Annotated in this window: 45 protein-coding genes and 4 pseudogenes (1 of these 49 running past the window's edge); 22 read left to right on the plus strand and 27 right to left on the minus strand. The window is 62.6% G+C overall.

The window, feature by feature from the left end:
• Nucleotides 1–203 precede the first annotated feature (203 nt).
• Entirely contained in the window at nucleotides 204–437 is a 234-nt protein-coding gene (locus ABIC09_RS29880; protein ID WP_354111567.1) for a hypothetical protein, read from the plus strand.
• Between the two features lie 527 nt (nucleotides 438–964).
• Here the strand turns inward: ABIC09_RS29880 and ABIC09_RS29885 are convergent.
• From ABIC09_RS29885 to ABIC09_RS29940, 13 genes and pseudogenes are all read right to left on the minus strand, one after another.
• Entirely contained in the window at nucleotides 965–2,263 is a 1,299-nt protein-coding gene (locus tag ABIC09_RS29885; protein ID WP_354111495.1) for a hypothetical protein, read from the minus strand.
• Between the two features lie 685 nt (nucleotides 2,264–2,948).
• Nucleotides 2,949–4,217, minus strand: coding sequence for a class I SAM-dependent methyltransferase (locus ABIC09_RS29890; protein WP_354111496.1), 1,269 nt, complete (start codon nucleotides 4,215–4,217; stop codon nucleotides 2,949–2,951).
• A 38-nt stretch (nucleotides 4,218–4,255) separates the two neighbouring features.
• On the minus strand, nucleotides 4,256–5,233 hold the full coding sequence (locus ABIC09_RS29895; RefSeq protein ID WP_354111497.1) for an NAD-dependent epimerase/dehydratase family protein: 978 nt from the start codon (nucleotides 5,231–5,233) through the stop codon (nucleotides 4,256–4,258).
• The gene (locus tag ABIC09_RS29900) at nucleotides 5,230–6,291 is read right to left on the minus strand and encodes a Gfo/Idh/MocA family protein (RefSeq protein ID WP_354111498.1); all 1,062 of its coding nucleotides are present in this window, start codon (nucleotides 6,289–6,291) and stop codon (nucleotides 5,230–5,232) included. Before ABIC09_RS29900 ends, ABIC09_RS29895 begins: the two co-directional genes overlap by 4 nt.
• Nucleotides 6,292–6,380: 89 nt before the next feature.
• Nucleotides 6,381–6,875, minus strand: coding sequence for an NUDIX hydrolase (locus ABIC09_RS29905; protein WP_354111499.1), 495 nt, complete (start codon nucleotides 6,873–6,875; stop codon nucleotides 6,381–6,383).
• 69 nt (nucleotides 6,876–6,944) lie between these two features.
• On the minus strand, nucleotides 6,945–7,694 hold the full coding sequence (locus ABIC09_RS29910; protein ID WP_354111500.1) for a glycosyltransferase: 750 nt from the start codon (nucleotides 7,692–7,694) through the stop codon (nucleotides 6,945–6,947).
• A gap of 186 nt (nucleotides 7,695–7,880) precedes the next feature.
• Nucleotides 7,881–9,119, minus strand: a complete 1,239-nt coding sequence (locus tag ABIC09_RS29915) for a nucleotide sugar dehydrogenase (RefSeq protein ID WP_354111501.1) — start codon at nucleotides 9,117–9,119, stop codon at nucleotides 7,881–7,883.
• Nucleotides 9,116–9,853, minus strand: coding sequence for a class I SAM-dependent methyltransferase (locus ABIC09_RS29920; RefSeq protein ID WP_354111502.1), 738 nt, complete (start codon nucleotides 9,851–9,853; stop codon nucleotides 9,116–9,118). Before ABIC09_RS29920 ends, ABIC09_RS29915 begins: the two co-directional genes overlap by 4 nt.
• A 406-nt stretch (nucleotides 9,854–10,259) precedes the next feature.
• Nucleotides 10,260–10,980 (minus strand): annotated as a pseudogene (locus ABIC09_RS29925) (lysylphosphatidylglycerol synthase transmembrane domain-containing protein).
• Nucleotides 10,981–10,986: 6 nt separating this feature from the next.
• Complete coding sequence (locus tag ABIC09_RS37485) at nucleotides 10,987–11,076, minus strand: hypothetical protein (RefSeq protein WP_502917715.1); 90 nt, start codon at nucleotides 11,074–11,076, stop codon at nucleotides 10,987–10,989.
• A 630-nt stretch (nucleotides 11,077–11,706) separates the two neighbouring features.
• Nucleotides 11,707–12,850 (minus strand): annotated as a pseudogene (locus ABIC09_RS29930) (ERF family protein); the annotation flags it as partial.
• Nucleotides 12,834–13,149, minus strand: a pseudogene (locus ABIC09_RS29935) (YqaJ viral recombinase family protein); the annotation flags it as partial. The pseudogenes ABIC09_RS29930 and ABIC09_RS29935, both read right to left, overlap by 17 nt.
• 104 nt (nucleotides 13,150–13,253) lie before the next feature.
• Nucleotides 13,254–13,562: a hypothetical protein gene (locus ABIC09_RS29940; RefSeq protein ID WP_354111503.1), complete on the minus strand. Its 309-nt coding sequence runs from the start codon at nucleotides 13,560–13,562 to the stop codon at nucleotides 13,254–13,256.
• A 116-nt stretch (nucleotides 13,563–13,678) separates the two neighbouring features.
• Between ABIC09_RS29940 and ABIC09_RS29945 the strand changes: the two are divergent.
• Both ABIC09_RS29945 and ABIC09_RS29950 read left to right on the plus strand, forming a co-directional pair.
• Nucleotides 13,679–14,020: pseudogene (locus tag ABIC09_RS29945) on the plus strand (IS5/IS1182 family transposase); the annotation flags it as partial.
• Between the two features lie 407 nt (nucleotides 14,021–14,427).
• Nucleotides 14,428–18,234, plus strand: coding sequence for an Ig-like domain-containing protein (locus ABIC09_RS29950; protein ID WP_354111504.1), 3,807 nt, complete (start codon nucleotides 14,428–14,430; stop codon nucleotides 18,232–18,234).
• An 886-nt stretch (nucleotides 18,235–19,120) separates the two neighbouring features.
• On the opposite strand, the gene ABIC09_RS29955 is transcribed toward ABIC09_RS29950, so the two are convergent.
• Nucleotides 19,121–20,344: a phenylacetate--CoA ligase family protein gene (locus tag ABIC09_RS29955; RefSeq protein WP_354111505.1), complete on the minus strand. Its 1,224-nt coding sequence runs from the start codon at nucleotides 20,342–20,344 to the stop codon at nucleotides 19,121–19,123.
• An 86-nt stretch (nucleotides 20,345–20,430) separates the two neighbouring features.
• Here ABIC09_RS29955 and ABIC09_RS29960 point away from each other — a divergent pair, with 86 nt between their 5' ends.
• Nucleotides 20,431–21,582 (plus strand): AGE family epimerase/isomerase, encoded by a 1,152-nt coding sequence (locus ABIC09_RS29960; protein WP_354111506.1) that lies wholly within the window; start codon nucleotides 20,431–20,433, stop codon nucleotides 21,580–21,582.
• A gap of 60 nt (nucleotides 21,583–21,642) precedes the next feature.
• Here the strand turns inward: ABIC09_RS29960 and ABIC09_RS29965 are convergent, their stop codons facing one another.
• The 6 genes from ABIC09_RS29965 to ABIC09_RS29990 all read right to left on the minus strand — a co-directional run bounded on the left by ABIC09_RS29965 (nucleotide 21,643) and on the right by ABIC09_RS29990 (nucleotide 28,902).
• Nucleotides 21,643–22,482 carry an ABC transporter ATP-binding protein gene (locus ABIC09_RS29965; RefSeq protein WP_354111507.1) on the minus strand — a complete coding sequence of 280 codons (840 nt, stop codon included), beginning with the start codon at nucleotides 22,480–22,482 and terminating at the stop codon, nucleotides 21,643–21,645.
• Nucleotides 22,483–22,634: 152 nt separating this feature from the next.
• On the minus strand, nucleotides 22,635–23,918 hold the full coding sequence (locus tag ABIC09_RS29970; RefSeq protein ID WP_354111508.1) for an ABC transporter substrate-binding protein: 1,284 nt from the start codon (nucleotides 23,916–23,918) through the stop codon (nucleotides 22,635–22,637).
• Nucleotides 23,919–23,961: 43 nt separating this feature from the next.
• Nucleotides 23,962–25,035, minus strand: a complete 1,074-nt coding sequence (locus ABIC09_RS29975; RefSeq protein ID WP_354111509.1) for a branched-chain amino acid ABC transporter permease — start codon at nucleotides 25,033–25,035, stop codon at nucleotides 23,962–23,964.
• 3 nt (nucleotides 25,036–25,038) lie between these two features.
• A complete protein-coding gene (locus ABIC09_RS29980) occupies nucleotides 25,039–25,932 on the minus strand; it encodes a branched-chain amino acid ABC transporter permease (protein WP_148751235.1) in 894 nt (297 codons plus the stop codon).
• 220 nt (nucleotides 25,933–26,152) lie between these two features.
• Entirely contained in the window at nucleotides 26,153–28,084 is a 1,932-nt protein-coding gene (locus ABIC09_RS29985; RefSeq protein WP_354111510.1) for a long-chain fatty acid--CoA ligase, read from the minus strand.
• A complete protein-coding gene (locus ABIC09_RS29990; protein WP_354111511.1) occupies nucleotides 28,081–28,902 on the minus strand; it encodes an ABC transporter ATP-binding protein in 822 nt (273 codons plus the stop codon). The genes ABIC09_RS29985 and ABIC09_RS29990 overlap by 4 nt, the downstream gene beginning before the upstream one ends.
• A 337-nt stretch (nucleotides 28,903–29,239) precedes the next feature.
• Here ABIC09_RS29990 and ABIC09_RS29995 point away from each other — a divergent pair, with 337 nt between their 5' ends.
• Complete coding sequence (locus ABIC09_RS29995) at nucleotides 29,240–29,914, plus strand: Crp/Fnr family transcriptional regulator (protein ID WP_354111512.1); 675 nt, start codon at nucleotides 29,240–29,242, stop codon at nucleotides 29,912–29,914.
• Nucleotides 29,915–29,934: 20 nt separating this feature from the next.
• Here the strand turns inward: ABIC09_RS29995 and ABIC09_RS30000 are convergent, their stop codons facing one another.
• A complete protein-coding gene (locus ABIC09_RS30000) occupies nucleotides 29,935–31,197 on the minus strand; it encodes an MFS transporter (protein WP_354111513.1) in 1,263 nt (420 codons plus the stop codon).
• Between the two features lie 306 nt (nucleotides 31,198–31,503).
• Between ABIC09_RS30000 and ABIC09_RS30005 the strand changes: the two genes are divergently transcribed.
• On the plus strand, nucleotides 31,504–34,812 hold the full coding sequence (locus ABIC09_RS30005) for an adenylate/guanylate cyclase domain-containing protein (RefSeq protein ID WP_354111514.1): 3,309 nt from the start codon (nucleotides 31,504–31,506) through the stop codon (nucleotides 34,810–34,812).
• A gap of 21 nt (nucleotides 34,813–34,833) precedes the next feature.
• Complete coding sequence (locus ABIC09_RS30010) at nucleotides 34,834–35,514, plus strand: redoxin family protein (RefSeq protein ID WP_354084040.1); 681 nt, start codon at nucleotides 34,834–34,836, stop codon at nucleotides 35,512–35,514.
• A gap of 10 nt (nucleotides 35,515–35,524) precedes the next feature.
• On the opposite strand, the gene ABIC09_RS30015 is transcribed toward ABIC09_RS30010, so the two are convergent.
• Entirely contained in the window at nucleotides 35,525–36,367 is an 843-nt protein-coding gene (locus tag ABIC09_RS30015) for a uroporphyrinogen-III synthase (protein ID WP_354111515.1), read from the minus strand.
• Between the two features lie 147 nt (nucleotides 36,368–36,514).
• Here ABIC09_RS30015 and purU point away from each other — a divergent pair, with 147 nt between their 5' ends.
• Nucleotides 36,515–37,378 (plus strand): formyltetrahydrofolate deformylase, encoded by an 864-nt coding sequence (purU, locus tag ABIC09_RS30020; protein ID WP_354111516.1) that lies wholly within the window; start codon nucleotides 36,515–36,517, stop codon nucleotides 37,376–37,378.
• A 52-nt stretch (nucleotides 37,379–37,430) separates the two neighbouring features.
• Here purU and ABIC09_RS30025 read toward each other — a convergent pair whose 3' ends face one another.
• Entirely contained in the window at nucleotides 37,431–37,715 is a 285-nt protein-coding gene (locus tag ABIC09_RS30025) for a hypothetical protein (protein WP_354111517.1), read from the minus strand.
• A 530-nt stretch (nucleotides 37,716–38,245) separates the two neighbouring features.
• On the opposite strand from ABIC09_RS30025, the gene ABIC09_RS30030 reads away from it, so the two are divergent.
• The 6 genes from ABIC09_RS30030 (at nucleotide 38,246) to ABIC09_RS30055 (ending at nucleotide 44,067) form a co-directional block, all read left to right on the plus strand.
• On the plus strand, nucleotides 38,246–39,424 hold the full coding sequence (locus tag ABIC09_RS30030) for an ABC transporter substrate-binding protein (RefSeq protein ID WP_354111518.1): 1,179 nt from the start codon (nucleotides 38,246–38,248) through the stop codon (nucleotides 39,422–39,424).
• A 135-nt stretch (nucleotides 39,425–39,559) separates the two neighbouring features.
• Nucleotides 39,560–40,429: a branched-chain amino acid ABC transporter permease gene (locus ABIC09_RS30035; RefSeq protein WP_148751257.1), complete on the plus strand. Its 870-nt coding sequence runs from the start codon at nucleotides 39,560–39,562 to the stop codon at nucleotides 40,427–40,429.
• A gap of 8 nt (nucleotides 40,430–40,437) precedes the next feature.
• Entirely contained in the window at nucleotides 40,438–41,466 is a 1,029-nt protein-coding gene (locus ABIC09_RS30040; protein ID WP_354111519.1) for a branched-chain amino acid ABC transporter permease, read from the plus strand.
• Complete coding sequence (locus tag ABIC09_RS30045) at nucleotides 41,463–42,218, plus strand: ABC transporter ATP-binding protein (RefSeq protein ID WP_148751259.1); 756 nt, start codon at nucleotides 41,463–41,465, stop codon at nucleotides 42,216–42,218. Before ABIC09_RS30040 ends, ABIC09_RS30045 begins: the two co-directional genes overlap by 4 nt.
• Complete coding sequence (locus tag ABIC09_RS30050; RefSeq protein ID WP_354111520.1) at nucleotides 42,211–42,927, plus strand: ABC transporter ATP-binding protein; 717 nt, start codon at nucleotides 42,211–42,213, stop codon at nucleotides 42,925–42,927. The genes ABIC09_RS30045 and ABIC09_RS30050 overlap by 8 nt, the downstream gene beginning before the upstream one ends.
• Before the next feature lie 21 nt (nucleotides 42,928–42,948).
• Nucleotides 42,949–44,067, plus strand: a complete 1,119-nt coding sequence (locus ABIC09_RS30055; RefSeq protein WP_354111521.1) for a cobalamin-independent methionine synthase II family protein — start codon at nucleotides 42,949–42,951, stop codon at nucleotides 44,065–44,067.
• 168 nt (nucleotides 44,068–44,235) lie between these two features.
• Here the strand turns inward: ABIC09_RS30055 and ABIC09_RS30060 are convergent, their stop codons facing one another.
• Nucleotides 44,236–45,954: a caspase family protein gene (locus tag ABIC09_RS30060; RefSeq protein ID WP_354111522.1), complete on the minus strand. Its 1,719-nt coding sequence runs from the start codon at nucleotides 45,952–45,954 to the stop codon at nucleotides 44,236–44,238.
• Between the two features lie 175 nt (nucleotides 45,955–46,129).
• On the opposite strand from ABIC09_RS30060, the gene ABIC09_RS30065 reads away from it, so the two are divergent.
• From ABIC09_RS30065 to ABIC09_RS30090, 6 genes are all read left to right on the plus strand, one after another.
• Nucleotides 46,130–47,485, plus strand: a complete 1,356-nt coding sequence (locus ABIC09_RS30065; protein ID WP_148751560.1) for a hypothetical protein — start codon at nucleotides 46,130–46,132, stop codon at nucleotides 47,483–47,485.
• Between the two features lie 59 nt (nucleotides 47,486–47,544).
• On the plus strand, nucleotides 47,545–48,741 hold the full coding sequence (gene metK, locus ABIC09_RS30070; protein WP_354111523.1) for a methionine adenosyltransferase: 1,197 nt from the start codon (nucleotides 47,545–47,547) through the stop codon (nucleotides 48,739–48,741).
• 123 nt (nucleotides 48,742–48,864) lie between these two features.
• A complete protein-coding gene (gene ahcY / locus ABIC09_RS30075) occupies nucleotides 48,865–50,286 on the plus strand; it encodes an adenosylhomocysteinase (RefSeq protein ID WP_148751264.1) in 1,422 nt (473 codons plus the stop codon).
• Nucleotides 50,287–50,446: 160 nt separating this feature from the next.
• On the plus strand, nucleotides 50,447–51,907 hold the full coding sequence (locus ABIC09_RS30080; protein ID WP_354111524.1) for a flavin-containing monooxygenase: 1,461 nt from the start codon (nucleotides 50,447–50,449) through the stop codon (nucleotides 51,905–51,907).
• Nucleotides 51,908–52,100: 193 nt separating this feature from the next.
• Nucleotides 52,101–52,256, plus strand: a complete 156-nt coding sequence (locus ABIC09_RS30085; RefSeq protein ID WP_187434840.1) for a hypothetical protein — start codon at nucleotides 52,101–52,103, stop codon at nucleotides 52,254–52,256.
• 144 nt (nucleotides 52,257–52,400) lie between these two features.
• Nucleotides 52,401–53,330 carry an aspartyl/asparaginyl beta-hydroxylase domain-containing protein gene (locus ABIC09_RS30090; RefSeq protein ID WP_354111525.1) on the plus strand — a complete coding sequence of 310 codons (930 nt, stop codon included), beginning with the start codon at nucleotides 52,401–52,403 and terminating at the stop codon, nucleotides 53,328–53,330.
• Nucleotides 53,331–53,400: 70 nt separating this feature from the next.
• Here ABIC09_RS30090 and ABIC09_RS30095 read toward each other — a convergent pair whose 3' ends face one another.
• Both ABIC09_RS30095 and ABIC09_RS30100 read right to left on the minus strand, forming a co-directional pair.
• The gene (locus tag ABIC09_RS30095) at nucleotides 53,401–54,228 is read right to left on the minus strand and encodes an amino acid kinase family protein (RefSeq protein ID WP_354111526.1); all 828 of its coding nucleotides are present in this window, start codon (nucleotides 54,226–54,228) and stop codon (nucleotides 53,401–53,403) included.
• A gap of 11 nt (nucleotides 54,229–54,239) precedes the next feature.
• Nucleotides 54,240–55,052, minus strand: a complete 813-nt coding sequence (locus ABIC09_RS30100) for an amino acid kinase family protein (RefSeq protein ID WP_354035041.1) — start codon at nucleotides 55,050–55,052, stop codon at nucleotides 54,240–54,242.
• A 128-nt stretch (nucleotides 55,053–55,180) separates the two neighbouring features.
• Here ABIC09_RS30100 and ABIC09_RS30105 point away from each other — a divergent pair, with 128 nt between their 5' ends.
• Nucleotides 55,181–55,639 (plus strand): YybH family protein, encoded by a 459-nt coding sequence (locus ABIC09_RS30105; RefSeq protein WP_354111527.1) that lies wholly within the window; start codon nucleotides 55,181–55,183, stop codon nucleotides 55,637–55,639.
• A 147-nt stretch (nucleotides 55,640–55,786) separates the two neighbouring features.
• The gene (locus ABIC09_RS30110) at nucleotides 55,787–57,127 is read left to right on the plus strand and encodes an MFS transporter (protein WP_354084006.1); all 1,341 of its coding nucleotides are present in this window, start codon (nucleotides 55,787–55,789) and stop codon (nucleotides 57,125–57,127) included.
• Between the two features lie 64 nt (nucleotides 57,128–57,191).
• On the opposite strand, the gene ABIC09_RS30115 is transcribed toward ABIC09_RS30110, so the two are convergent.
• On the minus strand, nucleotides 57,192–57,671 hold the 3' portion of the coding sequence (locus tag ABIC09_RS30115; protein WP_354035047.1) for a fumarylacetoacetate hydrolase family protein. It continues 222 nt past the right edge of the window; 480 of the gene's 702 nt are visible here — the last part of the coding sequence; its start codon lies off the right edge, out of view — the gene reads right to left on this strand; its stop codon occupies nucleotides 57,192–57,194.

Consider the following 57,671-nt stretch of genomic DNA (forward strand, 5'->3'; position numbering starts at 1 on the left):
CAGACTCTCGGCGACAATCCGGGCTCTCTCAGCCTCCGAACGCACACGGCGCTCCGACGGTCCTTCGAGGACCTCCAGCCGGCTCACCGGCCCTCACGGTGAGCCGTCCAAATGGACGTCCTTTTTGCTGTCCAATCCCATCCAAACCTCCGTTCCAAGCCGGAGGCTTCTTCGCACATTCAATCTAACTCTGAAGCCAGGGCATCGGCTTCGCGCTTACCACCATCACCCAGGTCGCCAAGGACCTCGGCGAAAACGAAGATTGGCTACGAGACGTCGCCAATGAAATAGAGATCGAGGACGGAGCCATATGGGTCTATGGCGTTGGCGATGATGGTGTCCAGGCGTTCACCGACTTCGGCATTGAACGCCTCATCGAGCTCATCCAAATTTACAAACAAAATCCAGAGCTGCTGAAGCGCTGGACGCCCGAATAGCCTGCGGCTTACACCGGATGCGTACGACGCTCCTGACGCATCGGATTCAAGTACGGTAGAAGTCGAGTTGGAGGCGGAGATTGCTGTAAGGGCAGAAGTAACGTTGGAAAGCCAGGGATAGCCGCAGTTAACGACAACGTAGGGGTGGAACGCGCTGGAACCAGGTGGGTACAACCCAAGTGACCCACAGTCGCCGCGCTAAAAAGACCCCTCTGGCAACAGGGACGCCGTTATAGAAGTAGCGATTACACAAAAGAAGCTCTTGATCCGTTGCCCGTTTGAGCAACACAGACTGCGCGGCGGTCGGTGTGATCGTTCCAGGCAATAGCGTAACGCCTGCTTTCGATATTTCGGGTGTCCGCGTACAAATCAAACGGGTGTGAACGGCGCTGGGGCATCATCACCGCAAGCGGCATTAATCTCAACGTGCTGCCACAGCACTTCCCTCGGCACCTCCGTCTCACCATCCAGATCAACGGGAACAATTCCAAGATTCCCGTCCACAATCCATGAACAAACGACCGCGTTCAGTTAGCAACAAATATCGACAGGTGACGCCGCCGTAGGAAATCAACGAGGTTAGGAGGATTGATGCCGCTCGTATCAGGTCGTCCTGACCGCAGGTCGTCCGTAGTCTTGTCGATCAGCGCCGCGCGGCTCCGCGCCTCGGCGACGAATGGGAGACCGGACAGGCAAGTCAGCACAAGGATAGCTAAGGCTGCAGGAATGCACGCCGCTGACAACGGGCGATTTCGCGTCATGCGCCAGATAGCCCCGATAAGGGGTAACCAAAACAGCACAACTATGGTTCCGTACCGCGACCAAAGCGCCTGCTCGGCGCCGATTCCGCCCCGACCAACGGCCGTCATCAATGCTGATATAGCGGCCCAAGAAAACAGGGCAAGCAAAGAAATGGTCTTGGCATCGAGATCTTCGCGCAGGCTGGCATGCGCCCACACAAGAATGGCCATGGAGAGACCGAAAGCTCCGACAACGCGAGAAACCACCAGTCCGAACGGTGCCGCGATCCCGCCGACTAGCGCCAGGAAGTATGCGATGAAATAATAGAGTCCAGTCGCCGATGTTAAGATTGCATGGAACTTAGTCGACTCAGGAGCTGAGTAGCCGACGAAATAGATCATGATCGACATGACTGCGGTGGCCACAATTGCAGTTCTCGGCGCGCAGTGAGTTATCATCGTCTCGGCCATGAGTATTACAATGCCTGCGGCAGCAAGTCCGTTGGCTGAGTTGTAGACGCTCAAAAGTGTCGCGGCGCATGCTAACAATGCGAATTGCCATGGAGATTTGTCGATGGCAAGCTTTGCAGTCCAATAGAAAGCCCCTAAGGAAAACAGGCCAGACAGTGCCCATAGCAAATGAAAGGGCAGTGTTAGATTATCAATTTGAATGGGCGACAGCACAAAGGCCAGCGAGATCGCAATCCAGGTCATCGACTCGGAGAATGTCGCGTCGCAGGCAATGACCACCCCGAGCACCAGCCCAAGCCCGATATAAGATAAGATCAACAGTGGGAACATGAACTCAGATGTGCCCGAAAAGCCAATGAAGTCGATCAAGAAGGCAAGCTCAGTCAATGGAACGCGATGCTCGTTGTGCTGGGCGACAATATGGTCGCGCAGGAATTGCCAGAGCGGCATTTGTTGTTCAGTCCATGCTTGATACATCACGACCGCGCGCCATTGATCCCAATAGGGAAACGAGCGCCAAAAGCTGATTGCGAGGGTAAGGCCGTAGACAGCTGTGATTGTTGACGTGGCCGCCGCGACCCAGAGAAAACGCCGCGAAAAGACAAAGTTGGACATGCCTACCCGCTCCAAAGCGGCCGGGAACGTATCCCACGCAACCACTCCACGTAAAGCCATCCAGTCGCCTTCATGACGGCGCGATCAGCAACGGGTGCAGCTGGGGATAGGTGGCGATCAGCCGATCAGCCTGCGTATCGAATAGTTTAGCGTGCCGACGGTTCGTGGGTAGTACCGCGCCGGTCTGTATTCGAGACTGAGATGGGACACCTTGTTGAAATCGATCGCCTTGAAAGCGGACAACGTGGTCTGGACCACTGGGCACTGCGCGGCACTGCGTTAACAGGTCTACAGCACCCTCGGCGCTGGCAGCGGTACTACAAGCATGCCCTTATGGCCTTTTCGCGCGCAGCTTCGGCGTCGGAAAACTCTACTTCCTAGCGATCCAAAGTTCGGTCTCAGAGTACAGGCAACAGGGGCAATCCTTGTCATTTCTGGAACGTAGGAATTGCCGCGATGTTATAATTTGCGGCGACAGACCAGAACGGCGATGCGAAGGGCAGGGGTATCCCTATGGGCAAAGATCAGGCCGCCGCTCGGCAAGATGTCCCCTTTAGCTGTTAACTTGTTAATCGCCGTGCGAGGGAAAAGTGGCGCGCTCAACTCCTGCGTCGCTCGATTGTTCTGTCTGATTTTGGCTAGCAGTATCGCGCGTTGAGAAGTCTACAGCACCCTCTTGAGAAGTCTACAGCACCCTCGGCACTGGCAGCGGCGTCACCAGCATGCCCTTGTAGCCCTTTGCCCGCAGCTTGGGCGCGAGTTCGTTGGCAATGTGCCAGGACAGGATGATAGCGCAGTCGGGTTGATCCTCGAACATGCGGCTCTCTTCGACCACCGGGATCAGCGTGCCCGGCATGCACTTGCCGATCTTGAGCGAACCTTCGATTTCGCAGACATAGTCGAGGATGCTGGAGTCAAGGCCGACATAATTCACCAGTGTCGAGGCGCGCGACGGCGCGCTGATGCCGCAAATGCGACCGCCCTTTTCCTTCACGTCGCGGATAAGCGCGTGAAGCCGCTCCTTTGAGAGCATGACGTCGTGGCGGAAGGTGGCGAGGCGCTTGCGCATCGCTTCGCCGACCGGCTCGCTGTCGAGCAGTTCCTTGACGCTCGGCTGCACCGGATGGGTGCCCTTGCGCGCGGCATAGACGCGGATCGATCCGCCATGGGTCGGGATCTTAGTGGCGTGGAAAACTTCCAGCCCGTGCATGCCGAGCAGGTAGGCGAGGCTGCCGACGGTGTAGTGGCGCAGATGCTCGTGGTAGACGGTGTCGTATTGCAGATCGTCGAGCAGGCCGATCAAGTAATGCGATTCCGAGATGAACACGCCGTCCGGCGCTAGCATCTCGACGATGCCTTCTACGATAGCGTGGACGTCCTCGATATGGGCGAAGCAATTGGCCGCGGTGATGACCTTGGCGGCACCGTGCTTTTCCTTGACCTCTCTGGCGACGTCCTTGGAGAAGTAGCGCTGCAGGGTCGGGATGCCGCGGTCGTTGGCGATCTTGGCAACGTCGGTCGGCTCAATGCCAAGGACGCGATGGCCGCCCTTCTGGAAGTTCGAGATCAGTGTGCCATCATTGGAGCCAATGTCGATCACCATATCGTCCTTGGTGAGGTCGAGCATCTTCGAGGACTCGGCATAGAGGTTGGCGAAGTTCTCGCGCAGGATCCGCGTCATGCCGCTGGTGTAGGGATACTCCGGCGGGAAGATGATGACAGGGTCGACGGCGACGCCAAGCTGCACCAGTTCGCAGCTCGGGCAATACATCAGGTTGGTTGGAAACCAGATCTGCTGCTTCTGGGTCGCGCCAATCGCGACCATCTGGTTGACCGGCGGCATGTAGCCAAGCGACAGCACCGTCTCAAGGGGCTCATGGCCACAGATCTGGCAGCACTCGACGGGAACACTTCCGCCGCTACCGGCGCCACGCGCAATTTTGGTTGGAAACATGAAAAACCTCCTGACGGACGATGACTTATGAAACGGGATCAATGTTTGGGCGCCAGATTGTCGTTGGCCCAGTACCAGTCGACGGTCGGACCGAGACCCTGAGCCAGCGGCACCTTTGGCTGGTAGCCGAGCTTGGTGAGTTTCGCGATATCTGGACATCGGCGCTCTGTGCCGCCCGCCGGCCCGGGCTTTTCGATCAGCTCGATCTCACGGCCGCCATGCGTCGCCACGCGGCTGGCGAGATCGGCGATCGTGATCTCCTCGGTGGTACCGACATGATAGATGCCGAGATGTTCGCCCTTGTCGCGCATCATAAGTACCCCGGCGACCAGATCGTCGACATGGCAGAAGCTGCGGGTCTGCTGCCCGTTGCCCTGCATCTCGAACGGCAGTTTGCCGGCGGGATGCTTAGCTGCGACATCTTTAATTCGCTTTGCGAATTGTGGAACCACATGCTCCCAGCCCATGTCGGGGCCATAGACGTTATGCGGCCGGAAGATCAGCACGCGGTCGAAGAACTTGCGACCATAATTGAGCGCCATCAGCTCGCTGATGATCTTGCCGCCGCCGTAAGAATAGCGCGGATTGGTTACATCGGGCACCATCAGCGGCGCGCTTTCGTCGGTCGGCACGTGCGGCGGCGTTTGATACACTTCCGAGCTTGACGCCAGCACCAGCGAGCGAACGTTTTCGCTCCGGCAGGCATCGATCACGTTGATCATGCCCTTGACGCCGACATCGAGCACCAGCTCGGGTGCGCTGTAGAAAAACTCGGTGCCATTGACGAAGGCTAGATGGTGCACCTCGTCCATGCCGCGCACCGCGCGCGCCACCACCGCGGCATCGCGGATGTCACCACCTATGAATTCGATGTCGCCTTCGACCTCTTTTAACCGGCGCGGCGCGCCGCGCGAATTGTCGTCGAGCACACGCACGGCATAGCCGTCTTTCACCAGCGCTTTCACAAGTGCGGAGCCGATGAAGCCGCTGCCGCCGGTGACTAGAATAGAACTCAAGCCCGCTCCTCCTTGACTTCAGGCCCGGTATCGAGCCAGCAGCCGCCGTTATTTGCACGGCGGGCGGCATCGAGCAAGGCTTGAACGCGATAGGCTTCGGCAAAACCAGGGACCGCGCGCCTTCCTTGCTCGATCGCGTCGAGGAAGCCGGCGGCGAGGCGGGAGACCGGCGCGATCCGGCCGTCCTCCGGGAAACTGCGGTCTACGGGATCATCGACTTCAAAAAGGGCCAGCGCCGTCGCCGGGCGCCGCGCGAGACTCAGTCTGAAGCCACGCATGTAGTCCGGCGTCTCGTTGATCAACGTCAGGGTTCCGTCCTCGCCGTAGAATTCGAGCCGATGGCCAGAGCCGAGATAGGAGGCACAACTCATGGCGAGGCTGCCGGCGGCACCCGACTGAAACGCCATACTGACGCTGGCATTGGTTTCCATCGCCGGCTCGTCGGGTAGGCCCGACAGCCGCGCCGATAATCGGGTGATCGGGCCGCACAGCCATTCGAGGTAATAGAAACTGTGGCTGACGAAGTTTCCCAGCGCACCGCCGCCAACCTCGCCTAGCGCCTTCCAGTTCTTGATCCGCATTCGGGTGCCGTAGTTCTCAACGTTCCAGTTGACCGCGACATGGCGCAAGCGGCCAATCGCACCTTCATCCAGCAGCGTTTTCGCCTTGCGCCATGCCAGGATCGCGGAAAAATTGAAATCTACCATGGTGGTCCGGCCGCTGGTCAGCGCGGCCCGGGCCATCGCTTCGGCGCCGGCTAGATCGGCGGCCATAGGCTTTTCGGCGAACACCGGCTTGCAGAGTTCGAGGGCGCGGATGGCGATCGCCGGCTGCAGGCTCGGTGGGGCCGCGATGGTGACGGCATCGACGTCCGGGTGCTCGACAAGGTCTGTCCAGTTGCCGAACGAAAACGGGATGTTCGCGGCACGCGCGAGCTCGGCGGTGCGCGCGACGTTGCTCCCGGCAAGCGCGACCACCTCGCAGCGCCGGTCCAGGCGAAAGGCGGGAAGATGGACGAGGCGGCCGTAGTTGCAGCCGACAATTCCAATGCGTATCACTAAAACTCCCCGGGTGCCTCAACGGCGTCGGCCCAATACCGACATAGTCTGACTCGCGTGAGTACGCGCTCAAAAGATCAACGTGGCAGCTACACTCTCAGCGTGATGAAGGATCGCAGCTCCGCAAGCAGCAGCGCGCCGAGATGCAGTTGCAGAACGAACTCGCCGGATTTGATCATGCGCACCAGTTCGGATGGCGTGGCCAATTCAACGGTGAGACCGGGCTCAGGTGTGAAGTCGTCGATACGCTCGCCCGTTTCCAGGAAAAAGGAATGAATACGGTTGCTGAGGCGCGCGCTGCAGGAGGCGGCCGTCCCCAGTGGATGAATGGCGCGTGTCGGATAGCCGGTTTCCTCGAGCAATTCGCGTCGGCAGCCCTCCGCGAAATCCTCGCCGGGCTCGGCCATCCCGGCCGGCAGCTCCCAGGTAAACGATTCCAGTGCCGGTCGGTATTGCCGGACAATCGGGAATCGGCCGTCCGGCGTGCGCGCGACGATCGCGAGATAGTCCGACTGATCGACCGCGTGATAGATTTGCGTCGGGCCGCCCGGCGAAAATTCGATCTCGCGCGCGATGATCTTCACCCATGGCGACATCGTGACGGTCTGGCGGGATCGAACTTTCGGCCATTGATCAGACATGCGTCAATTTCTTCAGATCGATTTGGATTGCATGGTGACGGTTTCGGGCGATCGGCGCAGATAGGTGGTGGCGAACGCATATCGGAACCAGCGCAGATAGGCAGGCAGCCATTTCAGCACGCGAAATCTGCTGGAGCCGTGCTGCCGCTCGTACCAGAGTGCGGGAACCTCGCCGATACGCCAGCCCAACCTGTGCGCCTTCACCAGCAACTCGATGCTGTAACAAAATCCCTTGTCGGACTCGACCTCGATCTGTTCGATGACGCGGCGCGAGAACATGCGGAATCCGCTGGTCGGATCCTTGGTCGGAAGCGCCGCAACATGGTTCAGCGTAAACGCGGCCGTCCGCACCAGTACGGCCTTCGGCCAGGGACAACCTTTCATCGTACCGCCAGGCAGGAAGCGGCTGGCGCAAACCACGTCACAGCCCTCGCGCACCAGGGCGACCATGGAATCGATGATTCCAGCATTGAAATCGTCGTCGGCGGGTAAGGCCACGATGATCGGAGCGGTGCTGGCGGTAAAGCCGGCCATCACGGCGCCATGCGCCCCGCGCGTTGGATTGCGGACAAACTTGACTTCGATGCCGGCGTAGACCTCCGGATTGTTACGCACCGCGGGCAGCGTGTCGTCTTCGTCGGTGTCGTAGCAGATCAGCACGCGGGTCGGCGTTTTGACCTCGCGGGCCAGTGACCCGAGGGTGGCGAGAATGTTCGAACCCTCATTGTAAACGGGAATGACGACGTCGAGCTGAGGGTCCATCGATTGGCGCTCTTTACGATCAATTAAGTTACCGGTCGGCGGTCGGGGAGCAAGGTCATCGATCGAGCCAAGAAGAGGCAGAATTGGCCCTATTGACCCGCTCCATGTCTTGTTCTGCTGTCTTCACGCGAAATAGTGTCCACGCTTGGGACAAGAGCGTAAGGGCGTGCTTCGCTCAAGACGCTCTTAGGGAATCAGGTTGGCGTTCTCAAGCATTCCCCACACATCGACCACCGGTTTGCCCTTCAGGTCGGCGGTCTTGTAGCTGTCGTGCGGCGTGCAGAGGATCAGAACATCGCTGCGTGCGATCACCTCGTCGAGCGGCAGCAGCTCAGGATCGGTGGTCACGAACGGATCGGTGGTCAGAACGTCGTGCGCATAGCCGTTCAACACCTTCTTGAACTTGTAGCTCAACGAGGCGCGCACGTCGTCGATCTCGGACTTGAACGCCATGCCCAGCAGACCAACTGTCATCTTGCGAAGGTCGTAACGGTGACGCAGGTCACTGACGATATGCAGCGGCAGGCCCTCATTGACCAGCATCGCGGCGTTACCGAGCGTGAACTCGTTGCGGGCAAACGCCGTCAGCTGCATCGTGTCCTTCATCAGACATGGCCCCGCCGCATATCCTGGCTTCGGAATGTTCCTGGCGCGGGGGTAATTGTACTTCATCGCCTTCAGGATACGCTGGTAGTCGAGTCCAGCCGACTTGGCGATCAGATAGAACTGATTGGTCACCGCAAACTCTATGTAACGGTAAGCGTTGCCGAACAGTTTTGCGAACTCGGCCTCAATCGGATCCAGCACCACGATCTCCGGCGCGATGGAACGGAAAAGTGCCGCGGCTTCTTCCGCGGCCTCCGGAGTGGTGCCACTGATGATCTGCGGCATCCGGGCTAATTCCTCGATGCCGTAACCTTGCACGATCCGTTCCGGGCAAAACGCCACCTTGAGGCTGCGGCCCATCCGCTTGAGATGCTCGTTGATCCAGTCGGTGGTTCCAGGATAGAGCGTCGAGCGCAACACAAGGAGCTGCCCATCGCGAAGATACGGCAGCAGAACGTCGATACATTTCTGGACGACATGTCGTTCCGGATTGAGAAACTCGTCGACCGGCGTGCCGATGGTAACAATGACCGGCCCCGAATTCGAAATCTCGCTCGGCTTGCTGGTGAAGATCAGGCGCTTGTCACGGACCGCGTTGGTTAGAACCTCTTCGGCGCCATATTCAATGAAGGGAAGGCGGCCCGCCTTGAGCGCGGCGAGACTGTCCCGATTCAAGTCGTTGACGTTGACGGTCAATCCCTTCGCGGCGAAGGACAGCACGAGCGGAATGCCGACATGTCCGGCACCGCCGATAACGGTTAAATCGGCAGTCTGGGTGTCGGTCTTGCGGGCGGAAGCGGGAAGATCGGCGACGGTCACGGCTTTTCACCATAGGTTAGGACGAACGAACGCAATGGTTTCATGAAATTTGGCGCGAACACGACGCGGTCAATTGCATTGTAGGCGGGCAAGAGCCAACGCAGCTTTGAAGAAGCCAGGTAGCGATAGCTCAGATCGGAGATATAATCCGTGCCGACTTTGAACCCCGATCGCCGAAACACTGCCGCGATTTGATACGCGAGTACCGGTCGCTCGTTTTCGGTTACGCCGACCGAACTGTAAAACGGCGAGGAACGGTCGCGATACAGATACATGAACGGGTTCAAGCGGTTTGGGTCAAACGCGACGAAAGAGCCGCCCGGTTTCAGGACGCGGAACGCTTCGGCCGCGCAACGCGTGGGATCGGGAAGATGGTGCACCAGTCCACTAAGCAATACTCCGTCCAGGCTCGCGGTGGGAAACGGCAGATGCTCGACGTCACCTTCGAGAAATTCGACACTTGGATACTTGGCTCGACCCAAGGCGATGAGTTTCGGACTAATGTCAAGACCGACCGGATTATAACTTTGCTGCCGCAATAGGTCGGTGAAGACGCCGGAGCCGCAACCCAGATCTGCGATCCGCGCCCCCGGGTTCAACCTGGCCAGCCGCGCGCACGTCTCGATCAACCGCATATTGCTCTCGGGCGTGAAAACGTCATAGCTGTCAGCGGCGGCGTGGCCGTCGAAGAAATCTATTTCCTTCTGTTTGTCCTGCGCAACCGAGGCTTTCATTCGGGCAACCTTAGCATGAAGCTCCATGCCGCGGCAATGAGGGTAAAACTGGCGTCCTGTCAATCAACTAGAGCGCGGCGCCGTGGTTTAGTGACAAATTTTTTCGCGATAGCCGCAACCGATTCCAGAGCGAAGATGGAGCACCCTTGTAATAGCGCGATCGTTTATCCTTGACCTGTTCCGTGAGGAATGGCCTGCCGCGGTTCGTACCCCGCGACAGGCCGCTGGCGATCGGATCGAGCCCACCCAGAGCAGTTTGTGGCTGCCCCGTAGCGTGATCGCGTCAGCACCCGGATGGTTGCCGGAACAACTTGGTTCGCTTCACAAGGCAGGGCGAGATCGGGAAACCATTATCGGCTCTGTTCAGAAGCCTCCAGGGGAACAGCTACTTCGGTCTTCTCGAAGCTCAGAATCCAGCCCAGTCCCTAAAATTCCGACCAGGAAGGACACGGCGCCAAACAGCAGCGAGATGTTGACGCCTTCGCTGGTCATGAACCGGCATAGCCAAAGGCCAGGCCATCGTTGCTTCCCGCACGCCCCAGCCGGCGATCGATATCGGAATCATGGTAATGAGCACCACGGGCGGAATAAGTACAAAAACCTGCACATATGAAACGGGCGCGTCGATCGAGCGGACCACACATCAAGCCATGGTCACGGTCAGCAAGTGAATCAGCAGCGACAGGACAACGATCCTCGGTCCGCGTTGCCTGCCGAAAAGCAACCGGTTCGCAATCACCGAGCAGGCGAAAATATCCCTTCGTCTGCCATCGCGTGCTCAACCATGGCCAGGGAAGCCGGCCAAAGATGAGAAATCCAAGGCCGCCCGCGAGGGCGGCGAAGTCGATCAGAAGTAGACCGTAGCGGCCTTTGGTGTCTGTAATGAGTTCATAACTCCAGGGGAGGCTTGCCACGACGATGATTGCCAGGGCGATCAGACCGATCGCGTGGTCGACAAAGACCGAACAGCCGGCAGCCCGCCAGTGGTTGCCGCTCCGTTGTACGAGCAATATCCGGACGGCATCGCCGCCAATCGATGAGGGCAGCGTCTGATTGAAAAATGAACCGATCAGATTGAACCGCAGAGCTTGCGTGGTTGTCAGTGGCGAGCCGCATTCGGCGGTAATCCCGTGTCAGTGCAGCGCGCTAAGCACGATCTGAAGCAGCGCGATGGCGATTGCGGGCAATACCCAACCGACGCTTTCAGCCTCGAGGCGCGACACGAGGTCGCTGAAATTGATCTTGCGAAGCGCAAGGAACAGCAGCGCTGCCGAGACAAATATTTTCGTCGATAAAAGGAGAATTTTACGCGTTTGATTGTCTGCACACGGTGCCGAAGCAGCCGTCGATAAAAGGAGAAACGGTATTCGACGCGATTGTTCGCGAAAGCGGTAGTACCTTCGAAGCGCTCGTGCAATAAGATACTCGCGCGCCTGCTATCCATAGCAAGACCCTTGCCCGCGACCTCCGGGTGCGCTTGGATGCGCGTGAATTATGGAGCGGCATTGTCCAGAGCGCCCCTGAGAGAGGTGAATACAAGCACTGCTGGAAATCAATCCGCAGCATTTTGGGGATCACAAGCTCTCTACAAGATGGACGTCGCCGCGAAACGGTGCTTTTGGACGACCTGCTGTTGGCCCGAATCGACCTGCTGTTGGCCCAAATAGTGAGTCGGCTGGCCCCTTGGTTCCGGCGATTCGTCCATGCCATGCCAAGGCTTGAGTCCAAGAAGATTGGATTATGTATATTTTTTGCCTACGGCGCTTGTTTGTAAAGCGCGTCCTAAGCCCCTTGGTCGCGCCGTCGTCGCAGAGGGGCCTTGGGTTGAGAGTTGGGGGATGGCTATTGCTGACGATCTCCGTGTTGGCAGTCTCGCGAAACGGGCTTGCCGCCCATAACATTTTAGCGACCGGCAAAGGCGCGATCTGCATGTCGGCCCACCAAGCCTTCTCATTGCCGTGACGGTGCAGTTGCTGGTGGTGGGAGCGGCAAAGGGGACCGTGAACTCGTCACTGACCTTGCGGCCCAAAGTTCTCGGTTGGGCGAACCTCACATGGTGAGCATCGGATGGAGCTCGCTTGCAGACGAGGGCACGGTTGTCCCCGGATAAACAGCAGGTGGGCCTTGCTTCGCTTGCGCGGCGGATCCTTGGGGAAGGCGAGTCCGATATCTTGGCCGCCGTCCGGCGGACACGCGTCTTGCCCAGAAGAGCTGGCGGCTGCGCTCGCTTGAGTAGATTCCGCCACTGGTCTCTGCTCCAATTCCGTGGAGGATCCTTGCTCTAAATCGGCGGCGGGAAGGACGGTTGCTTCCAGCCTTACTTGGTAGGCGGCCTCGACGATGCGGGCATCCGCCTCCATCAGGGTGTTCTTGACAGGAAGGCTGGTCATGGTCCAGGCGAGCAGTTCCTCGCCTGTCGCAAGGGAGCTTGTTTGTCCGAGCAGCCGCTCGCGCAGCTTAGCGGAGTCTTGCCCGCAGCACCGGTGGTCGGTTCAAAACGCCCCTGACGGGCTTTCCCTTCGATCCTAAGGAGGGTTGTGGTTCGATCGCCGCTGGCGGGCCAGCGATCGCGTCCGGCGCATCGAGATCATCTTCTCCTGCGATGCCGACCAAGGCAAAGAGCGCGTAGCGCCGGGCGTAAGTCAGAGCTGCGCCCATCCGGTGCGGCACCGCCTCAGCGTCCTTGCTGGCGCAAACGGGCAAGTCCGAAGAAATCCATTCTCCGGACGAGTGAGCCAGCAAGGTGGTGAGATGTATGTATCCGGTGACGGTTTCGGTACGGGTCGTCTGAATCGTCGCGATCTCCTGCTGGCCGAGCGCCTTGCGGACGATGTCGAGCCCGCTGGCAAGTGAGGCGTAGCGGAAGATTCTGTCGTTCTCGCGCGGAAACGGGGAACGGATCGTGGCGGTCAAGGTCTTTTCGGGATTGGTCAGGTCGGCCTGCGCTTTGGCTAACGCTGCCGCGATTGCGCCGATGCGCTCACTGGACGTGTGCATGGGTCATCTCTCCCTGAACGGGATCAAAACTGATCGCGCCCGATTTGGAGCGCTTGGCCTTGAGGCCGTGTTCGATCGCCTCCCTGGCATCTTCCGGCACGAGCTTCTTCAACTCCGCCTTCGCCAGCTCGTGATCCCCGTACGAAGATAGGTTGCTGCAAGCTCCGCCCAGGAGTTCGATCCAGCCCTGTTGACCCCTTGATGGCCTCCAGCCGCGGGCCGGGCGTTTCGATTCCAAACAGGTGGGGGGCTTCGCCGGTCTGGACGCAGCGCCAGAACGCCTTCTCGGCCGTCAGCATGCAAATTCGCGGGCAATGGTGACCCCCTGAGGGGGATTATCGCATCCAATTCTTGGCGCGAAAAGGGCGGTCGCACTTGGGTGCGATTTGACGATAATTCGCCCTCACCTGCGAGCGGTGAGTGAAATTTCGGTCGGCGAGAGGCCCTCTTGAGCCGGTTGGCGGGGGAATATCCGTTCCGACCGATCTCGTCGAAAGTTATTGAGCTCTTTCAGCAACAGGAGGCGTCGAAGCTGAGTGCTATTCAGCAAAGCTTCAAAGATTGAGAACGCCTCGCGAGCCTGGACATAGACCTCCATGCTGACCGTGTGTTGATCAAAACCGTACGAAGCGAGCCTGGTTTCGATGTCCGTCGCGGCAATCGGATCGAGCTGCCAGTCCCGGGCATTCTGAAGAGTGTAGAATTCGGCCATATCTTGCAAGTTCGGAGCGATGCCAACCATGTCGACAGGAGCGCATCTTCATCGAGAAGATGGAGGAGATGCTGGGACCGCGGCGCGGCCAGCCGCTCGACCAGCCAACGTCGCCGCTTGAGGGCGAGATTGCGCCCAAGTTCCTGAACGCGCTTTTGGCGCAGCCAAAGGTCAAGAGTCTGCTATCGAGCGATCATTTTTCGGTGGACGGTACGCTGATTGAAGCCTGGCTTCGATCAAGAGCTTACGGAAGAAGGATGGCAGCGACAAAGACGATGACGGTCCGGGACGCAATGCCGAGCGCAGCTTCCACAAGGAGAAGCGATCCAACGAGACCCATGCGAGCACGACCGAATCCGAGTCGTGGCTCGACAAGAAGGGTGACGGCCAGGCTGAGCTATAGAGGCCATGCTCTGATGGAGAATCGCAATGGTCTAGCGGTTTTGGGTGGAGTGACCTCCATGTGGGCTGAATAATCAGCGCGCCGAGCTGACTTTTGATCCGATGCGGGAGGGGCGATGCACTTGACGCTGCCGGCCGTCATGAGATTGGGGTACCCCCTCAGAGCCATTGGCTCGACAGGCGAACTCAGCGACGATTGAGGCGAAATCGCAGTTCGTCGCGTCTGATTCAGCGAGTCGGGGCTTTCTGTCATCAACCGTTTGAAGAGGCCGACGGACCGCGGCAGCGGCGCGCTTAAATCTGTATTGCCGCACTCCGGAGGGGAATTCATGCGGATGCCAAGTACCCCGCGTTCCGAGACTGCAGTGGTCGTCTTGGAACCTGCTCGATCGACCAACAGGCACCGCGGTCTCCCACGCTTCAAAGGTTGCGCGCCTCGAACCGCAAGGGAGGCCTGACGATCATGACCGTGACTCCGAGCCACATTGTCGTCCTTTCCCTGGAAAACGAGAACTACTCCGACATCATAGGTAATCCCCAGGCGCCTTACCTGAACTCGCTGGTCACTCAGGGGATGCTGCTCACCAACGACTACGGTGTGACCCATCCGAGTCAGCCCAATTACATTGCCCTGTTCTCCGGCTCGACGCAGGGCGTCACCACCAACGGCGCCGTTACCCAGCTTCCGGCCAGCGTCCCGACGTTGGCGAGCACGCTCGCCGCGCACGGTTACACCTTCGGCGGTTACGCCGAAACCACGGCGGCCCCCGAACGCCAACCTTGGATCGACTTCGCCAATTCGGCCAATGACGGCCACGATTTCAGCGCCTTTCCTCAGACCGCGGCCGGCTTCGCCAACCTTCCGACCGTCTCCTTTGTTTCCCCCAACGACGCCGACAACATGACGCCGACGAGCGACAATGGCGGCGGGATTCCGGCGGGCGATGCCTGGGTCCAGGCCAATCTCTCCGCCTACGTTGCCTGGGCGCAGGCCAACAATTCGCTGCTGATCGTCACCTTCGACGAAAACAACACCAATCCAGCGGTGACCTACCCCGATCACGTTGCGGCGATCGTCGTCGGCGCGGGAGTTCCGGCCGGGGTCGTCAACGACTCGCCGGCCGATCCCTATTCCTTGCTCGCCACGATCGAAAGCCTTTACGGCGCTGCGCCGATCGGCGCCAGCGCCGGCGTGCCGGCGCTCAACTTCTATTCGGCGACGCCACCGACGTCGTCCACCTCGGTCGACCATTCATTTTCCGGATTGTCCGATCGGACCAACACTCCGCCCCAAAATGCGTTGGCGGTAGGGCCGAATGACATTCTCACCGCGGAGACCACGCACTACGAGATAACCGACCTCAGCGGCAATCCAATCGTACCCAACGGATCATTGTCCACCTTGTTCTCGGCGCTTGGCGCCACGCTCGACAACAGGTTGCTCGACGCGCGCGTCGCCTATGACAGTTCGACCGGCCACTATGTGATTGTCGCGGAAAATTTCCAGCCGGGAACCGGGAATTTCGCCACCAATATCGATGTCGCCGTGTCGATCGATAGCGATCCGAACCACGGCTGGCATCTGGCTTCGATCGACACGTCCAGCGGCACCACGACCCAAGCGGACATGCCCTATCTGTCGGTCAGCAACGGCAAGATCTACATCTCCACGCCCGAATATCTCGACGCGGGAGGCGGCTACAACAACGGCGAATTCGTCGTCAACGAAAGCAGCGTCATAGCCGCTGGAAACACGGCGATCACGCCCGACGCCAGCCAAAGCGTGTCACCGACCGGCGGTATCGCGCGCAATATCGCCGGCGACAACGGGGAAACCTACTATTTGAGCACCTATTCGACCGGCAGGGAGACAGGGCTCACATATCAAACCTACGATCCGACCCACGGCTTCAGCGGGACCCAAACGCTCTATCTTGGCGATGCCGATGTGGGAGGGGGCGGAAACAACTTCACCGCCGCGCAGTTGGGCACGACCAAGACGCTCGACATTGGCGACGGGCGCCTCCAAAGCCTTGCCTACAGCTCCTCCGGAGGACACAACTACGTCTATGGCGTAAGCGAAGTCATGCCGAGCGCGGGGGCGCCCGCGGAAATCGAGTGGTTCAAGCTCGATGTCACCGATCCCACGAATCCGCAATACGTCATCGGGAACGTCATTTCCGGCGCGTCCATCGGCACGGGTGTCGCCGTATTCAACCCTTCGATTGCGGTCGACCAGGGCGGCGACGTGCTCATCAATTTTTCGGCCTCCGGGCCGAACATGTACCCTTCCGACTATTATATGGCGCTCGGCGCCGGCGCTTCCGCCTTCAGCGCGCCGACGCTTTACCAGGCGAGCACTGCGTTTTTCGATTCCGGCGCTCTGAACGACCAGCGCTGGGGCACCTATTCGACCGCCATCGCCGATCCGAACAATCCGAACGGGTTCTGGATATCGAATGAATATGTCGCCACCGGATGGTGGCAAACGGCAGTAGCTCAGGTCAGCGTCCATCCGGATACGACGCCGCCGGTCGCACCGACCGGCCTGTCGCTCGACGCGACGACGGACAGCGGTACGATCGGCGATGGCATCACCAACTTTCCGCACGTCAAGATCGACGGCACGGCCGAGCGCGGCAGCGCGGTGACGCTGTATGATAGCAATGGCACGACCGTGCTTGGCACGGGCACCGCGGACCTGACGGCTGGCGCGTTCAGTATTACGACATCGGCGCTAGCCGAGGGGACGCACAATATCACCGCGAAAGCGACCGATGCGTGGGGGAATACGAGCACTCCGTCTGCCGTCCTTGTCGTGACGGAGGACGCCACGGCGCCGGCTCCGCCGACTGGCCTGTCGCTCGACGCGATGACGGACAGCGGTACGATCGGCGATGGCATCACCAACTTTCCGCACGTCAAGATCGACGGCTCGGCCGAGCACGGCAGCACAGTGACGCTGTATGATAGCAACGGCACGACCGTGCTTGGCACGGGCACTGCGGACCTGACGACTGGCGCGTTCAGTATCGCGACATCGGCGCTGGCGCAGGGGACGCACGACATCACCGCGAAAGCGATCGATGCGGCAGGGAATATCGGCACGGCGTCCGCGGTCCTTGCGGTGACAGAGGACGCCACGGCGCCGGTCCCGCCAACCGGCCTGTCCCTCGACGCGACGACGGACAGCGGCACGATCGGCGATCGCATCACCAACTTTCCGCAGGTGAAGATCGACGGCACGGCCGAGCACGGCAGCACAGTGACACTGTATGATAGCAACGGCACGACCGTGCTTGGCACGGGCACTGCGGACCTGACGACTGGCGTGTTCAGTATCGCGACATCGGCGCTGGCGCAGGGGACGCACGACATCACCGCGAAAGCGACTGATGCGGCAGGGAATACCGGCACGGCGTCCGCCGTCCTTGCCGTGACAGAGAACGTCACGGCGTCGGATCCGGCGCATCAGCTTCATGCCAATGATCTAACCTATGCGAGCACAGCGTCCGGTGCCAACCACTTTGTCGACATTCAAAACTTCGAAGCAAGTTTTCCGGATTTGATTCACGCCTTTGGCTCGAATTTCGCCGCTATGCAAAATTGGTTCCATACATATGAAGCGACTGAGCAGCGTGTAGAGACATTCGATGGCTTAGACTACATTGCAAGCTTCCAAGATCTGATAAACGCGTTTCATGCCGCAGGGTCCATGCAAACGATCGAGGACGTTGGCGCCCAGCATTACATCAATTATGGCATAAACGAGAATCGCGCGACTACATTCAATGGACTAGACTACATTGCCAGCTCCCCGGACCTGATCAAAGCTTTTGGCGCGAATAGCGACGCCGGCGCATTTCATTTTATCGAGTATGGAAATCAAGAAGGGCGTACTACGACGTTCGACGGCTACGACTACATTGCGAGCTATAGCGATCTCATCCATGCCTTTGGAGCTAACGAACAGGCTGGGGCAGCTCATTTCATAAATTATGGGTCAGCGGAAGGCCGAACGACAACCTTCGATGGATTAGCTTACATCGCGCAGTACACTGATCTCATGAATGCGTACGGCGCAAACAATGACGCTGGTGCGGCTCACTACATCACGTATGGAGCGACCGAAGGTCGAAGCCGCGCCGGCTTCAATGTCGCGGCCTACGAACAAGCACATCCAGACTTGGTTGGGAAGTTCGCCACGAACGATGCCTTTCTGACGGCCTACATCAACACCTACCACCATACAGGCGAATTCCTGGTCTGACAGGTATTGAAGAAGTCGGTAGCGAAGAGTTTCGTATCGTAATTCTCTAGGGCCAAGATTTGACTTTGGGCACGATGCGGGGGAGTGACGAACGGTCCGGCTCCCTGCGCTGTTCGCTAGACTTTGACTAAGGGTGATCGCGGCAGCTTTCCAGTCTGGGATAGGCTGCAATATCGCTTCACCAGCGTTGAGCGAGTGAGCCGCAGGGGGAGGGCCAACGGTTCGCCCAAGCAATCCAGATTCGATCGGGATCTTGCGGCGCACCGCCATGATGCCGGTCTCGGTGGCTTCATATGTAAGCCTGTACCGGCTCGTGGTTTGCCGTTGTCGGATCCAAGTGCGGATTCAGACGACCGCAGGGATGGGATGTCCGGCTACCATGGCCGAGATTGCTGCCCTCTCCAGGAAAGTTGGAATATGCAATGGACGCTGGCGCAACGAGATCTTCTTAAGATCGATCGCCAGCGCTTCGGCGTTTACGGACCGAGGACGTGCTGCGCCCAAGTTCGGTGCTGATTTCCGCGGCGGATCTGCTCGTGGCGGCCAAGGCCCTCAACCTTGCGTCGGTCTCCACGCTCCACGAACGTCCCTTTGCCATCGCGCTGCGCGCTCGAATCGTTGATTCCTTGGTGTTCCTATGTTCCCCAAATAGCCGCGCGCAGCAATCGGCGCAGCCTGAGCCTCCACGAAATCGCGCAGTCGGCCGCGATTCGCGTCTCGGGCGTCAGTTTCCCGTCATTTCGCGAGGATTTTCCCGCTGGCGGTCAACGGGAATTTGTCCGATCAAGCAATTGTTTTCCGTTGGTTCTCGCGGCCTTTGTCCCGGACGAACGCGGCCATTTTGCAGGTTTGCCCTGTTAATTCCCGAATCGAGTCGTTGGCAGTGTCACCGCTCGTCCGCGATCACCTTGCCATCGTTCGGCAGTGCGCCGGGGCTCACCAGCTCAATGGCGCCCCCCAGTTTTGTCACCGTGCGCAGTGTGCTCGCGATCTCCTCGCGTAGTGCGTCACTCGATGCGCAGGTCTCGGCCTTCAGCGTCATCGCGTCGCTCTCGCCCTGGCGCGTGACGACGAGCCGCAATCTGCCGAGCGCGGGATGGCGCTTGCCAATCTCGGCGACCTGCTCGGGGCGGACGAACATGCCCTTGACCTTGGTGGTCTGGTCGGCGCGGCCCATCCAGCCTTTGATGCGCATGTTGGTACGACCGCATTTGCTCGAGCCCGGCATCGCCGCGGTGAGGTCGCCGAGCGCAAGCCGGATCCAGGGATAGTGGGGATCGAGCGAGGTCACCACGATCTCGCCGACGTCGCCGGGGGAGACGGGATCGCCGGTGCCGGGCTTGACGATCTCCATGATCAGGTCCTCGTTCACGACCATGCCCTCGCGCTCCTCGGTCTCAAACGCGATGATGCCGAGATCGGCGGTGCCGAAGGCCTGGTAGGCGTCGATGCCGCGCGCCTTGATCTCGGCCTGGAGCGAGGGCGGGAAGGCGGCGCCCGAAACCAGTGCGCGCTTGATCGAGGAGACATCGCGGCTCGCCGTTGCCGCGGCATCGAGTAGGATCTTGAGGAAATCGGGGGTGCCGCTGTAGCCGACAGGACGATAGGCCTCGATCAGCTCGAATTGCTGCTCGGTGTTGCCGGGACCGGCGGGGATCACCGCACAGCCCAGCGCGCGAGCCGAGGCGTCGAAGATGAAGCCGCCGGGGGTGAGGTGGTAGCTGAAGGCGTTGAGCACGACGTCGCCCGGTCGAAACCCCGCGGCAAACAGCGCCCGCGCTCCGCGCCAGGGGTCGGTCTGGGTGCCTTCCGGCTCGAAGATGGGCCCCGGGGACGTGAAGAGGCGGGCAAACGACCCCGGGGTCGCCGCCACGAAGCCACCGAAGGGCTGGGAGGCCTTGTGCAGGGCGGGCAGTTCCGACTTGCGCAGCAGGGGAAGGTCCGCCAGCGCCGTCCTGGACGTTACCGAGGCGGGATCGATGCCCTTCAGCCGCTCGGCATAGGCGGGCGCGCTCATCGCGCTGCGCAGGACGCCCGGCAGGCGGGCGAGCAGCTCGGCCTCGCGCACCGCTGGCTCGCGCGTCTCGAGGGCGTCGTAATGGGCGGTCATGGCAGGTCTTTCCGGGTTGGCATCCGTTGCACGCCGCCGCTGGCATGGGTATCAGACGGCCATTGGCGGGGCGTGGAGAGGACGCAATGGCGGACGAGAGCATCATTCCGGCGGAAGAGGCGGCCGACGTCGTCTTGCGCCTGAAGCGCCGCATGATCGAGGACGCGATCCCGCTGTGGTCGACGGTCGGCTGGGACCGCCAAGCGGGCGGTTTCATCGACCGGCTGCATCGCGACGGCACGGCGGATGCCTCGGCGCCTCGCCGGGTGTTCGTGCAGGCCCGCCAGATCTGGTGCTACGCCAAGGCGGCGCAGATGGGCTGGTACCCCGAAGGACGCGCCATCGCGCTGAAGGGGCTGGAGCATCTGCTCAGCAAAGCGAAGGCGCCCGACGGCCGGCCTGGCTTTGTGCATCGGCTGGCGCCGGACGGTTCTGTGCTGGACGCGCGGCGCGATGCCTACGACCACGCCTTCATCCTGTTTGCGCTGGCGGCCGTTTATGCGCTCGACAAGGACGCGCAAATTCGCGCCGAGATCGACGCGCTGCTCGCCTTCCTCGACGGCCATCTGCGCTCGCCGCATGGCGGCGTGCACGAAAGCCTGCCGGTGTCGCTGCCGCGCCGGCAGAACCCGCACATGCATCTGTTCGAGGCGATGATCGCCTGCTTTGATGCGACCCACGATCTGTCGTTCCAGAATCGCGCCGGCGAATTCTTCGCGCTGTTCCTCGCCAATCTCTACGACAAGCAGAAGCGCGCGCTCGGAGAATATTTCGAGGAGGACTGGTCGAAGATCGAGCCGGTCAGCGTCGAGGCCGGCCACCAGGCCGAATGGGTCTGGCTGCTGAAGGGATTTGAACGCATCACGGGCTGCCCGACCGGGCAGCGGCGCGCAGAACTGCTGGCGACCGCGCTGCGCTATCGCGACACGGCCACCGGCTGCCTCGTCGACGAGGGCGACGACACTGGCAACATCCGTCGCTCGACGCGGCGGCTGTGGCCGCAGACCGAGATCGCGAAAGCGTGGATTGCGCAGGCCGAGTCCGGCGAGGCGGGCGCGCCAGATGAGGCGCGCGCGGCGCTGGTGCGGCTCGAACGGCATTATCTCAGCCATCCCGTTCGGGGCGGCTGGTACGACCAGTTCGACAGCGACGGCAAATCGCTGATCGACACCATTCCTGCGTCGTCGTTCTATCATGTTCTCTGCGCAGTCACGGAAGCGGAGCAGGTGCTGGGTTAGAGCTCTTTTGTTTTGACGCGTTTTCTTCACGCGAACCGGCTCCCACTTCGCTCGAAAACGCTATAGCCATCGCTTGCGCCGCTTGAAGCTCTTGAGGTTCTTGAAGCTCTTGCGCTGGTCGCCGGCGCCGCCGAGATAGAACTCCTTGACATCCTCGTTGTCGCGCAGCTCGTCGGCGGTGCCGTCGAGCACGACCTTGCCCTGCTCCATGATGTAGCCATGGCTTGCCACCGACAGCGCGGCGCGCGCGTTCTGCTCCACCAGCAGGGTAGTGACGCCGAGGTCGCGGTTGATCTTCTGGATGATCGCGAACACCTCTTTCACCAGCAGCGGCGACAGGCCCATCGACGGCTCGTCCATCAGGATCATCTTCGGGCGCGCCATCAGTGCGCGGCCGATCGCGAGCATCTGCTGCTCGCCGCCGGAGAGATAGCCGGCCAGTCCCGTGCGCTCCTTCAGGCGCGGGAAATAATTGAAGACCATGTCGAGGTCGGCATCGACCTCGCGGTCCCTGCGGGTGAAGGCGCCGAGCCTGAGGTTTTCCAGCGACGTCATGTCCGCAACGATGCGTCGGCCCTCCATGACCTGGAAAATGCCGCGGCGGACGATCTTGTCGGGATCGATGCCGGCGATGGGCTCGCCCTCGAACAGGATCTCGCCGCGCGTGACCTCGCCGTCCTCGGTCTTGAGCAGCCCCGAGATCGCCTTCAGCGTGGTCGACTTGCCGGCACCGTTGGCCCCCAGCAGCGCCACGATCGCGCCCTTGGGCACGTCGAAGCTGAGGCCGCGCAGCACCAGGATGACGTCGTCATAGACGACCTCGATGTTGCGCACGGCGAGGAGGGGCGGTGCGGGCACGATGCTGGGCGAGGGGCGCTCGGTGTGGGCCACTTCACTCATGGTCAGTTACTCTCTCGATGTCGTCGCAACTTCATGCCGTCATTCCGGGGCGGCCCGCAGGACCGAACCCGGAATCTCGAGGTTCTCTGGTGCGCAATTGCGCACCATGGTTCGATGCTTTGCATCGCCGGAACGACCGACGCATTGGGCGCTCACCAGCCCAGCAGTTCCGGCTTGCGTGGCAGCTCGACGGTCTTGACCTTCTCGAGCTTGATCATGCCCTTGGCCATGAGGTCGTTGAGGTCGCCGTCAGTCGCGCCCGAGATCTTGGTGCGATAGAGGTCGACCTTCAGCGTTCCGCGATGGTCCTTGTCGGTCCAGGTCGAGGGATTGCAGACGCCCTCCATGCCGGCCGGCACCCAGTCCTTCTTCTGGTAAAAGCCCTTGGCGACGTTCTCGCCGGTTGCGCCACCGTTCTTGGCGGCCCAGTCAAGCGCCTCCTTCATGTAGAGCGCCGAGCAGACAGCCGCGACATAGTGGACGGGGCGATAGACCTTGCCGGTGGGGTCGGACATCTTCGAGATCTCCGTCAGCGTCTTCATGCCGGGCGCGTCGCCGCCCCAGCTCACCGCGGTGCGCAGCGGGAAGATCACGCCATTGGCGGCGTCGCCCGCGGTCTTGGCAGCGTTCTCGTCCATGCCCCAGACATTGCCGAGGAACTGAATGTCGACGCCGGCGGTCTTGCAGGCCTTCATCACCGAGATGTTGGAGGCCGCGGTGTTGCCCAGATAGGCGTAGTTGGCGCCCGAGGATTTCAGGCTCAGGCACTGCGCACTGTAGTCACCCGGCGTCAGTGCGAACACCAGCGGCGGAAGCACCTCGAAACCGAGCTCCTGCGCCATGGCTTCGCCGGCGGCCTTCGGCGCGTTCGGATAGGGATGGTTGGCGCCCATGTGGACGAATTTCGGCTTGCCGGGCTTGCCCTTGGCCTTCCAGTCCTCGGCCGCCCAGATCAGCATCGCGCGCAGCGAGTCCGAATAGCTCGGGCCGTAGAAGAAATTGTAGGGCGCGGGCTTGGCCTTGCCGCTGGTGCCTTCGGGATCGGTCAGGGCTGCGGCGTAAGAGCCCGACATGTCGGGGATCTTGTCCTGGGCGAGGAAGCCGGTCAGCGCTTCGGTATCCGCAGTGCCCCAGCCCATGATCGCGGCGACCTTGCTGTCCGGCGCCGACCATTTCTTGTAGAGCGCGATCGCACGCGGCACCTGGTAGCCGTAATCGTTGGTGTCGACGCTGACCTGCTTGCCGCCGATGCCGCCGTTCTTGTTGACCCAGGCAAAAGTGTCGGCGACGGCCTGCCCGTAGGGCGTGCCGACGTCGGAGGTGCCGCCGGAATAATCGGCGAGATGCCCGATCGCGATCTGCGCCTGCGCGCTGGCGGAGAATGCCGCGATCACAAGCGCGAGCGATGCGGTGCTCAAAAGGGACTTCATTGTCATGGGTCGGTTCCTCCGGTTTATTGTTTAAGTGCAGTTTCCGCGCTCAATGCGAGAACGGGTAGAGTTTCCAGTACGCCTTGATCTGCCGCCAGCGATGCGCGAGCCCATCCGGCTCGAACATCAGGAACGCGATGATGATGACCCCGATCGCGATTTCGCGCAGGAAGGTGATGTTGTTGTTGAGCGACAACGCCTTGTCGATCGCGCCGCCCTTGAGCGACAGACTGATGAACTCCATGGACTCCGGCAGCAGCACCACGAAGGCCGTGCCCATCAGCGTGCCCATGATCGAGCCGGTGCCGCCGATGATGATCATGGCGAGGAACAGGATCGAGCGCTCGATGCCGAACCCTTCCTGGGAGACCACGAGCTGGTAATGCGCATAGAGCGCGCCGGCGATGCCGGCGAAGAACGCGGCGAGCCCGAACGATAGCGTGCGATATTTCGTGAGGTTGATGCCCATGATCTCCGCGGAGAGATAATGGTCGCGGATCGCCACCAGCGCGCGGCCATCGCGCGTGCGCATCAGATTGGTGACGAGGATGTAGCTCGCCAGCACATAGGCCAGCACGACATAGAAATATTGCCGGTCGCCGCGCAGCGTATAGCCGAAGATCGAGAACGGCTCGGCGCTCGCCGGCACGGAGCCGCCGGAAAACCAATCGGCGCGGGAGAAGAAGTCGAGCAGGATATATTGGGCCGCCAGCGTCGCGATGACGAGGTAAAGACCCTTCAGCCGCGCCGCCGGAATGCCGAAGATCAGCCCGACCAAAGCGGTGACGACACCTGCGAGCGGAATCGCGAAGAACACCGGGATCGGCGCGTTGTTGGAGATGTAGGCAGAGGTGAAGGCACCGAGCAGGAAGAAGGCGGCGTGCCCGATCGAGATCTGGCCGGTGAAGCCGACCAGGATGTTGAGCCCCAGCGCCGCAATCGAGAAGATGCCGATCTGGATCAGGATGCTGAGCCAGTAGCCGCCGAGGAATTGCGGCACGAGGCACAACGCCAGCACGCCGGCGATCGCGACGTTGCGGCTGGTCGTGGTCGGGAAGATCGTGGTGTCGGCCGCATAGGAGGTGCGGAAATCACCAGCAGGGATGAGGGCAGGACCGGCCATGGATCAGATCCGCTCGATGTCGTGGGTGCCGAACAGGCCGTAAGGCTTGATCATCAGCACGATGATGAGGACGTAAAACGGCGCGATCTCGTAGAGATTGCCCCAGTGCAGATACTCGCTGTCGACATATTGCGCGATGTTTTCCAGGAGCCCGATGATGATGCCGCCGAGCACCGCGCCGCCGACGGAATCGAGCCCGCCGAGGATCGCCGCCGGGAACACCTTGATGCCGTAGCCGGCAAGACCCGACGACACGCCGTTCACCACGGCGACGACGACGCCCGCGACCGCGGAGACGGTGGCCGAGATCGCCCAGGCCATCGCAAACACGCTCTTCACGGAAATGCCGAGCGACTGTGCCACCTGCTGGTTGAAGGCGGTGGCGCGCATCGCAAGGCCGTATTTGGAGGCGCGGAAGAACCAGGCCATGCCGATCATCATCGCCACCGACACGACCAGGCTCATGACATAGACGGTCTGGATCTGGAGGCCGAACAGGCCGACCGACTGGCTCTCGAACACGCGCGGGAACGGCTGCGGGTTGACGCCGAACATCCATTTCAGCGTCGCCTGCAGCACGGTGGAAAGGCCGATCGTCACCATGATCACGGAGATGATGGGCTCGCCGATCATCGGCCGCAGGATCAGGACCTGGATCGCGATGCCGAACACGAACATGAACACCAGCGTCATCGGCATGCCGATCCAGAACGGCACCTGGTATTTTGCGAGCAGGGTCCAGCACACCCAGGCGCCGACCAGCAGCAATTCACCTTGCGCGAAATTGACGACCTGCGTCGCCTTGTAGATCAGCACGAACGACATCGCGACCACGCCATAAAGCGTGCCGACCACGAGACCGTTGACCAGGAGCTGGATGAGGAAGGCGGTGTTCATGCGGAGGTGCTCGCTGACAAATCCGGCGCGCTCTTCCCCTCTCCCCTTGTGGGAGAGGGTGGCTTCGCGAAGCGAAGACGGGTGAGGGGTTGTCTCGGCAGTGACGGTGCGGAGAGAGGACCCCTCACCCGAGTGAGGGCGTGGCTGATGGCGTCGATGCCCTCTCCCACAAGGGGAGAGGGCGCATTGACTGGCATCGCATGCCGGGCAGGAAGCAAGTTCACTCCGCAGCCTCCGCCATGGGACCGTGTCCGCCGAGATCCACCACCCGCAATGTGGTTCGCACGCGCTGCGTGGTGCCGTCCTGGAAGCGGATCACGGTGTCGACGGGGATGTCGGCGGTGCCGCGGTAGATGGCGTCGATAATGCCTTCGTATTTCTCGTTGATGACGCCGCGGCGCACCTTTCGCGTGCGGGTGAGCTCGCCGTCGTCGGCGTCGAGCTCCTTGTAGAGCAGCAGGAAGCGCGAGATGCGTTGCGCCGGGGGCAGCGTCGCGTTGACGGTCTCGACCTCCTTCTGCAGCAGCGCATAGACTTCGGGACGCGAGGCGAGGTCGCTGTAGGTCGTGAACGAGAGCCGGTTCTTCTCCGCCCATTTCGAGATGATGGAGTAGCGGATGCAGATCATCACCGCGAGCGCGTCGCGCCCTGCGCCTAACACCACCGCCTCGGCGATGTAAGGCGAGAACTTCAATTTGTTCTCGATGAACTGCGGCGAGAAGCGTTCGCCGCGCGATGTCTCGGCGAGATCCTTGATGCGGTCGATGACGACAAGCTGGCGGTTCGCGTTGAAATAGCCGGCATCGCCCGACAGCATCCAGCCGTCGCGGATGTCGGCGACGCTCGCTTCCGGGTTCTTGTAGTAGCCGAGAAACATGTTGGGGTGGCGCACCACGATCTCGCCGACGCCATGGACGTCGGCATTGTCGATGCGGATCTCGACGCTGTCCGCCATCGGCACGCCCGTCGTGTCGGGGTCGACCTTGCCCGCGGGATGCAGCGTGTAGGCCCCCAGCAGCTCGGTCTGGCCATAGAGCGTGCGCAGCGGCACGCCCATGGCCTGGAAGAACTTGAAGGTATCAGGGCCGAGCGCCGCGCCGCCGGTGGCGGCCGAACGCAGCCGCGTGAAGCCGAGCCGGTCGCGCAGGGCGCGGAACAGGACGGCGTCGGCAAAGCCCGAGCGCTTGCCCTGTTCGAGTGCAGCGAGACCCGACTTCATGCCGATGTCGAACAGACGCTGCTTGAAGGGCGTCGCATCCATCACCTTGGCGCGGACGTCGGCGGCGATCGATTCCCAGACGCGCGGCGCGAACAGCACGAACGTCGGCGCGATCTCGCGCAGATCGTTCATCATCGTAACCGGCTCTTCGACGAAGTTGATCTTCATCCGGCAGAGCAGGCCTTTGCCGAGCACATAAACCTGCTCCATGATCCACGGCAACGGCAGCACCGAGACGTATTCGTCGTCGGGGCCCTTGGGGTCGAAGGCGAGATAGATCGCGCAATGGCCGAGCACACGGCCCGCGGCGAGCATCGCGAGCTTCGGATGCGAGGTGGTACCCGACGTGGTGCAGAGGATGGCGACATCGTCGCCGTTGGTGGCGTCGACGAGCTTGTCGTAAAGCTCCGGCTCGCGGGTCGCGCGGGCACGCCCAAGCTCGGCGAATTTCTCCGCCGACATCAGCCTGGGGTCGTCATATTTCCGCATCCCGCGCGGATCGGAATAGATGATGTGCTTCAGCCGCGGCACGCGCTCGGCCAGCGCCAGCAGCTTGTCGACCTGCTCCTCGTCCTCGGCAAAGACGAGCTGGGCCTCGCCGTAATTGAGCAGATACGAAGCCTCTTCGTCCAGCACGTCGCGATAGAGCCCGAGGCTCAATCCGCCGATGGCGTGCGTGGCTATCTCAGCCGAGACCCAGTCCGGCCGGTTGTCACCGATGATGCCGATGACGTCGCCGCGGCCAAGCCCCAGTTCGATCAGCCCGAGCGCGAAGTCGCGCACGCGGGTCTGGTAATCGTTCCAGGTGAAGGGGCGCCAGAGGCCGAGATCCTTTTCGCGCAGCGCGATCTCGTTGCCGTGCTCTTTTGCATTAAGCCGGAGCATCTTTGGATAGGTGTCGGCCTGGGCGACGCGGCCTGCATAATCCATCATGCCGCGCTCTCCTGCGCCGGCGGCGCATCGTCGGGATCGACCAGCACCTCGTCCTCCTCGCCGAGATAGGCGCGCCTGACGTGAGGATCGGCGAGCACGGCGGCAGGATCGCCCTCGGCGATCTTGCGGCCGAAATCCAGCACCATGACGCGGTGGGAGATGTCCATCACCACGCCCATGTCGTGCTCGATCATCACCACCGTCATCCCGAACTCCTCGTTGAGATCGACGATGTAGCGGGCCATGTCCTCCTTCTCCTCGAAGTTCATGCCGGCCATCGGCTCGTCGAGGAGGATGAGGCGCGGCTCCAGCGCCATGGCACGGGCCAGCTCGACGCGCTTGCGCAGGCCGTAGGAGAGGGTGCCGGCCGGCGCCTTTCGCACCGACTGGAGATCGAGGAAGTCGATGATCTCCTCGACCTTGCGGCGGTGCGCGAGCTCTTCCTTGCGCGCGCCGGTGAGCCAGTACAGCGAGCCCGTGAGGAAATTGTTGTTCAGGAGGTGATGGCGGCCGACCATGATGTTGTCGAGCACGCTCATGTGGTGGAACAGGGCGAGGTTCTGGAAGGTGCGGCCGATGCCGAGCGTGGGACGCGCATTCGGCGTCAGGCCGGTGATGTCGCGGCCCCGGTAGAAGAGCTGGCCTTCGGTCGGCTTGTAGCGGCCGGAAATACAGTTCACGATCGAAGTCTTGCCGGCACCGTTGGGGCCGATAATCGAGAACAGCTCGCCCTCATTGATGGCGAAGCTGACGTCGGTCAGCGCGCGAACGCCGCCGAACCGCAAGGACACGCCACGCACTTCGAGACTGGTAGCCACCAAACAAATCCCTCCCGGTGATGGCGCGTTCAGCGGCGCTCTTCGTCCGTTCCTCTCGGGCAATCCTAGTACGGTCGCGCCGGTGAGGCCATGCAGCACATGGTCCCGACCGGAGCCGCGCCACTTTCGTACCCGTTTGGGATCAAAAGCCGCATCACCCGAGGTGGCTCTCAATAGGGGAAAGCGCTATTTTGAAATGTCTCCGGCCTGACAATTCTGCGACAAAGTTTTTAGGGCGGCAGCGGCCTACACCTTTGGTCGGATGGTGGCCGGAATAATCGTGTTGCAGTGCAACAGAAGGATGGGGTGTCGAAACGGTGCGGCTGGCCCCTCGATCATGATTTCAGAGGATCAACTGAGGCGCGTCGCCGCCTGGTCGCGCGAGCTCACGTCGGCCGAGATCGAGGTGGCCCGCGCCGGGATCACGGAGCGGTCCTACGGCACCGGCGAGACCGTGTTCATGCGCGGCGACAAGTTCGGCTATTGGGCCGGCATGGTGAGCGGCCTGGCCCGCATGGGTGGGGTCTCGCGCGACGGCAAGGAGACCAGCCTTGCGGGGCTCACGGCAGGCGCCTGGTTCGGCGAAGGCAGCGTGCTCAAGAACGAGCCGCGCCGCTACGACGTCGTGGCGTTGCGCGATAGCCGCGTCGCTCTGATGGAACGCGCTGCCTTCATGTGGCTGTTCGAGAACAGCGTCGGCTTCAACCGCTTCCTGGTGCGCCAGCTCAACGAGCGGCTCGGCCAGTTCATCGGCATGCTCGAGGTCAACCGCACGCTGGATGCGACTTCGCGCCTCGCGCGCAGCATCGCCTCGCTGTTCAACCCGATCCTCTATCCGGAATCGACTGCGCATCTGGAGATTACCCAGGAGGAGATCGGTGCGCTCTCCGGTATGTCGCGCCAGAACGCCAACCGCGCGCTGAACCGGCTGGAGAAGGAGGGACTGCTGCGGCTGGAATACGGCGGCGTCACCATTCTCGATATCGATCGGCTGCGCGGGTATGGCGATTAAGGCGCGGCGGCGCCGGTCCGTCAGCCCGCATTGGCCGGGGCGTGCGCTGGCCACAGATCCTCGCGCCAGCGCAGCGCGATCGCTGACATCGCGATGATGCCCGCGACCGCATAGACCGAGCCCATGGCGGAATAACCGATCAGGTCGATCAGGCTGCCCGCCGCAAGCAAGCCGATCGGCAGGCCATAGATCACCATCATCCGCACGCCCATGACGCGGCCGCGCAGATGGGCACTCGCCGTGCGCATCAGGATCACGGCCGCTGAGATCATCGACATGCTCTGGGCAATGCCGGCGAGCACGAGGCAGGCCATGGCGACCGGCATCGTCCTGATCTCGACGAACACCAGCAGCATCGCGTACCAGGCCAGCGTCGCGCCGATCAAAAGCCGGGCGATCCGGACCCCGCTGACGAGGCTCAGCGTGATGGAGCCCGTCAGCGAGCCCACGGCAAAGCTCGCCGAGAGATAGCCGAGACCGGTCTGGTCGGTGTGGAAGATGTCGCGCGCGACAAAAGGCAGCAATCCGTTGGTGATCGGAAAGGCGGTGAGATTGGCCAGGAAGGCGACGCAAAGTGCGGCGCGCATGCCCGGGCCGTTCCACGCGTAGACGATGCCTTCCTTCAGGTCGTCCAGCAATCGCGAGACCGCATGGCTGTTTGCAGGGAAATCCGTCGTCGTGACCGACTTTTCCGGCCGGCTCATGCAGAACATCAGAATTGCTGCGACGAGATAGAAGCTCGCGATCCCGGCATAGACGAGGCCGATGCCGAGGAGGGCGAACAAGCCCGCGCCGGTCAACGCGCCGGCAATGCGCGCACTATCCTGGGTCGTGCGCGCGAGGCTGATGGCGCCGACGAGTTGCCCGGCCGGCATGATATCGGCAAGCAGCGCCCCGCGCACGCCGAGATCGGACGGGCGGATCAGGCCCATGATCGCGACGATGATCATGACGTTGAGCGGCGCGAGATGGTGGGTCAGCGCCAGCACCATGATGGTCGAGGCGAGCACAGTGTAGGTGAGGCGCAGCACGACCAGGAGGTCGCGATGACCCATGCGGTCGCCGACCATCCCGAGCACGGGCGCAATCAGCGTCCCGACATATTGCAGCGAGGCCATGACGGTCAGCAGCAACACCGAGCCGGTCTCGACCATGATGTACCAGCCGAGCACGAGCGTCTCGACCTCGAACGCCCATGAGGTGAGGAGGTCGGACGGCCACTGGAAGCGGTAGTTGCGGATGCGGAATGGTGCGAGCGCGGAGGGTCCTGCAGTTTTGCTCAAGATGCGATGACGGGTTTCACGGCGATTCCCTGCCCCTATTATTTGTTGTTGTCGGCAGGTTAACGGTGAGGGTGGTTGTGTCAATTGACGCTATCGCATGCCACCATGAGGCCACCGCCGCGGGTTGGCGCGCAGCAGCTGCCCTTCGCCTGCCCATCCACAACATCGCCTCGCCGTGCGGGTCCCCCACGGAAGGGGTAGCCCAGCCGCCGCTTGCACTTCCTGCGTGCCAAGCTCATTGTGCGCCATATCCTGGGCCTATTTGGATCGGTCCAGCAGATCGCGGATTCCGCGAGGTCTTGAGCCATGAAGTGCTCGGGTTGCGGTTTCGAGGTCCAGAGTGGCTTTGCCTTCTGCCCGAAGTGCGGCACGAAGCAGCCGAGCGCATGCCCCGGCTGCGGCTTTCCATGCGAACCGGATTTCGTCTATTGCCCGAAATGCGGCGTCCTCGTCAGTGACGTCCCTCAACCCGGAGGACAGGCGCGGTCGACGGCGCCGGTCAGGGCGTCCTCACCGCCGCTGGCGCCGACGGCAGATCCTCAACAGGCATTTCGATCGCAGCCGGACAAGATCGACAGCGAAGCCAACCGCCGCACCATCACCGTGCTGTTTGCCGATCTCAGCGGCTTCACCGCGATGAGCGAACGCCTCGACCCCGAGGTCATGCAGACGCTTCAGAACGAGTTGTTCGAGGAGTTGACGGCGGCCGTGCAAGGCTTTGGCGGCTTCGTGGACAAATTCATCGGCGATGCGCTGCTGGCGCTGTTCGGTGCGCCGGCTGCGCACGAGGACGACCCCGAGCGGGCGGTCCGGGCTGCCATCGACATGATCAAACGGACGGAGCAGCTCAGCGACCGGGTGCAGGCGTTTGCCGGTTCACCCCTGCTGCTCCATATCGGCATCAACACCGGACACGTGGTCGCGGGCGGACTCGGTGTGGGCGTTGCCAAATCCTACTCGGTGACCGGCGACACGGTGAATACCGCGCAGCGATTGCAGTCGATGGCGCCGCCGGACGAGGTGCTGGTCGGGCCGTTGACTTACCGTCTGACCCGGCACGCATTCGCGTATGAATCGCTTGGCGAGGTCTCGCTCAAAGGCAAGATCGGCAGCGTCCTGGTGCATCGTCTCAAGGGGCTGCTCGACATGCCGCGCGCGGCCCGAGGCCTCGACACGCTGGGCCTCAGTGCGCCCCTGATCGGCCGCGACGCAGAGCTTGGCCGCGCGATCGGCAACCTCGATCGCGCGTGCGGCGGGGCGGCGCAACTCGTGCGGCTGGTCGGCGAAGCGGGCATCGGCAAAACGCGCCTGGTCAACGAATTCGTCGCCCGTATCCGCGACGAAGAGCGCTTTGAGGGTGTGGCGATCCGCCAGGCCGCCTGCTCGCCGCTCGGCGAACAATCCTACGGTACGCTCGCCGCAGTGCTGCGCAGCGCCTATGGCATCGCGCAGAAGTCCAGCGCCGCGGAGGCTGAGGCCAAGCTGGCCGAAGCGCTGTCAGAGCTTGGCCTTGCGGCCGAGGAAGCAGAGCGGTTGATGCCGCTCTATGTCCACGTTCTCGGTCTCGGCGGCGCGGACGCCGTATTGCAGCATATCGAGCCCGAACAGCTCCAGCGGCAGATATTCTTTGCGATCCGGACCGTCTTCGAACGGCGCCTGGCCCTGTCACCGCTTCTGATCATTGTCGAGGATCTGCACTGGGCCGATGCCGTGTCTCTCAAGGCGCTGCGGTTCCTGATGGACCGGCTGGAGCGCACGCGGCTGATGCTGTTGTTTACGCATCGGCCGATGCCGGAGCTGGACCAGTTCGGTTCAGGCCGGGTCAGCCACACAACCATCCGATTGCCTCCGCTCGGTGACGCTGACGGACAAAAGCTGCTCGCGGCTTTTTTCAGTCACGGTTGGCGCGAGGCGCCGGGACATCTGTTTAGTCGCATCCTCGAGCGCGCAAGCGGTAATCCGCTTTTCCTCGAGGAGATCATCCGCGGCCTCATCGACGCTGGCGCCCTGGAGCGTGACGGCTTGCAGTGGCGGATCAAGTCGGATGAAGCCGCTGCCGATATCCCCGCGAGCATTCAGGCGTTGTTGTTGGCGCGGCTGGACCGACTGCCGCATGAGGTGCGCCGGCTGGCGCAGGAGGCCGCGGTGATCGGCCCGCGCTTCGATGTGGCTCTGCTCGGTGCGATCGCAACGGGGCAGGCGAAGGTCGAAGCGGGAGTAGAACTGCTCTGCGACGCCGAGATTGTCGAGGAAGTCGCGGGCGCTCATTCGATGTCGCTGCGATCCTACCGTTTCACGCAGACCATGCTTCAGGATGTGATCTATCAGAACCTGCTCTTGCAGCGGCGGATCGAACTCCATGGACGCATTGGTGCCGCGCTGGAGCAGCTCTACGGCAACGAGCCCGAGCGGCTGGAAGACCTCATCCTGCTCGGACATCACTTCAGCCTCAGCGCACGCAAGCCGAAAGGCGCGCGCTATCTGCGCACCGCCGGCGATCGCGCACGCGCGACCTATGCCAATGACGATGCCATCCGTCTCTACCAACAGGCCCTCGCCGTGCTGTTGACCAGCGGCGAATGCGACTTGGAGCGGCTGGTCCTGTACGAGCGGATCGCGGATCTCTGTGGCGCGGCCGGCCGCCGCAACACGGCCGAGGAGCACTACCAGAGCGCGCTGGAGGGGCATCGCACCGCCGCGGATCGCGTCGGCGAAGCGCGCATTCTTCGCAAGCTTGGCCGGTTGTTGTGGGACGCCGGGAAGCGGATCAAGGCAGAGGCGCATTACGCCGAGGCGGCTGAGCGGCTTGGAGGAGCCGAAGCGCCCATCGAGTGGGCGCACCTCTTGCAGGAGCGCGGCCGTCTCGCCTTTCGCATGGGCGACCATATGGCCGCCGCGAGATGGGCGGACGAGGCGCTTGGCTACGCCCGATCCGCGCCGGCGGCCACGGACGTACAGGCCGGGCTCGATGCGGCGCGCGCCATTGCCGAGGCCCTCAACACCAAGGCGGTTGCACTGGCGCGGCTTGGACGGCACCAGGATGCGGTGCGCGAGGCAGAGCAAAGTGTCGCAGCAGCCGAAGCCGCCGGCCTTCTCAACGTGGCCTGCCGTGGCTACACCAATCTCGCCGTGCTCTACACGATTGTCGACCCGGCGCAGGCGATGGAGGTTTGTCGGCGTGGGCTGGATGTCGCGCATCGTATTGGCGACCTCGGGTTCCAGGCGCGCCTTCTTGCCAATTTTGCCGTCGCCTGCTGCACCTTCACCGACAGATGCACCGACGAGGGTGTGCCCGCTGCCGAAAAGGCGATCGAGATCGACCGGGCGCTCGATCAGCGCGAGCACCTCCCCGTACCCCTGATCGTACTCGGGCAAATCCATCAATGCCATTTCCGGCCCGATCAGGCTGCCCGCTGCTACAAAGAGGCCATCGAGGTCGCGAGCGAAACCGGCGAGCCGCAGCAGCTCTTTCCATGCTATGATGGTCTTGCGACACTGAACCTTGATCGTGGCGACATGCCCGAGGCCGAGCGGTATTTCGCGCTGGCCGATGATGTCTGCACCAGGCACGGGCTTGATCCCGCCGGACTGATCGTATTGCCATTTCTTGACTAGGTCATGTGAAGGAGTTCAACCATGCCAGAACGTCATGTCGATGGACCGCTGCAACCCGGCGATCGCGCACCCAACATCGTGCTGGACGCAATCACGCGCGAAGGGAAGGTCGCACTCGAGGATTTCCGCGGGCACAGTCCGATATTGGTTGGCCTGTTTCGTGGTCTGCACTGCCCGTTCTGCCGCCGCCATATTGCAGCGCAGGCACAGCTTGACGCGGCGCTGCGCGACAAGGGCGTCGAAAGTCTCACCGTCGTCAATACGCCGATCGATCGGGCGCGGCTCTACTTCCGATATCACCCATTGCCAAATCTCCTCGCAGCGTCCGATCCCGAGCGGCTCTCGCATCGCGCATTCGGCCTGCCCAATCTCGAGTTCACCGAGAAGGAGACCGAATGGCCGCGCAAGGTCGCCATGGGCGTGGTCATGAGCATGCAAGTCGACATGCCCGGCGAATTGCCCGGCCCGATGAACAGGCCTGCGGCCGCCGAGTACCTCAACAATAAGGACGGCTACGAGATGACCGAAGCCGATCAGCGCATGGCGGCATCCGGCACAGGCCAGCTGTTCGGTCAATTCCTGCTCGATCGGGAAGGGGTCGTGCGCTGGACCTTTACCGAGGTACCCGAAGGCGGCCAGCGCATGTTCGGGATGCCGAGCCCGCAGGAGCTGATGTCGGCCGCTTCGCAGGTGGCGGGTTAGGCGTCTAGGATTAGCTCGCCGTCCTCTGCCGTTTTTTCTCCGCGAGCGCCGCAGCCATCGCCGAGATCAGTGGACGCATGAAATAGGCGTCGTCTGCAGGCGAGATGTCGGTGCGCAGGCCGTGCGCGGCAAGCTCACCTGAGACTGCCGGTCCCACCGAGGCGATCAACGTGCACTCAAATCCGGCGCGCAACTTTGCCTCGCTGCCATGGGCCTTGGCGGCCTCGATCAGGCGGCGGACCTGGCCAAGATTGGTCAATGCGATGGCATCGATCCGTCCCTCGGCCATGTCGTCGATGGCGGTGACGATATTGGCGTCCGCCGCTTTGGAATCGTAGACGTAAGGCAAAACGGTATCGACCTCGGCGCCTTGCGCGGCCAACGCACCGGTCAGCGTGCTGTGATCCTTGTCCGGATAAAGCTGAAGCCCGAGGCGGCGTCCCCTGAGGTCGAGCTTGCCCAGCATCTCGATCACGCCCTCGGTGGTCGGCTTCTCCGTGGTCTGCTGCGCCTCAAGCCCGTTCTCGCGCAGCGCCTTGCCGGGCTTCGGGCCGCGCGTGAATTTTCGCGAATTGGCGAGCGCGGCGGTTAGGGGGCCGTCGAGCCCGCGCTCGCGCGCGAGCTTCATGATCCGCCGCAGGCCTTCGCCGGTCATCAGCACCAGGTCGTCGAGCGGGCTGTCGATCGCGCGGCGAATCCAGGCTTCGACAGGGGCAGGGTCCGGCGCATCCTGGATGGTGAACATCGGGCACTGCACGACCTCGGCGCCTTGCTCGGCCAGGAGTTTTGAGAACTGCGCCTCCTCGCGCGTTTCCAGGATCAGGATGCGGGTGCCGGTCAAGCGGTCGGCCATGGGCGTGCTCCGGTCAGTCAAAATCGCAATCGTCCGTTCATCCTGACTCCGTCGCCGGGATTGGCGCAAGGGGCGCGTCGGTGCTAGAGCAGGGCGCAAATCGCGGGTCGTTCCGCAACCCCATTGCCCAGACCTTCATCAAGAGCCATGCCCGACCATCAATATGTTCTGACCCTGTCCTGCCCGGATCGCCCCGGCATCGTCTCGGCGGTGTCGACGTTCCTCGCCCATAACGGGCAGAACATTCTCGACGCCCAGCAGTTCGACGACGTCGAGACCAGGAATTTCTTCATGCGCGTCGTGTTCACCGCGGCCGATCTCGCCGTGGAGCTGGCCGCGCTCCAGACCGGCTTTGCCGCCATCGCCGAGCGTTTCGGCATGGAGTGGCAGATGCGCGACCGCGCCGCGCATCGCAAAGTGATGCTGCTGGTGTCGAAGTCCGACCACTGTCTCGTCGACATCCTCTACCGCTGGCGCACCGGCGAATTGCCAATGACGTTGGCCGCGATCGTCTCCAACCATCCGCGCGAGGTCTATGCCGGGCTCGATTTCGGCGGCATCCCGTTCCACAATTTGCCGGTCACCAGGGAGACCAAGAGCGAGCAGGAGGCGCAGATCCTCGATCTCGTCGCCAAGTCCGGGACCGATCTCGTGGTGCTCGCCCGCTACATGCAGATCCTGTCGGATGACCTGTCGGCGAAGCTGTCCGGCCGCTGCATCAACATCCATCATTCGTTCCTGCCGGGCTTCAAGGGCGCAAAGCCTTATCACCAGGCCCATGAGCGCGGCGTTAAGCTGATCGGCGCGACCGCCCATTATGTCACGCGCGACCTCGACGAAGGCCCGATCATCGATCAGGACGTCGAGCGCATCAGCCACCGCGACACACCGGAAGATCTCGTCCGCAAGGGCCGCGACATCGAGCGCCGCGTGCTGGCGCGTGCGATCCGTTATCACCTCGACGACCGCGTTATCCTCAATGGCCGCAAGACCGTCGTGTTTGTGGATTGAGTTGCTCTAACTCTTCTCGATGCGGGGCTGAGGGAAGAGGTAAAGAACCGGCCTAGCGTACCGCGTCGCCAGATGTCGATCCGGTTGCGCCCTTCTGGGCCTGCACTTCGTTCGCGCGACCGACCGCCGGCATCAGCCGCTTCTGCTCCCGTTCCTTCATCCATGCGTCGTACTGCGGCGTGCCCGGTCGCGGTGGGGCGTCCGCAGGCAGGCCGCCGGCCCATTGCGGGACATAGTCGCCCATGCCCGCCGTGAGCTTCTCGTTGACCGTGCCGCAGCCGGACAGACCCGCGGCAAGCCCGACGAGAAGCAGGAGAGAACGAAAACGTATGGACATCGTACGGCGCCGGGTTCGGAGCTTGGGGTGATGAGACGCCGGGTAACCAGCGGGTCAGGAAGGTAGCCTTCAACAAGATAAAATTGGCTTATTCGAGGTGGGTATCCAAATACCAGACAGGATGAGCACCTCGTTTGCCAATGTTCAAATTCTGCAAATGAAAGACGAAATTCTCCATCCACCCGCCAGGTCGCATTTCTAGAATGCGGCCATCGGCTCGCGACAATCTGGCTTGGCCGGCGACCGGGCTTTTTCGTTGACAGGTCCATTTTATTTGTACAATCGTACAAATGGATGCGACCGGGATCGAGGTGCTCGGGTTGCCCGGCGTAACCGCGACATCGCGCTTCACGCTTGGTCATTGGCACGCGCCGCTTGCGCCGCATGGTCGCCAAACGTCCGATTGACAATGAGGGCGCGGAAGACGCCTTGTGACGCGCGACATCGCCCGTGCGTGGGTTAAGGTGAGGCAAGGACCGGGCACTCGGTCCGACGCACAAGAGGCCAGGAATGAAGGGGAGGGACATCTGATGTTCGAACGCAAATACTTTTCTCGGGTGGCCGCGCTTGCTGCCGTCGCCGGCCTTGCGGCCCTCGCACCGGCCAAGGCGGAAGACACCGTCAAGGTCGGCCTGATCCTGCCGATGACCGGCGGGCAGGCCTCGACCGGCAAGCAGATCGAGAACGCGATCAAGCTCTACATGCAGCAGAAGGGCGACACCGTCGCCGGCAAGAAGATCGAGATCATCCTCAAGGACGATGCGGCGATCCCGGACAAGACCAAGACCGCCGCGCAGGAGCTGATCGTCAACGACAAGGTCAATTTCATCGGCGGCTTCGGCGTGACGCCGGCAGCGCTCGCGGCCGCGCCGCTGGCGACGCAGGCCAAGATTCCGGAAGTCGTGATGGCGGCCGGCACCTCGATCATCACCGAGCGCTCGCCCTATATCGTGCGCACCAGTTTCACGCTGGCGCAGTCCTCGACCATCATCGGCGACTGGGCGGCGAAGAACGGCATCAAGAAGGTGGCGACGCTGACCTCGGACTACGCGCCGGGCAATGACGCGCTCAACTTCTTCAAGGAGCACTTCACGGCCGGCGGCGGCGAGGTGGTCGAAGAGGTCAAGACGCCGCTCGCCAACCCCGATTTCGCGCCGTTCCTGCAGCGCATGAAGGATGCCAAGCCCGACGCGATCTTCGTGTTCGTGCCGGCGGGCCAGGGCGGCAACTTCATGAAGCAATATGCCGAGCGCGGCCTCGACAAGGCCGGCATCAAGGTGATCGGACCGGGCGACGTCACCGACGACGACCTGCTCAACAATATGGGCGACGCCGTGCTCGGGACCGTGACCGCGCACATCTACTCGGCCGCGCATCCCTCGCCGATGAACAAGGACTTCGTCGCCGCCTACAAGAAGGCGTTCGGCACGCGTCCCGGCTTCATGGCGGTGAGCGGCTATGACGGCATCCACCTGATCTACGAGGCGCTGAAGAAGACCAATGGCGACACCGACGGCACCAAGCTGGTCGAAGCCATGAAGGGTCAGAAGTGGGAGAGCCCGCGCGGCCCGATCTCGATCGATCCGGAGACGCGCGACATCATCCAGAACGTCTACATCCGCAAGGTCGAGAAGGTCGACGGCGAGCTCTACAACGTCGAGTTCGCGACCTTCGAGGCCGTCAAGGATCTCGGCAAGACCAAGAAGTGACCCGCGAAAGCGGGTCATCCCCGAGCGCGCTTAGCGCGCATCGGGGATCCAGAAGTTGTTGAAGCAAGATTCCGGGTTCAGGGCATTCGTGCTGCCCCGGAATGACGAACGTCTACCAGGATCGCTCGACGCTCGATGACCTCAATCCTCACCAACCTGTTCGATGGCGTTGCCTACGGCATGCTGCTGTTCGTGCTCGCCTGCGGGCTCGCGGTCACGCTCGGCCTGATGAACTTCGTCAACCTCGCCCATGGCGCCTTCGCCATGGCCGGCGGCTATGTCTGCATGGTGCTGGTCAACAGGATGGGCTGGCCGTTCTTCGCGGCGCTGCCGCTCGCCTTCGTCTCGGCTGCCGCGATCGGAATTGCGCTCGAGCGTACGCTCTATCGCCATCTCTATGCACGCAGCCATCTCGACCAGGTGCTGTTCACCATTGGTCTCACGTTCATGTCGGTCGCGGCCGTCGACTACATCCAGGGCTCGTCGCGGGTCTTCATCAACCTGCCGGCCGCGCTGCAGGGCCAGTTCGACGTATTCGGCGTCGGCATCGGCCGCTACCGGCTGATGATCATCGTGATCTGCGGCCTGCTCACCATTGGTCTGCAGATGGTGCTGGCCAGGACCCGCTTCGGCAGCCGCCTTCGTGCCGCCGTCGATGATCCCCGCGCCGCGAGCGGCCTCGGCATCAACGTGCCGCAGGTGTTCGCCTTCACCTTTGCTTTTGGATGCGGGCTCGCAGGTCTCGGTGGTGCGCTGAGCGCCGAGATCCTCGGCCTCGATCCGTATTTCCCGCTGAAGTTCATGATCTACTTCCTGATCGTGGTCACCGTCGGCGGCTCGTCCTCGATCACCGGACCGTTTTTGGCCTCGCTCCTGCTCGGCATCGGCGACGTCGCCGGCAAATATTACGTGCCGAAGATGGGACCATTTGTGATCTACACCATGATGATCGTGATCCTGATCTGGCGCCCGAACGGACTGTTCGGCCGCACGGCTGCGCGTTGAGTTTGCCGATGAACGCTTCTTCCGACGTCGGTTATCACGCCCAACGGCGGGCGCGCTGGCACTATGGCGAGGCCGCCTTCTGGCTCGTCGTGCTCGCTTGCGGCTTTCTGTTCCCCACGCGCTATCTGATCATGACCGACATCCTGCGGCTGGCGCTGTTTGCGATGTCGCTCGATCTCGTCCTTGGCTATGCAGGAATCGTCTCGCTCGGTCACGCCGCCTTCTTCGGCGTCGGGGCCTATGCCGCCGGCTTGCTGGCGCTGCACGGCATCATCAACGAGCCGGTGCTGGCGCTGATTGCCGCAGGCCTCGCCGCGATGGTGCTCGGCTTCGCCACCAGTTTCCTGGTGATCCGCGGCGTCGACCTGACCCGGCTGATGGTGACGCTCGGCATCGCGCTGCTGCTGGAGGCGCTCGCCGAGCGCTTCTCCAACATCACCGGCGGCACTGACGGCCTGCAAGGAATCGAGATGCAGCCGATCTTCGGTGAGATCCCGTTCGACATGTTCGGCAAGGCCGGCTTCTTCTATTCACTAGCCGTGCTGTTCGCGCTGTTCCTTCTCGCCCGCCGCATCGTGCATTCGCCGTTCGGCCTGTCGCTGCGTGCGATCAAGAACAATCCGCTCCGCGCCGCGGCCATTGGCATCCCCGTCAACCGCCGCCTGATCGCGATCTATACGCTCGCGGCGTTCTATGCAGGCATCGCCGGCGCCCTGTTCACGCAGACCACCGCGATCGCTTCCCTCGACGTCTTCGCCTTCGAGCGCTCCGCCGACCTGATGCTGGTGCTCGTCATCGGCGGCACCGGCTATCTCTATGGCGGGCTGATCGGCGCGGTGATCTTCCGCATGCTCCAGGAAGTGTTCTCCACGATCACCCCGCAATATTGGCAGTTCTGGATCGGCCTCGTGCTGGTCGTGATCGTGCTGGTCGGCCGCCAGCGCCTGCATCGCTGGGTGCTTTATGTGCCGAACCTGATCATCAAGCAGGTCGCCGGACGCAAGGCCGTCGTCGCTGTACCGGAGAGCGACGCATGACCATCGCGCTCGAAACCCGGAATCTCGAAAAGACGTTTGGCGGCCTGCGCGTCACCCGCGACCTGTCGCTGAAGATCGAGCAGGGCGCCCGCCATGCGCTGATCGGTCCGAACGGCGCCGGCAAGACCACTGTCATCAACCAGCTCACCGGCGTGCTCAAGCCTAACTCCGGCCGCATCCTGCTCGAAGGCCAGGACATCACCGATCTCCCGGTGCACAAGCGCGTGCTGCGCGGCCTGTCGCGCACCTTCCAGATCAACCAGCTCTATCCTGATCTCACCCCGCTCGAGACCATCGGCCTTGCCGTATCCGAGCGCCTCGGCCATGGCGGCGACTGGTGGCGGCGGATGGGCACGCGCAACGACGTCAATGACGAGATCGCCGATCTCCTGACGCGTTTCCATCTGCTCGATGTCATGAACGAAGAGACCGTGACGCTGCCCTACGGCAAGCAGCGCCTGCTCGAGATCGCGGTCGCGATCGCCGCCAAACCGCGCGTGCTGCTGCTGGACGAGCCCGCCGCCGGCGTGCCGGAGAGCGAGCGCCACGACATTCTCGCCGTTGTAGGCAGTCTGCCGCGCGACGTCACCGTGCTGCTGATCGAGCACGACATGGACCTTGTGTTCTCCTTTGCCGATCGCATCTCGGTGCTGGTCTCCGGTGCACTGCTGACTGAAGGTGCGCCCGACCAGGTCGCGCGTGATCCGCAGGTGAAGGCGGTCTATCTCGGCGAGGAGGCGGTCAATGTCTGACCTGCTCGTAATCGATTCACTTCGCGCCGGCTATGGCGAGGCGGTGGTGCTGCCCAACATGTCCCTGTGCCTTGCCGACGGACAGGTGCTGGCGCTGCTCGGGCGTAACGGCACCGGCAAGACCACGCTGATCAACTCAATCGTCGGCGTCACCCGCCGTTTCTCCGGCAACGTCACCCTCGGCGGCACCGACGTCACGACCATGCGGCCGGACCAGCGGGCGCGCGCCGGCATTGGCTGGGTGCCGCAGGAGCGCAACATCTTCCGCTCGCTGACGGTGGAGGAGAACATGACTGCGGTGGCGCAGCCCGGTTCCTGGACCGTCGCGAAGGTCTACGAGATGTTCCCGCGGCTGAAGGAGCGGCGGAGCAACTTCGGCAACCAGCTCTCCGGCGGCGAGCAGCAGATGCTGGCGATCGGCCGTGCGCTGACCCTCAACCCAAAAGTCCTGCTGCTTGACGAGCCGACCGAGGGGCTGGCCCCCATCATCGTCGAGGAGCTTCTGAAGGCGATCGGGACCATCACCCGGGCCGGCGGCATCTGCTCGATCATTGTCGAGCAGAACGCCCAAAAGATTCTGGGGCTCGCCGACCGTGTTGTGATATTGGAGCGCGGAACGATCGTCCACGACGCCCCGAGCGCCGCGCTGAAGGCCGACCCGTCGGTCCTGGAGCGCCACCTCGGCGTCGCAGGGGCGGCGGCCCACTAAAAAATCCTCGGGAGTTCAAGAATGCAGCGAACCAAAGCCCCCTTCCGCGCCGACGAGGTCGGCAGCCTCCTGCGTCCCGCCAAGATCAAGGAAGCCCGCGCGAAGCTCGAGAAGGGCGAGATTTCGCCCGACGATCTGCGCAAGATCGAGGACCTGGAGATCGAGAAGGTCGTGCACAAGCAGGCCTCGGTCGGCCTGAAGCTCGCGACCGACGGCGAATTCCGCCGCTCCTGGTGGCATTTCGATTTCCTGGCCAGGCTCACGGGCTGCGAAATGTTTCATCCGGACACGGGCATCCAGTTCGCAGGCGTCGAGACGCGGCATGACGCGGTCCGCGTGATCGGCAAGCTCGATTTCCCGGACGACCATCCGATGCTGGATCACTTCCGCTTCCTGAAGAAGTCCGCCGACCAGGCCCACGTCACCGCCAAGATGACGATCCCCTCGCCAGCCGTGCTTCACTTCCGTGGCGGCCGCAAGGCGATCTCCAAGGACGTCTATCCGGATCTCGACGCTTTCTACGAGGACCTCGGCAAGACCTACCGCAAGGCCGTCAAGGCGTTCTACGACGCCGGCTGCCGCTATCTCCAGTTCGACGACACCGTCTGGGCCTATCTCTGCTCGCAGGACGAGTTGCAGAAGGCGCGCGAGCGCGGCGACAATCCGGAAGGCCTCCAGCAGATCTACGCACGCATCATCAATTACGCGCTGGCCGAGAAGCCCGCCGACATGGTGGTGACCACGCATGTCTGCCGGGGCAATTTCCGCTCGACCTGGATTTCTTCGGGCGGTTACGAGCCGGTGGCCGAGACCATGCTGGCCGGCACCAATTACGACGGCTACTTCCTGGAATACGACAGCGACCGCGCCGGCGGCTTCGAGCCGCTGCGCTTCCTGCCCAAGGGCAACAAGGTCGTCGTGGTCGGCGTCATCACGTCGAAGTTCGGCGAGCTCGAGAAGAAGGACGATATCAAGCGTCGTCTGGAAGAAGCCTCCAAGTTCGCCCCGCTGGAGCAGCTCGCGCTGTCGCCGCAGTGCGGCTTTGCCTCGACGGAAGAAGGCAACATCCTCTCCGAGGAGGAGCAGTGGGCCAAGCTTAGCCTTGCTGTGGAGATCGCGAAGGAAGTGTGGGGCCAGTAAGTCTCCACACCGCGCTGTCATTCCCCGCGGAGGCGGGGAATCCAGCACGCCGCGGCTTCTCGATGAACCACGGACCTCTCGGAATACTGGATCGCCCGGTCAAGCCGGGCGATGACCACTGAGGGCGGGGAGTACTTCGCGTCACCGCAGGCAACGTACCCGCTGCCCTCACTTCTCCGCCAGATAGACCTCGCCCAGCAGCGACGAGTTCGACCACGGCACCTGCTTGTTCTTCGTGCCCGAGACCACCTCGGCCCGCACCCGCGTCAGCATCTGCTGCACTTCCAGCCCCGGCGTGCCGATGTGGCGGGACAGCGCCGCTGAGAATGGCGAATTGGCACCTTCACCGTCGAGCGCCACCTGGCCCGGTGCGGTCGCGAACGCGATCAGCGTGCCGGCCCCTAACGTCGCGCCGGACCCGAGGCTCGACGGAGCTGCGAGGCCTGGCGTCCCCTCGATGCCGCGACTGCTACCTGCGGCTGCGACCTGCTGCGCCATCGGATTGTTGCGGCAGGCATCGAAGATCAGGATGTTGGTACGAACCTGGTCGTCGAGGCCGGCCAATATCGTGTCCATGTCGATCATCGCCTCGGTGAGTCCTGTGCCGGGCTTGAGCTCGACGTCAACAGGAATGAGGTAGTTGCGGCCGTCGACCTGCACACCGTGACCGGCATAGTAGACGATTGCGACCTGCGCCCGCGCCGCCTCTCGCAGGAAGTCGCGCGTCACCTTCTGCATCGCGGCTCGGTCGAGATCGACGCCCTCCGATACAACGAAGCCGATGTCACGCAGGCTCTTGGCGACGGCGCGCGCATCGTTGGGCGGATTGGGCAGTGCCCTCACATGCGCGTAGGCGCCATTGCCGATAACGAGCGCCATGCGCTTGCCGGGCGTTGCGGGGGCAGGCGAGGGTGCAGGCGCGGTGTTACCCTGCTGCTGCGTCGGCGTGATCAGCTGTTGTCCCGACGGGGCCGGCGCGTCGCGCGGGATCGGCGCGGCTGGGTCCGTCACCAGCGACAGTCGCACTTTTGCGGTGGCCTGATTGGCCTTGCTGCCGGCGTCCGAGGCCACGATTGCAAGCGTTGCGTTGTAGTCGTCTTTCGCATGCGCGTAGTCGCCCTTGGCCTCATAGGCGAGCGCGCGATGGCTGTAGGCGGAGATCAGCACGCTGTTCGGCGGTGTCATGATGTTGACCGGCGGCTTCTCCTTCGCGAGCCGGATCGCCTCAGAGCCGTCGGCAATGGCGCGATCGAGATCGCTCTTCGCGCGCCAGATCGCGGTGCGGTTGATCAGCGGCTGCGGCAGCGTCGGATCGAGCCGGATTGCCTGGTTGAAGTCGGAGAGCGCGCCGTCGAGATCGCCCAGCGCCCCCTTCGCGATGCCGCGGTTCTGGAACGAGAACGCCGATTTCGGATCGGCCTTGATCGACATGTCGTAATCGGCGATCGCCTTGGCGTAGTCGCCCTTGCCGCGCCAGGCATTGCCGCGATTATGGAAGATGATGCCATCAGGCGGCCCCAGCTTCAGTGCGTCGTCGAAATCCGCGATCGCGATGTCGTAGTCGCCCTTGTCGTAATAGGCCGAGCCCCGCAAGTTGTAGACCGCCTGGCTCGGCTGCAGCCGGATCGCTTCGGTGGTGTCGGCAATGACACGGGCGTAGTCGCCCTTCCTGTTCCAGCCCACCGCGCGCCAGAAATAGACGGTCGCGAGCTGCTCGCCCTTGAAAACCTTCAGCGCGATGATCTTGCTGCAGGCGTCGACCATCTGGTCCGCCGGCGTGGTCTCGGTGGTGCAGAGCGGTCCGAGCTGGCTGCGCGCTTGGGCGGAGCAAGGCGCCGACCAAAGGGTCGCCAAGAGAAGGGAGAGCGCGACGAGCAGGCGGCGCATGGCGATGGTCCTGACTTAGGGAGAGGCGCTTGTTTGTTGCCCGGCGGCGCGCCGGGGTTCATCGCCCTCCTCATCCCCTGACATGCCCGGCGGGCGCATTACTCGGGTATTCCACGAGTGGGCAGAATTTGCTAGGAGGTGGGTCCCAACTTTTCTGCCCACCACTGTCCCACTCATGAAAAACGACGAAATCCTGAGCCAAATCACCGAGTTCTGCCGCAAGGCGGACATGGCGGAATCGACGTTTGGCCGGCGTGCGGTGAACGATGGGAAGCTCGTGCAGCGGCTGCGCGAGGGCAAGCGCATCACCATCGACACGCTGGAACGGATCCAGGCCTATATCGCCGCGTCCACGACGGGCGGCCTGCCGCCGCCGCGGGGGCTCCAGGTGCCCCCGGAAAAGCGCGATCCGCGCGGCAATTTCCGCTTCTTCGAGAACCGGCAGAAGTATCTGCTGTTCGTCCACACCTGCAGCGAGAAGCGGGTGGTTGCGGAGCGTGTCGCGCTGGAGCTCGCCAGCATCCATCCTCGGCCGCCCGCCCTCCGCATCTTCGATGCCGGCGTCGGTGATGGCACGGTGCTGGCGCGAGTGCTGCGCGCCACGCACCAGCGCTACCCGCACATGCCGTTCTATGTGGCCGGCAAGGAGCTCAGTCTGGAGGATCTGCGCCTGACGCTGGAGAAGGTGCCGGACCGCATTTTCGAGCATCCGGCGTCGGTTTTCGTCTTCACCAACATGTTCTACTCGGAGGCGCCCTGGCTCACGCCGGCGTCGCCTGCGGCAGCGGCGGCCACCGTCTGGCACGAGGTTCCGCTGCGGGGCGCCTCATCAGGCGAGTTCGAGCAGCAGATCGCCGAGCTTCGGCCGTTCCTGGAGCAGAACTGGCGTGCCGCGATCAGCCCGCGCACGGCGATGCCGCTGTATGAGCGGCCGGTCGTGCTGGTGCTCTACCGCGAGGACCAGCGGTTCCTGCTGGATTCGACGATTCCACGACCGGGCCAGACTGAGGCCAATTTCGACCTCGTGATCGCATCCCAGCCATACCGCGCGCTGTCCTCGGTCAATTTCCGGGCCAAGCGGATCATTGCACCGCTGGCGCGGGCGCTGCGGCCGGGCGGCCGCCTGATCGGTATCCACTCCCACGGTCACGATCCCGGCATGGAAATGATCCAGGCGATCTGGCCCGGAGAAAATCCTTTCTCGGTCAGCCGTCATGAGCTATTGCGCGCCGTTAAGTATGAGCTGGGGTCGTTGGGCCGCGACTTAAATTTTAATGCTTACGCGGACAACCGTTCGATCTTCAGGTATGATATGGAAGCGCTGCCCAACGAGGTGACGGGTACCATCGGAACCTCGACGGCCTTTGCAGCGTGGAACGCGGCGGTGTATGTCGCTCAGATTGAGGACGACCGGTTGACAGATATGACTCAAAACGGCCGCACTCTGGATGCCGCCAGGGATGTGCTGCGAAAGTACAACGGGCTCTGGTTTCTCGACGAATCCTACGTCATCTCGCGCCGGCGTGATTGACATAATCCAAGGGTAAACATCGCAAACTCCGCCTGAAGCGGCGGAACAAGGGGTTACTGATGCGCGCGTCCTATCTTTTCACCAGCGAGTCCGTGTCCGAGGGCCATCCGGACAAGGTCTGTGACCGGATTTCCGATGAAATCGTCGACCTGTTCTACCGGGAAGGGCCCAAGGCCGGCATCGATCCGTGGGCTATCCGCGCGGCCTGCGAGACGCTGGCCACCACCAACAAGGTCGTGATCGCCGGTGAGACCCGCGGTCCGAAGTCCGTCACCAACGAGCAGATCGAGAGCGTCGTGCGCGACGCGATCAAGGACATCGGTTACGAGCAGGACGGCTTCCACTGGCAGAAGGCGGACATCGAGATCCTGCTGCACCCGCAGTCGGCCGACATCGCGCAGGGCGTCGACGCGCTGCAGCCGGGCGAAGTCAAGGAAGAGGGCGCTGGCGACCAGGGCATCATGTTCGGCTACGCCACCAATGAGACGCCCGACCTGATGCCGGCGCCGATCTTCTACGCCCACAAGATCCTGCGTCTCATCTCCGAAGCCCGTCATTCCGGCAGGGAGAAGGTGCTGGGCCCGGATTCCAAGAGCCAGGTCACCGTGCAGTACGAGAACGGCAAGCCGGTCGGCGTGCGCGAGATCGTGGTGTCGCACCAGCATCTGGTCGAGGACATCTCGTCGAAGCAGATCCGCGACATCGTTGAGCCCTATGTGCGCGAGGCGCTGCCGAAGGACTGGATCACGCCGAAGACGATCTGGCACATCAACCCCACCGGCAAGTTCTACATCGGCGGTCCCGATGGTGACTCCGGCCTGACCGGCCGCAAGATCATCGTCGACACCTATGGTGGCGCGGCCCCGCATGGCGGCGGCGCGTTCTCCGGCAAGGATCCGACCAAGGTCGACCGCTCCGCGGCTTACGCGGCCCGCTACGTCGCCAAGAACATCGTCGCGGCCGGCCTTGCCGATCGCTGCACGCTGCAGCTCGCCTACGCGATCGGCGTGGCGCGTCCGCTGTCGATCTACATCGATACCCACGGCACCGGTAACGTGTCGGAGGACCAGCTCGAGAAGGCCGCCGCCAAGGCGATGGACCTGACCCCGCGCGGCATCCGCAGCCATCTCGATCTCAACCGCCCGATCTACGCGCGCACCTCGGCCTACGGCCATTTCGGCCGCACGCCGGACAACGAGGGCGGCTTCTCCTGGGAGAAGACCGATCTCGTCGAGGCGCTCAAGCGCGCGGTCTAGTTCACTTGCGTCATTCCGGGGCGCCGCGACAGCGGCGAACCCGGAATCTCGAACCTCCGGATTCCGGGTTCGCTCGTTTCACGAGCGCCCCGGAATGACGAGCCCAACAAACAGGAACCCCCTATGAACGCGAAGCCCGGCTTCACCGATTACATCGTCAAGGACATCTCGCTCGCCGAGTTCGGCCGCAAGGAACTCTCGCTGGCCGAGACCGAGATGCCCGGCCTGATGGCCACCCGCGAAGAGTACGGCCCGAAGCAGCCGCTGAAGGGCGCGCGGATCGCCGGCTCCCTGCACATGACGATCCAGACCGGCGTGCTGATCGAGACGCTGGCAGCCCTCGGCGCCGACATTCGCTGGGTCTCCTGCAACATCTATTCGACGCAGGACCACGCGGCGGCTGCGATCGCAGCCGCCGGCATTCCAGTGTTCGCGGTCAAGGGCGAGACGCTGACCGAATACTGGGACTACACCGCAAAACTGTTCGACTGGCACGGCGGCGGTCACCCGAACATGATCCTCGACGACGGCGGCGACGCCACCATGTACGTCCATCTCGGCCTGCGCGCCGAGAACGGCGACACCGCGTTCCTGGACAAGCCGGCTTCGGAGGAAGAGGAAGTCTTCTTCGCGCTTTTGAAGAAGCAGCTCAAGGAAAAGCCGAAGGGCTACTTCGCCGAGATCGCCAAGAGCATCAAGGGCGTCTCCGAAGAGACCACCACGGGCGTGCATCGTCTCTATGACATGCAGAAGGCCGGCACGTTGCTTTGGCCCGCCATCAACGTCAACGACAGCGTCACCAAGTCGAAGTTCGACAATCTCTATGGCTGCCGTGAATCGCTGGTCGACGGCATCCGCCGCGGCACCGACGTGATGATGTCGGGCAAGGTCGCGATGGTCGCGGGCTTCGGCGACGTGGGCAAGGGTTCGGCGGCTTCGCTGCGCCAGGCCGGCTGCCGCGTGATGGTGTCGGAAGTCGATCCGATCTGCGCGCTGCAGGCGTCGATGGAGGGTTATGAAGTCACCACCATGGAAGACGCCGCGCCCCGCGCCGACATCTTCGTCACCGCGACCGGCAACAAGGACATCATCACCATCGAGCACATGCGCGCGATGAAGGATCGCGCCATCGTCTGCAACATCGGTCACTTCGACAACGAGATCCAGATCGCGTCTCTGCGCAATCTGAAGTGGACCAACATCAAGCCGCAGGTCGACGAGATCGAGTTCCCCGACAAGCACCGCATCATCATGCTGTCGGAAGGCCGGCTCGTGAACCTAGGCAACGCGATGGGCCATCCGTCCTTCGTGATGTCGGCGTCCTTCACCAACCAGACGCTGGCGCAGATCGAGTTGTTCGCCAACAACAAGGACGGCAAGTACAAGAAGGAAGTCTACGTGCTGCCGAAGACGCTCGACGAGAAGGTCGCGCGCCTGCATCTCGCAAAGATCGGCGTCAAGCTCACCGAGCTCCGCAAGGACCAGGCCGACTATATCGGCGTGAAGCAGGAAGGTCCGTACAAGAGCGATCACTACCGCTACTGATCCGCAGATCACATCGATCATCGACGCAAAGCCCTGGAGCGATCCGGGGCTTTGTTGTTTCGGCGCATGGAATTCAATTCGCTTTGCAGTCGCTGCGCGGCTGTTTGGCGATTGACGGCCAGCAGCGACGGGCGGACTATCGCCGCTGGCGGAGGAAACCATGCAACAAGAGCATTTCGACGTGCTGATCGTCGGTGCCGGCCTGTCCGGTGTCGGCGCGGGCTATCATCTTCAGACCAAGTGCCCGGGTAAGAGCTACGTCATCCTGGAGGGGCGCGACTGCATCGGCGGCACCTGGGACCTGTTTCGCTATCCCGGCATCCGCTCCGACAGCGACATGTTCACGCTCGGCTATTCCTTCAAGCCGTGGACCGATCCGAAGGCGATCGCCGGCGGGCCGCAGATCCTGAACTATGTGCGCGAGACCGCAACCGAGAACGGCATTGAGGCGTACGTCCGCTTCCGCCATCGCGTCAAGCGCGCGGCATGGTCGACGCAGGAAGCGCGCTGGACCGTCGAGGTCGAGCGTACCGCAGGGGAGGGCGCGACCGAGCTCGTGCGCTTCACCTGCAATTTCCTGTTCATGTGCTCAGGCTATTACAAATACGAGGCGGGCTATACGCCGGAGTTCAATGGCGTCGCGGATTTTGCCGGCCGCATCGTGCATCCGCAGAAATGGACCGAGGACATCGACTACGCGGGCAAGCGCGTCGTCGTGATCGGCTCCGGCGCGACCGCGGTGACGCTGGTGCCGGAGCTCGCCAAGACCGCGGCGCAGGTCACCATGCTGCAGCGCTCGCCGACTTATGTGGTGTCGCGCCCGGCGCAGGATCCCGTCGCCAACAAATTGCGCCGCAATTTGCCGGCGCGGCTGGCCTATCACCTGATCCGCTGGCGCAACGTGATGTGGGGGATGTTCTTCTTCCAGCTCAGCCGGCGGCGGCCGGACAAGGTGAAGAACCTGATCCTCGGGGGCATGCGTATGGCGCTGGGGCCGGACTACGACATCGCCACGCATTTCACGCCGCGCTACAACCCCTGGGACCAGCGGCTCTGCCTCGTGCCCGACGGCGATCTTTTCAAGGCGATCCGCGAAAAGCGCGCCGCCGTGGTCACCAATGAGATCGACACCTTTACCCGCGACGGCATCCGCCTGAAGGACGGCAGCGAGCTAGCGGCCGACATCATCGTGACGGCGACGGGCCTGGTGCTCCAGGTGGTCGGCGGCCTCGAGATCAGCGTCGATGGCCGCGCCGTCGATTTCGCGAGCACGCTGACCTATAAGGGCATGATGTATGCCGACGTGCCGAACATGGCTTCGGCCTTCGGTTACACCAACGCGTCCTGGACGCTGAAATGCGATCTCACCTGCGAATATGTCTGCCGTCTCATCAACTACATGGACCGGCACAATTTCCGTCAGTGCATGCCGCACAATGACGACCCCGAGATCACCGCGCAGCCGTCGCTCGATTTCACCTCCGGCTATGTCCAGCGCTCGGTCGCGAAGATGCCGAAGCAGGGCTCGAAGCAGCCGTGGCGGCTGTACCAGAACTACGCCTTCGACATCGTGTCACTGCGGTTCGGCAGGATCGACGACGGCGTGATGCGATATTCCTGATCACGCCGCCGCCGCTTCTATGCCTTGCGCGGAGTGAGCTCGCTGAGTTGTCGCGTCGCGGCTGCCAATGCGTTGTTTTGCGTATACGGCCGCCCGGCTGAATCGGGGATGGTTCCGAACAGTTAACGCCGGATTAACGGATGAGTCCTAGCCTGTCTCGGCCGGGGTTACTCGCAAGGCCGAGGTGAGCCCAATGGAAGCCCAGAAGATCGCGGTCGACGCCGTCGTCGCGCTGACCGATTGCGACCGCGATGCTGTCGTCGCCTTTATCCGCCGGCTCTATCTCGCCGGCGTCACCGACCCCAAGCGCCTGACCTTCAAGGGTCTCCAGGCGCTGGCGCGGGCATGAATCGGGTCGTTTCGGTCCGCTTCGGCCCGATCTCTCCTCGGATGTTCTCCCCAGAGTGACCGCAACCCAGCGGTGAATATCTTGCCGCTCGGGCTGGGTCGCGTTAGATCACGTCCCCGGTTGTGTCACTCGGGAACTTGGGGAATGCTAAAGCAGCTTTTTTCGCCGCAACTTGTCATTTTGTATGTGCTCGCGGCCTCGACGATTTACGTTCACTTCCGTGGCAAGCAGCGGCTGCGCTTTGCGCGCCAGCTCGGCGATCACTCGACCTATCTCGCGCCCTACAATGTGCTGATGTATGCAGGCTCGGCCGTGCCGAACAAGCCCGTCATCTCCGTCGAGCAGTTTCCCGAACTGAAGCCGCTCAGCGAGAACTGGGAGACCATCCGCGACGAGGCCGTCCGCCTGTTCGACGAAGGTTTTATCCGCGCGGCAGCGAAGAACAACGATTGGGGCTTCTATTCGTTCTTCAAAAGCGGCTGGAAACGCTTCTACCTGAAATGGTACGACGACTTCCTGCCCTCGGCGCGCACGCTGTGCCCGAAGACGGTGGAGCTGCTCAATTCGATTCCGAGCGTGCATGGCGCGATGTTCGCGATGCTGCCGCCGGGCGGCAAGCTCGGCGCGCACCGCGATCCCTTCGCGGGCTCGCTGCGCTATCATCTCGGCCTGGTGACGCCGAACTCGAACAAGTGCCGCATCCTGGTCGACGGCGTCGAATGCGTCTGGCGTGACGGCGAGGCCTTCATGTTCGACGAGACTTTTATTCACAGCGCGGAGAATGCGACCGACGTCAACCGCATCATCCTGTTCTGCGACGTCGAGCGTCCGATGAAATACGGCTTCATGACCGCGATCAATCGCTGGGTTAGCCATCGCATCGTCAAGGCATCGGCAACCCAGAACGTCGACGGCGAGAGCGTCGGCGTGCTCAACAAGGTGTTCGGCAAGCTCTACGAGATCCACCTCGGCAGCCGCAAGATCAAGGAGTGGAACCGTAACGTCTACTACACGCTGAAATATTCGCTGACGGCGTTGATCCTCGGCCTGATTGTGCTGTCAGCGCTGCGGTGACGATCTCGGAATCAAAAAGCCCCGGAGCGATCTCCAGGGCTTTCTGTTTGTGGATACGCTCCAGCCGCAATCAGGCAGTCTTAGCGCCTGTCTGAATGGTCGAGCCCACATGCTGCCCGCGCAGTGCCGCGCTGATCCGGCCGGGCACGAGGCCGTTGACCACCTGCACGCGCGCGATGTGCCGTGCATTCGCCATCACCTCGAGCAGCGCAGGATCGAACGGCAGCGTGCCCCTCAGCTTCGCGAGTTCGGCGAAGCTGGTTTCTTTCAGCAGCTCGGCCGTTTTGCCATCAGCGCCATTGGGATCATTGGTGTAGACGCCGTCGACGTCCTCCACGATCGTGAGGCCGGCGGCCCCAAGCGCATCGGCGAGCAGGAAGGCGCCGGTGTCGGCGCGATGCAGCGGGATGCGCGAGGTCGGGAATTCGTGATGGTGGTAGGGCGGGAAGGCGCTGCCGACGACCGCGCGCGCCGCCGCGAGGTGGATCGCGAGCTGGCCCGCAATGGTCGGATGCTCGACATAGGAGACGCCCTCGGGTGCAAGCAGGCTCGCCAGGATATGGCCGTTCTGGCCGGCCTCGCTGGCGGCGAGCGGCGCGAGCGAGCCGACCGGCAGGCCGAGGTCGAGACCGACGCTGTAGAGATGGCGGGCACGGATGCCCGCGCCGGTCAGGATCAGCAGGCGATGCTCGGGCAGCAGCGATCGCAATTCATCGACGAGCGGCAGGATCGCTTCGTGACCGCGATCCATGATGCGGCCGCCGATCTTGATGACCTGCAGCCAGGGCAGCAGCTTGATCGGGCGATTGCCGGCGACAGGACGGGTGAGATCGCTGTCCAGAAGGGTCTGGCGGGCGAGCGGCGAGGCGACGTGCTTGATCTGGTTGGTGTCAGCCATAACTGCTCTCTTCAGCTCGCGGTGATGATGGTGCCGACATGCTCGCCCGCGAGCGCGCGGGTGAGGTTGCCGGGGACAAGGCCGTTCACGACCTGCACCTGACTGACGTGGCGCGCCGCGGCGAGGAGATCGAGCACCGGGAATTCCAGGATGGAATCCTGCAGACCCTTGGCCTTCATTTCCGCCACCGAGATTTTCGGAATGAAGGTCGCATTATTCGATGTTTTCGGGTTTGCTGTGTAAAGGCCGTCCTCGTCCTTCACATAGATCATCGCCTTGCAGCCGAACTGCTCGGCGACGAGGAAGCATCCGGCGTCGGTGCGGTAGGGCGGGATCACGCCCTCGGCCGCCGGCCGCATCCACAGGCTATAGGGCGGCATGCCACTGAAGATCACCGCGTTCACTTCGGCGAGGAACAGCGGCACGGACGATAGCCCGGCGCTGCTGACGGCAGAGATGCCGTGCTTGGCAAGCAGCTGTCCAAGCATCGCGGCGTTCTGGTCGGCCACGGAAGCGCCGAGCTGCGACAGCACGCCGGCCGGCAGGCGAAGCCCGGCGGCGATCGAATAGAGATGCCGCGCGCGGGTGCCGGCGCCGGTGCCGATCAGGAGCTTGTGGGCTTTACGGGCCGCAACAATCTCCTCGACGATCGGATAGACTGCGGCGCGACCGCGATCGATCATGCTCTGTCCGCCGATCTTGATGACGGTTGCGTCCGGCAGGATGCGGAAGTCCGAAGCTTGCTCTGCGGCGGCGACAAGCTGTGGGTCGGTGAGCGAGCGCTGCATCAGCAGCGCTTCAAGCTCGGTGGTCGTGGTCGACATCAGAGACACCTCTCGTTGTCAATGCGGCGACCCCTCCGGTCCTGACCGCGTGTGGGAGTCTTGCTGGATAGTTCGGCCCGTGGCAACAAAGATTGCCGGGATTGAGTTGCCCGAATATGGAGCAGGCGATGGCCTCCTTGCCGACCGCGAATACCGATATAACGCAGTTCTTTCGTCAGTGGCTGGAAACCTTCGCGGGTTATGTCCGCGAGGTCGACTATGCCTCTGCGCGGCCGCTCTTCCATCCTGACGCGCTGGCTTTCGGCACGCATAACGATGTCATCCCCGGCCTCGATCAATGGGTCGCGACGCAATGGGACAACGTCTGGCCGAAGACGACCGACTTCCGCTTCGTGCTCGATCAGATCGCGATCCTGGCATCCCGCGACGGCACGATGGCGACGGTGATCGCGCCCTGGACGAGCACGGGCTATCATCCCGATGGCAGCGCATTTCCGCGTCCCGGCCGGGCGACGATGGTGTTTTCAAGAGACCGAGATGGTTGGCTGTGTGTGCATTCCCACATGTCGCTCAACCGCGGTGTGCCGCAGACGAGCCACGCCAATCGGCCGGTGAAGGCTTGGTAGAGGGCGGTCACCGCGGGCTCCATCGGCGACTAAAGTCTTAGCCTCTCGTTCCAGCCTGCTGGAACTATTGGAACCTGATATCGTTTGTTCCGCAACGAACAATCGATGAAAACGCGCAAGTGGGGGTCTGTCGGAGGGAGCATTCCGATGGCAACACTCGACCTTGATGTCACCCAACTCACCACATCCGAGCATCAGCGCCAGCTTCGTCGCGCCGTGATCGCCTCCACGATCGGGACTGCGATCGAATGGTATGATTTTTTTCTCTACAGCACCGTCACGGGTCTGGTTTTCGCAAAGCTGTTCTTTCCGCACTCCGATCCCTGGGTCGGCACGCTGGAGGCGTTTGCGATCTACGCGGTCGGCTTCGTCGCGCGCCCGATCGGCGCGGCCATCTTTGGGCACTATGGCGACCGCATCGGACGCAAATCCACTTTGATCGCGACCCTGCTCTTGATGGGACTGGCGACTGCCGCAGTGGCCGTGGTGCCGACCTATGCAAGCATCGGCATCTGGGGCGCCGCGATCCTGACCGTACTGCGATTCATTCAGGGCGTTGGCGTCGGCGGCGAGTGGGGCGGCTCGGTGCTGATGTCGATGGAATGGGCCCGCAACGATCAATCCCGAGGATTGATCGCATCATGGCCGCAATTCGGCGTGCCATGCGGCCTATTTCTCGCCAATCTTGCCGTGCTGGCGTTCAGCCAGATGGCGGGCGATCAGTTCCTGGCGTGGGGGTGGCGCATTCCGTTCGCGCTCAGCATCATCCTGGTCGGTGTCGGCCTCTACATCCGGCTCGGCATTCTCGAAACGCCCGTGTTCTCAAAGCTCGTGGCTGAACGTCAGGTCGAGCGCACGCCGATGCTGACCGTGATCCGGGAATATCCGAAGGAGATTCTGCTGTCCGCGTTCGCGCGCATGTCGGAGCAGGCGCCGTTCTACATCTTCACTGCCTTCGTGTTCTCCTATGGCATCGGTACCCTGCACGTTTCGCGCGACTTCCTGCTGACCGCGGTGCTGTCGGCCTCGGTGCTGTCCTTTGTCTCGATCCCGCTCTGCGGCCACATCTCCGATCAGATCGGCCGCAAGAACATGTACATGCTCGGCGCTGCCGCCACGGGCATTTTCGGCTTCATCTATTTCGCGATGCTCAATACCGGATCGCCAACCATCATCTTCCTGGCGATCATCCTGTCGCTGATTCCGCATGACATGCAGTATGGGCCGCAAGCCGCGTTGATCGCCGAGAGCTTTACCGGGCGCCTGCGCTACAGCGGCTCCTCGCTCGGCTATCAGCTCGCATCCGTGATCGCCGGCGGCCCCGCGCCGCTGATCGCCGCCTGGCTGTTCGGCACGTTCCACTCGGCGACCGCCATTGCGGTCTATATCGCGATTTGCGCAGTCATAACGCTGGCCGCAACCGCGATGATGACCGATTACACCGGGAAGGACATCAACGCGGTGGGCGCGCACGAGCGGCGAGTTTGAGACCACAAAAAGCCCCGGACGCCATCTCCGGGGCTTTGCTTTTCCCGTGATCTCGAGGTCAGCCTTACTCCGGCTGGCCGATGCTCACCTTCAGCGTGCCGACGCCGTCGACGCCGCATTCGAGCTTGTCGCCGGGCTGGAGCTGCGACACCCCGGCCGGCGTGCCGGTCATGATGATGTCGCCGGCGGCGAGCTTCACCTGCTGCGAGAGCTGCCAGATGATTTCCGGCACGTTCCAGATCAGCTCGTTGAGGTCGCCCTTCTGGGCTTCCTTGCCGTTGACCGTGAGCCAGATCTTGCCCTTGGCGGGATGGCCGATCTTCGAGGCCGGCTGCACCGCAGAGGCGGGCGCCGAGCCGTCGAACGACTTGCCGATCTCCCACGGGCGCTCCTTCTTGCGCGAGGCGATCTGGAGGTCGCGGCGGGTGAGGTCGATACCGACGGCGTAGCCGTAGACGTGGTCGAGCGCCTTGTCGGCGGGAATGTTGAGGCCGCCGCTCTTCATCGCGACGATCAGCTCGACCTCGTGATGCAGATCCTTGGT

Origin of the sequence: Bradyrhizobium sp. S3.12.5 (assembly GCF_040548225.1) — a bacterium.
In the GTDB taxonomy this organism is placed as follows: Bacteria; Pseudomonadota; Alphaproteobacteria; order Rhizobiales; family Xanthobacteraceae; genus Bradyrhizobium; species Bradyrhizobium cytisi.

Bases quoted from the DNA above. Each gene is read 5' to 3' on its own strand.
- ABIC09_RS30080 (WP_354111524.1), top strand. From the start codon at position 50,447: ATGCAACAAGAGCATTTCGACGTGCTGATCGTCGGTGCCGGCCTGTCC.
- ABIC09_RS30015 (WP_354111515.1), bottom strand. From the start codon at position 36,367: ATGGCCGACCGCTTGACCGGCACCCGCATCCTGATCCTGGAAACGCGC.
- ABIC09_RS30055 (WP_354111521.1), top strand. From the start codon at position 42,949: ATGCAGCGAACCAAAGCCCCCTTCCGCGCCGACGAGGTCGGCAGCCTC.
- purU (WP_354111516.1), top strand. From the start codon at position 36,515: ATGCCCGACCATCAATATGTTCTGACCCTGTCCTGCCCGGATCGCCCC.
- ABIC09_RS30060 (WP_354111522.1), bottom strand. From the start codon at position 45,954: ATGCGCCGCCTGCTCGTCGCGCTCTCCCTTCTCTTGGCGACCCTTTGG.
- ABIC09_RS29885 (WP_354111495.1), bottom strand. From the start codon at position 2,263: ATGTCCAACTTTGTCTTTTCGCGGCGTTTTCTCTGGGTCGCGGCGGCC.
- ABIC09_RS29940 (WP_354111503.1), bottom strand. From the start codon at position 13,562: ATGGCCGAATTCTACACTCTTCAGAATGCCCGGGACTGGCAGCTCGAT.
- ABIC09_RS30100 (WP_354035041.1), bottom strand. From the start codon at position 55,052: ATGTCGACCACGACCACCGAGCTTGAAGCGCTGCTGATGCAGCGCTCG.
- ABIC09_RS30110 (WP_354084006.1), top strand. From the start codon at position 55,787: ATGGCAACACTCGACCTTGATGTCACCCAACTCACCACATCCGAGCAT.
- ABIC09_RS29985 (WP_354111510.1), bottom strand. From the start codon at position 28,084: ATGATGGATTATGCAGGCCGCGTCGCCCAGGCCGACACCTATCCAAAG.
- metK (WP_354111523.1), top strand. From the start codon at position 47,545: ATGCGCGCGTCCTATCTTTTCACCAGCGAGTCCGTGTCCGAGGGCCAT.
- ABIC09_RS29965 (WP_354111507.1), bottom strand. From the start codon at position 22,482: ATGAGTGAAGTGGCCCACACCGAGCGCCCCTCGCCCAGCATCGTGCCC.
- ABIC09_RS30105 (WP_354111527.1), top strand. From the start codon at position 55,181: ATGGCCTCCTTGCCGACCGCGAATACCGATATAACGCAGTTCTTTCGT.
- ABIC09_RS30035 (WP_148751257.1), top strand. From the start codon at position 39,560: ATGACCTCAATCCTCACCAACCTGTTCGATGGCGTTGCCTACGGCATG.
- ABIC09_RS30045 (WP_148751259.1), top strand. From the start codon at position 41,463: ATGACCATCGCGCTCGAAACCCGGAATCTCGAAAAGACGTTTGGCGGC.
- ABIC09_RS30090 (WP_354111525.1), top strand. From the start codon at position 52,401: ATGCTAAAGCAGCTTTTTTCGCCGCAACTTGTCATTTTGTATGTGCTC.
- ABIC09_RS29980 (WP_148751235.1), bottom strand. From the start codon at position 25,932: ATGAACACCGCCTTCCTCATCCAGCTCCTGGTCAACGGTCTCGTGGTC.
- ABIC09_RS30065 (WP_148751560.1), top strand. From the start codon at position 46,130: ATGAAAAACGACGAAATCCTGAGCCAAATCACCGAGTTCTGCCGCAAG.
- ABIC09_RS29995 (WP_354111512.1), top strand. From the start codon at position 29,240: ATGATTTCAGAGGATCAACTGAGGCGCGTCGCCGCCTGGTCGCGCGAG.
- ahcY (WP_148751264.1), top strand. From the start codon at position 48,865: ATGAACGCGAAGCCCGGCTTCACCGATTACATCGTCAAGGACATCTCG.
- ABIC09_RS30010 (WP_354084040.1), top strand. From the start codon at position 34,834: ATGCCAGAACGTCATGTCGATGGACCGCTGCAACCCGGCGATCGCGCA.
- ABIC09_RS30025 (WP_354111517.1), bottom strand. From the start codon at position 37,715: ATGTCCATACGTTTTCGTTCTCTCCTGCTTCTCGTCGGGCTTGCCGCG.
- ABIC09_RS29890 (WP_354111496.1), bottom strand. From the start codon at position 4,217: ATGTTTCCAACCAAAATTGCGCGTGGCGCCGGTAGCGGCGGAAGTGTT.
- ABIC09_RS30095 (WP_354111526.1), bottom strand. From the start codon at position 54,228: ATGGCTGACACCAACCAGATCAAGCACGTCGCCTCGCCGCTCGCCCGC.
- ABIC09_RS29960 (WP_354111506.1), top strand. From the start codon at position 20,431: ATGGCGGACGAGAGCATCATTCCGGCGGAAGAGGCGGCCGACGTCGTC.
- ABIC09_RS30050 (WP_354111520.1), top strand. From the start codon at position 42,211: ATGTCTGACCTGCTCGTAATCGATTCACTTCGCGCCGGCTATGGCGAG.
- ABIC09_RS29970 (WP_354111508.1), bottom strand. From the start codon at position 23,918: ATGACAATGAAGTCCCTTTTGAGCACCGCATCGCTCGCGCTTGTGATC.
- ABIC09_RS29910 (WP_354111500.1), bottom strand. From the start codon at position 7,694: ATGGACCCTCAGCTCGACGTCGTCATTCCCGTTTACAATGAGGGTTCG.
- ABIC09_RS29920 (WP_354111502.1), bottom strand. From the start codon at position 9,853: ATGAAAGCCTCGGTTGCGCAGGACAAACAGAAGGAAATAGATTTCTTC.
- ABIC09_RS30005 (WP_354111514.1), top strand. From the start codon at position 31,504: ATGAAGTGCTCGGGTTGCGGTTTCGAGGTCCAGAGTGGCTTTGCCTTC.
- ABIC09_RS29975 (WP_354111509.1), bottom strand. From the start codon at position 25,035: ATGGCCGGTCCTGCCCTCATCCCTGCTGGTGATTTCCGCACCTCCTAT.
- ABIC09_RS30040 (WP_354111519.1), top strand. From the start codon at position 40,438: ATGAACGCTTCTTCCGACGTCGGTTATCACGCCCAACGGCGGGCGCGC.
- ABIC09_RS30030 (WP_354111518.1), top strand. From the start codon at position 38,246: ATGTTCGAACGCAAATACTTTTCTCGGGTGGCCGCGCTTGCTGCCGTC.
- ABIC09_RS30085 (WP_187434840.1), top strand. From the start codon at position 52,101: ATGGAAGCCCAGAAGATCGCGGTCGACGCCGTCGTCGCGCTGACCGAT.
- ABIC09_RS29955 (WP_354111505.1), bottom strand. From the start codon at position 20,344: ATGACCGCCCATTACGACGCCCTCGAGACGCGCGAGCCAGCGGTGCGC.
- ABIC09_RS29950 (WP_354111504.1), top strand. From the start codon at position 14,428: ATGACCGTGACTCCGAGCCACATTGTCGTCCTTTCCCTGGAAAACGAG.